Raw genomic sequence first — 56832 nt, 5'->3', positions numbered from 1 at the left:
CGTGTCGCTGACCCGCGAGCCCGGACAGGTCGAAGTCGGCGAAGAGGGCATGCAGGCCAACATCAACACCGCGATGTTGTACTACGAGCTGGTAAAGCAGCGCCGCGAGGAGCCGCGAGACGACCTGTTCACCAAGCTGATCGATGCCGAGATCGAACGCGAGGATGGGCAGACGACGAAGCTCGACGACCTCGAAATCACCGGTTTTGCAACGCTATTGGGTGGCGCGGGTGCCGAGACCGTGACCAAGCTAGTCGGCAATGCTCCGGTGGTGTTCGCCCGCTTTCCCGACGAGTGGCAAAAGCTGCTCGACGATCGCAGCAAGATCCCGGCCGCAGTCGAAGAATTGTTGCGCTACGAGGCGCCGTCGCAGTACCAGGTCCGCCGTTCGATGAAAGACGTCCACCTCCACGGTGTCACGATCCCGGCCGGAAAGCCGATCTTCCTGATCAACGGCGCCGCCAACCGCGACCCTGCGGCCTGGACCGATCCCGACAAGTTCGACATCGATCGCGACCGAACCGAAGCGCAGAACATGGGATTCGGCTACGGGGTTCATAGCTGCCTTGGCGCGGCGCTGGCCCGCATGGAAGCTGTGATCGCACTGGACAAGCTGCTCGACTTCATGCCCCGTTATGAGGTGGACTGGGCGGGTTGCAAGCGCGTTCATATGCAAAACGTCGCGGGCTGGCAGAACGTACCGGTGAAAGTCCTGCGATGAGAGTCGAAGTCGACTTCGGTCTCTGCGAAAGCAACGGGGTGTGCATGGGCATCATCCCCGAGGTCTTCCACCTGGACGACGACGACATGCTGCACATCCTGCAGCCAGAGGTCACACCGGAGAACGAGTCTTTAGTGCGGGACGCCGTGCGTCAGTGCCCGCGGCAGGCGATCTCGATCACGGAGTAGTACCGCGAGCAGACGCAAAAGCCCCTCATTCCGTGCCGAAATGAGGGGCTTTTGCGTCTGCTCGGCACCAGTAGGATGGTCATCGATGAGAGCGGTGAGTTGTCTCCACGGTGAGTTGTCGGTCGTCGATCTGCCCGCACCACAACCGGCCGCAGGACAGCTGGTACTTGACGTGGTTCGGTGCGGTATCTGCGGATCGGATCTGCACGCCAAGGACCACGCCGACGAGTTGGCCGACGCGATGAACGCAGTGGGCTATCAACACTCCGTTGCCAGCGACACAGCCGTGGTGTTCGGCCACGAGTTCTGCGGTCAAGTCACCGAGCGCGGGCGCGGCGTGGCCAAGCAGTTCAAAACGGGCGCAACCGTGGTGTCCTTCCCGCTGCTGCGCGCCCACCAAGGTGTCCACCTCACGGGGCTGTCTCCGCTGGCCCCCGGCGCGTATGCCGAACAGGTGCTCGCGGAGGCGGCCATGAGTTTCGTCGTGCCCAACGGCCTCGATCCCAACATCGCCGCATTGACCGAACCGATGGCAGTCGCGTTACATGCCGTGCAACGCAGCGATATCGCCAAGCGTGACGTGGCTGTCGTGGTGGGGTGCGGCCCGGTCGGCCTTGCCGTCATCTGTCACCTCAAGGCCAAAGGCGTGGAAACCATTGTCGCCAGCGACTTCTCGCCAGGACGACGTGCGCTGGCTCAAAGTTGCGGCGCGCACATCGTGGTCGACCCGGCCGACGGCTCGCCGTACGATTCCGTGAGCGCCCGTAAGGGCGTCGTCACCTCGGTGACCGATCTGTCCGAGCTGGGTGTCGGCGCGATGGAGAAGCTGCGCAAGCTGCCCGGCTGGAACCACGTCTACCGCGTCGCGGACCGGCTCGGCGCAGCGGCACCCAAACGACCCGTGATCTTCGAATGCGTCGGCATACCGGGAGTAATCGATTCGATTCTCGTTGCAGCGCCTTTCAATTCGAGGGTTGTCGTTGCCGGGGTATGCATGGGCACCGACCATTTCAGGCCCACGGTGGCGATCGGCAAGGAAATCGACTTGCGCTTCGTGTTCGGTTACACGCCGTTGGAATTCCGCGACACCTTGTACCAGCTCGCCGACGGCAAACTGGATGCCACCGCCCTGGTGACCGGAAAGGTCGGGCTCGCGGGGGTCGATGCGGCGTTCGGAGCCCTGGGAAATCCCGAAACGCATGCCAAGATTGTCATCGACCCGCAGAGTACGAACGACCAGGTGTGAGCGACCTACCGCGAGCAGACGCAAAAGCCCCCATTTCGTGCCGAAATGAGGCGCTTTTGCGTCTGCTCGGCCGGACTAGCGCTCCTTGATCGCCTGCTCGGGGCAGAATTCAATGGCTTCCCGGGCCGCTGCCTCCAATTCGGTTGGCACATCGGACGTTATCGCCACCGAGTAACCGTCGTCGGTCAGGCTGAACACTTCCGGGCACACCGTGAGACACATCCCGTGACCTCGGCAGCACTGATCGTCGACCCAGACTTTCATGCGGGCGTGAACTCCAGGTGCAGCTCGGTCACCCCGCGCAGGATGTAGGTCGGAACATATTGGTAACGACGGTCATTCGCGGGGCCGTGCACACGCTCGTTGATTCTGATGTCAGACGTCCGGTCGAGCAGCCGCTCGATCGCCACGCGGGTTTCCGCTCGCGCCAGCGGCGCGCCCGGGCAGCTGTGGATGCCCCGCCCGAATGACAGATGCTGCCGAGCGTTCTTACGAGCCGGGTCGAAGGTGGCGGGGTCGTCGAACCGGCGCGGATCACGGTTGGCGGCGGCTTGCACAACCATCACGGTAGTCCCCGCCGGCAGATCCACCCCGCCGACGTTCACGGGCACCCGGTTCAATCGGAAATCGCCCTTGACCGGGCTCTCGATGCGCAGCGACTCTTCGATGAAGTTCGGAATCAGGCTGCGGTCCTTACGCAGCTGGGCCTGGATGTCGGGGCGCTCCCCTATGGTCTGCAAGGACGCGCCCAGCAGCCGCACGGTGGTTTCCTGGCCGGCGGAGAAGACGTTGCTCGCTACACGGGCCACGTCTTCGACATCGGGAATCGAGCCGTCCGGGAAGGTCGCGGTGGAGAGACCCGTCAGCACGTCATCGCGAGGGTTGCGGCGGCGGTCACGGACGTAGTCGGAGAAGGTGCCGTAGAGGAATTCCAGCGGATTGTGCGCCAGCGACTCCTTGCCGGTGCCGCCGATGCCGCCGCCGGAGTGGTCGCGAATGTTGTTGACGAAAGTGTCGCGATCTTCCTCGGGCACGCCCAGCAGGTCGGCGATGACCAGCAGGGTGAAGGGCCCCGCGAAGCCCTTGATGAATTCGCCCTCGCCGGGCGCCAGGAATGGATCGAGCGCCCGATCGGCGAGGTCCCACATCGCGTCCTCGTTCTCCTTGAGGCGCTTCGGGGTGATCAGCCGCATCAGCAGGGCCCGGTGGTTGGTGTGGGTCGGCGGGTCGAGAGTGGGCAGCTGGTCGCTGAACGGCAGCTTGTCGCGATGCTCTTCGATCAGCTCGGTGACGTCGTCGCCCTCGAGCGGTACCGGAAACCCGGGGAACGGGCCGGTCACCGAGATGCACGACGAGAAAGTCTCGGCGTCGTTCAACACAGCGCAGGCCTCGTCCCAGCCGGTCACCATGGTGACTCCGTGATGGTCTTCGCGGGCGACCGGGCACTGCTGCCGCAGGGCCTCGTAGTACGGGTACGGGTCCTCGACCAGCCGTTTGTCGCGGAAGAAATCCATCTCCAAGTCGTTCACCATCGCTTGCTCCGTTCGAATCTCATCTGGTGAGAACGTTCCTCTCAGAGATGAGTATTACATTTCCATACGACGTGTGCGTCGTCAACGACAGCTCCCCGCGGCGACAGTCGCATTGGGACGGGTCGGGCTTCAGCTGGCCGGCACCAGGTCGGCAGCGACTGACGGGCACGCCAGCAGCCCGCTGCGAAAGATTTCGGTGAGACCGATCGCGCGTTCCGGCGACGCCGCGGCGGCCAGTGCCTGAGCCTTGAACGTCTGGGCCGCCGTGCTGAGGCGATGCTGCACTAAGCCGACGCTGTCATCGAGTTCGGCCGGCCATGTCTCGCCCCACAGCGTGACCTCGGTGACGCCGTGATCGAGGGCCTGTAACACGCCCTGCCGCACCCGCGAATCGCATCCGAAAAGGTCCGCCGCGGCCGCCAGCGCCTGAGGACGAGGACGGGTTCCGGCCGACTCCAGCGCCTGTTCGAGGTCCAGGGTCGCAGCTCCGAGGATGTGCAGCGGCCGATCGTCTGGGTGATCGGCAATCAGGACGGTGACGTCCCATCCCGCCATCGCCCTATCGAAAAGCCAACCGCCGGCGTACCGCACCACGTCGACGACGCTGGCGGCGACGACGTCGAGCCGGTACCTCATGTCGGGCTCTTCGGCGCAAAGTCGCGAGCCAGCGTCTCGGCGTACTCTTTGAACACCTCGGCCAGTGGTATCGAGGGATCGAGCAACCATGTGGTTTCCATTCCGTTGATGAAGGCGAGAATTTCGATTGCCTTGACGGCGGGGTCTATGTCGGTGCGATACCGTCCGGCCGCCTGACCGCGGCGGATACCCGCGGCGACGATGTCGGTAGCGTCCCGCTGCCTGGCCAGCAGACGGTCGTGCAGCGGAGCGTCGGGAAGGATGTTTTCCACCAGCAGCACCGTGAAGGTGCCCACCAGCTCGGGCGCCCGGCTGAACCGATCGGCGACCTGAGCGATCTCGGCGAGCAGATCGCCCTTCCGGTCGGCGTGCGCGTCGTCGTCGAGGTCCCGTGCGTCGAGCACGGCGTGCAGCAGCTGCTCCTTGGATTCGAAATGATGCAGCAGGCCGGCAGGACTGACTCCGGCTTCCCCGGCGATCTGGGCGAGTGTGGTGTTGCGCCAGCCGTTACGCGTCAGGAGCCGCTGCGCGACCTCGAGGATCCGCTGCTTACGGTCCTCGCCCTTGGCGAGCAGGGTGTCGTATGGACGGGCGGCGGGCAAATTATTCCCTCAACTCGAAACCAACCTTCTGAACACACAGTAGGTAGGTTTGCCCGCTCTGGCAAGAGTCCGGCCGGGTAACGAACTATTGGGCGCTAGGTCGCGAGCTCGACCAAGGTGGCATTGGCCGTGCCGCCGCCTTCGCACATGGTCTGCAGGCCATAGCGAATCCCGTTGTCGCGCATGTGGTTCACCATGCGCGTCATCAACACCGCGCCGGAGGCGCCCAGCGGGTGACCCAGCGCGATGGCGCCGCCAAGGGGATTGACCCGCTGCGGATCGGCGCCGGTCTCAGCGATCCAGGCCAGCGGCACCGGCGCGAATGCTTCGTTCACCTCGAAGACGCCGACCTCCGCGAGCGCAACACCCGCCTTTCTCAGCAGCTTCTCGGTCGCCGGTATTGGGCCGGTCAGCATCAGCACCGGATCGGCCCCGGTCACCGCGCCGGCGCGGTAGCGCGCAATCGGCGTCAACCCGAGCCCAACCGCCATCTCCGAAGTGGTCACCAGCAACGCGGCCGCGCCGTCGGAGATCTGCGAGGAATTGCCCGCGTGGATCACCCCGTCTTCGACGAACGCGGGCTTGAGTGCGGCCAGCTTTTCCACGCTGGTCCCGCGCCGCACGCCCTCGTCATCGACGACGACCGCTGCGTCGCCGGGGAACACTGGGACGATCTGGTCAGTGAAGGCTCCGGCATCCTGGGCCGCAGCGGCCCGCTCATGGGACTGGGCGGAGTACTCGTCGAGCTGGCTGCGGGAGAATCCCCACTTCTTGGCGATCATCTCCGCCGACAGACCTTGGTTGAAAGAGAAATCGTCATAGCGGGCAAGGACTTTCGGGCCGTACGGCATCCCGGTTGCCCGAGCCGCTCCAAGAGGGACACGACTCATGACCTCGACGCCGCCTGCCACGACGACGTCCTGCTGCCCGGACATCACCGCCTGCACCGCGAAGTCAAGGGCTTGCTGGCTGGAGCCGCAGGCCCGGTTGACGGTGGTCCCGGGGATGGTCTCGGGCCAGCCGGCCGCCAAGACCGCATACCGGCCGATGTTGCTGGACTGGTCGCCGACCTGGGACACACATCCCCAGATCACGTCGTCGACGATGTCCGGGCCGATTCCGGCGCGTTCCATCAGTTCGTTGAGGACGATTGCGGACAGGTCGGCGGCATGCATACCGGACAGGGCGCCGTTCCGCTTTCCGACCGCGGTCCGTACCGCCTCGACGATGACTGTTTCGCGCATCAGTAGCTCCGCGGCAGTTTCAGGACGTGCGAACCGAGGAAGTTCAGAATCATCTCCTGACTGATCGGTGCGATCTTCATCAGCCGCGCCTCCCGGAAGTATCGCGCCACGTGGTATTCCTCCGAGTAGCCCATCCCGCCGTGGGTTTGCAGCGCTCGGTCCGCGGCGGTGAAGCCGGCGTCGGCGCACAGGTATTTGGCGGTATTCGCTTCGCGCCCACAGGGTTTGCCGTTGTCGTAGAGCCAGGTGGCCTTGCGCAGCATCAGCTCGGCGGCGTCCAGCCGGGCCAGCGAGTCGGCCAGCGGGAACTGGATGCCCTGGTTCATGCCGATCGGCCGGTCGAATACGTACCGCTCGTTGGCGTACCTCACGGCCTTATCCAGTGCCACGCGCCCGATGCCGAGCGCCTCGGCGGCGATCAGCATCCGCTCCGGGTTCAGGCCATCCAGAATGTACTGAAACCCCTTGCCTTCCTCGCCAACTCGGTCTTCGACGGGCACCTCGAGGTTGTCGATGAACAACTCGTTGGAGCTGACGGCGTTGCGGCCCATCTTGCGGATCGGGCGCACGTCGACCCGGCTGCGGTCGAGATCGGTGAGGAAAAGCGTCATCCCGTCGGTCTTCTTTGCCACTTCGTCATAGCTTTGTGTGCGGGTCAGCAGCAGGATCTTGTCGGACTCGACGGCTTTGGAGATCCATACCTTGCGGCCGTTGACGACATAGTGATCACCGTCGCGTTTGGCGAACGTCGTGATCCGCGAAGTGTCAAGCCCGGCACCGGGTTCGGTGACCCCGAAGCAGACATGGACATCGCCGGTCGCGACGGGTGGCAAAGTGCGGCGCTTGAGTTCCTCGGAGCCGTGCACCACCACCGGTTGCATGCCGAAGATCGACAGGTGAATCGAGCTGGCGGCGTTCATGGCGCCACCGGATTTGGCGACCTCCTCGAGCAAAATGGTCGCTTCGGTGATGCCGAGGCCGTGGCCGCCGTACTCGGTCGGAATCGTCATCCCCAGCCAGCCGCCATCTGCGATGGCCCGATAGAACTCGGTCGGAAATTCGTGCGACTGGTCTTTTTCCATCCAGTAGTGGTCGTCGAACTTGCGCGCCAACTCCGCGACCGACCGGCGGATCAGCTCCTGGTCTTCGGTCAGTTCGAAATTCATCCCACCGTCGGGCACAGGGGCGCTCCTTTCAGCGCGAGCAGACGCAGAATCGCACGATTCCCGCCCGAATGATGCGATTGTGCGTCTCGTCGCCGGGCACAGGTGGCGCCTTAGTCCTTATTGCCGGTGAGCTCTTTCGCGTTGGCGGCAAAGTCCGCGAACGACGAACCAGCGCGCTCCTCCTTGTGGTGACTGAGCGCCCGAATGGACACGTCGTGGCCCTCGGCTGCCTTGCGCAGCGAACCGACCGTCGCCTGCTCGGGCGTGATGTGGGTGAAGGGGTCGAACGAATACCAACGCATCGCGTTCTCGTAGGTCATCTTCTTGATCTCGTCGTCCGGCACGTTGTTGATCGAGAGGACGTCCCAGAGTTCCTCGGGCGCGCCCGGCCACATCGAGTCGCTGTGCGGGTAGTCGGCCTCCCAGCAGATGTTGTCGATGCCGATCATGTTGCGCAGCGCCACGCCCACTTTGTCGCTGATGAAGCAGGTCAGGAAGTGGTCGCGGAACACATCCGACGGCAGCTTGTCGCCGAAGTTCTGATGCGTCCACGTCGAGTGCATCTCGTAGGTGCGGTCGGCACGCTCCAGGAAGTAGGGGATCCAGCCGGTGCCGCCCTCTGACAGCGCGATTTTGAGGTCCGGGTATTCCTTGATGGGCCGCGACCACAGCAGGTCGGCGGCGGCCTGCACGATGTTCATCGGCTGCAGCGTGATCATCACGTCCATCGGGGCGTCAGGTGCGGTGATCGCCAGCCGGCCCGAAGATCCGATGTGCACGTTCATCACGGTGTTGGTGTCGCACAAGGCTTTCCACAGCGGATTCCAGTACTCGTTGTGGAAGCTCGGGTAGCCCATTGCGGCCGGGTTCTCGGTGAAGGTCAGCGCGTGTACGCCCTTCTTCGCGACCCGCCGCACCTCCGCGGCACACGCCTCGGCATCCCAGATCACCGGAATGGCCATCGGGATGAACCGGGCCGGATATGCCCCGCACCATTCGTCGATGTGCCAGTCGTTGTAGGCCTGCACCAGGGCCACCGAGAATTCCGGGTCCTCGGTGGCGAACAAACGCCCGGCAAAGCCGGGGAAGGACGGGAAGCAGATCGACGCCAAGATTCCCCCGGCGTTCATGTCCTTGATCCGCTCGTCGACGTTGTAGCAACCCGGTCGGATCTCGTCGAGCCCGGTTGGCTCGATCCCGTACTCCTCCTTGGGCCGGCCGGCGACCGCGTTGAGCGCCACGTTCGGGATGACCGTGTCACGAAACTTCCACATGTCCGAGCCGTCGGGGTTGTGCACCAGCCGCGGTGCGTCGTCCAGGTATTTCTTCGACAGGTGGTTCTTGAACATGTTCGGCGGCTCGACGGTGTGGTCGTCGACGCTGATCAGGATCATGTCCTCTTTGTTCATGGCCGTACCCCTCTCTTGGGTGCCTCGAGCAGGTATCGGACGGGCGGCCACCGAGCGGGCTATGTCCGGCCCAAGCGAGCCGCCACCTGCCTCCAAGCTCTCTAGGTTTGAAAACTATCTTCTCGCGAAGTGAGAATCAACATCCAGGGTAGCGGCGCCGCCTGCGCCCTGCGGGCCCGCTCCTCGGAGTCCTGTGCGAATCGCCCACTCCGAAATGATAGGAGCAGAGCGCAGAAAGCACCTTCTGACCAGGTCAAGCGGCGCTGCGAGGCGGCCCTGAGATGGGCCTGAGGCATGCTGGCCCAAACCGGCGCACACCACCGCGGCAGGCAGGCGCCGATCCGCACGCCGCAGGATTGACCACGGGACCGAATCGTGCAAGTCTATTGGTTATAAATGAGAATATGATTCTCTTTGACCGAGAGGAACCCGGCGCAATGCGCTTGCCGCCCCTGCCTGCCGACCGATGGGACGAGGCTGTCCAGCAGTCCCTGGCCGGCATGCTGCCTCCGCAACGGCGCAATCCGCGCGACGCCGGCAACGCGCTGTCGACATTCGCCAATCACCCCGCGTTGGCCAAGGCATTCCTGCCGTTCAACATGCACCTCTTCAGATCCACGCTGCCCGATCGCCTTCGCGAACTGGCCATTCTGCGGGTCGCCCATCGCCGCGAGTGCGCCTACGAGTGGACTCACCACGTCAACCTGGCCAAGCGAGCCGGAGTGAGTGATGAAGAAATCGAGGCCGTGCGCCGCGGCGGTGATGGTTGGTCCGCCGACGACTTCGAGCGCGCCGTGATTACCGGGGTCGACGAACTCGACGAGAAATCGCAATTGTCCGACGAGACCTGGACCGCGCTCGGCGAGCGCTGGGACGACCACCAGCGTATGGACTACGTCTTCACAGTCGGCTGCTACACGATGCTGGCCATGGCCTTCAACACTTTTGGCGTAACGGTCGAAAAAGACCCACCAGCCGGAATAGAGAGGTAGAACCTTGCCACATTTCCCGAAGCCAGCCGCCGGAAGCTGGACAGAGAACTATCCCGAACTGGGAACCGCACCGGTCGACTACACCGACTCGATCGATCCGGCATTCTTCGAAGCCGAGCGCGACGCGATCTTCAAGCGCACGTGGCTCAATGTCGGCCGCGTCCAGCGACTGCCGCGCACCGGCAGTTACTTCACCAAGGAGCTGCCCTCGGCGGGGCAGGGCATGTCGGTCATCATCGTCAAGACCAAAGACGGATCCGTCAAAGCCTTTCACAACGTCTGCCGGCACCGCGGAAACAAGCTGGTGTGGAACGACTATCCGCATGAGGAGACGTCGGGCACCTGTCGGCAATTCACCTGCAAGTACCACGCCTGGCGCTACAGCCTGGACGGTGATTTGAATTTCATCCAGCAGGAGGACGAGTTCTTCGACGTCGACAAAAGCCAATACGGCCTGGTGCCCGTGCGTTGCGAAGTCTGGGAAGGGTTCATCTTCATCAATTTCGACAACAACGCAGCGCCGCTCACCGACTACCTCGGGCCGCTGGCCAAAAGCATCGAGGGCTACCCGTTCGGCGAGATGACCGAGACCTACTCCTACCGCGCCGAGGTCGGCAGCAACTGGAAGTTGTTCATCGACGCGTTCGTCGAGTTCTACCACGCGCCGATCCTGCACCAGGGGCAGTACACCAAGGAAGAAGCCGCCAAGATCCAAAAGTTCGGCTACGAGGCGCTGCACTACGAGGTGGCCGGCCCGCACAGCCTGCAGTCGACCTGGGGTGGTCAGGCACCGCCCCCCGACATGTCCATGGTCAAGCCGATGGACCAGGTATTGCGCAGCGGATTGTTCGGCCCGTGGGACAAGCCGGAGATCATCGAAAAGCTTGACCTGCCTTCGGGTGTCAACGTGAAGCGGGTGCCGCAGTGGGGCATCGACTCGTGGCTGTTCTACCCGAACTTCATGCTGCTGATCTGGGAGCCCGGTTGGTACCTGACCTACCACTACTGGCCGACCGCGGTGGACAAGCACATCTTCGAGTGCACGCTGTATTTCGTCCCGCCGCGCAATGCGCGGGAACGCCTGGCCCAGGAGTTGGCCGCCGTGACGTTTAAGGAGTACGCACTGCAGGATGCCAACACGTTGGAAGCCACCCAGACCATGATCGGCACCCGGGCCGTCAAAGAGTTCCTGCTGTGCGATCAGGAAGTCCTGATCCGCCATTTGCACAAGACGACCGGTGACTACGTGAAGGAGTACCAGCGCAATGGCGCTACCGTCTGAATTCGCCGACCTGGAACCCCATTTGGGTTGGGATCTGGCCACCGAACCGGAGCGCTACGCCAAGCGGCTGGCCTCTACGATGGCCGAGATGCAGGAGTTCTACGACGCCGCGTTCCCCCGTCTCGAGGACGCCATCGCCTACTGCGACAAGTTCCCTCTGGACGACCTGCCCGGGGAGGCGCGGACGCTCATGCACATCATGCAGTCGTTGGTCATGGTGTCCTTCCCAATCGAGGCGTGGAAGCAGCCCCGCGTTCCTGACAGCGGCGCAGCCTGGGTAGAGCTGATCCGGGAGCCGGTGATCTGACGTTGTCGGACGCTCTTCGCGCAAGCGGCTCATCGCAGCTGACCCTCAAGGCCGCCGGGCTGCTTGACGTCGATGCCGGCGAGATCGTTCGGCCCGGCGTCTTGCGGATAGAAGGTGACCGGATCGCCGGTGTCGGCGCCGGCGCGCAGGGACCGGAAGACAAGGTTCTCGATCTGGGCGATCAGATACTGTTGCCCGGTTTGATGGACATGGAGGTCAACCTCCTGATGGGTGGCCGCGGGGAAAAGCCCGGGCTGTCCCAGGTGCAGGACGACCCGCCGACGCGGGTGCTGCGCGCCGTCGGCAATGCGCGCCGCACCCTGCGGGCCGGGTTCACCACCGTGCGCAACCTCGGCCTGTTCGTCAAGACTGGCGGCTACCTGCTGGATGTCGCGCTGGGCAAGGCAATTGACGCCGGCTGGATAGACGGGCCCCGGATTGTGCCTGCGGGGCATGCGATTACGCCCACCGGCGGGCATCTGGACCCGACCATGTTCGCGGCGTTCGCGCCGCACGTGCTGGACCTGACGGTCGAGGAAGGCATCGCCAACGGAATCGACGAGATCCGCAGGGCGGTGCGTTACCAGATCAAGCACGGCGCCGAACTGATCAAGGTCTGTTGCTCGGGTGGGGTGATGTCACTGACGGGTCCGCCTGGCGCGCAGCACTATTCGGATGAGGAGCTGCGCGCGATCGTCGACGAGGCACACCGCCGCGGGCTGCGAGTCGCCGCACACACGCACGGGGCCGACGCCGTCAAGCATGCGGTCGCCGCCGGTATCGACTGCATCGAGCACGGCTTCCTGATCGACGACGAGGCGATCGCGACGATGGTCGAGCACGGCACCTTCCTGGTGAGCACGCGCCGCCTGGCCGAAGGAATGGACGTCTCGCACGCACCAGCCGAGCTGCAGGCCAAGGCTGCCGAAATGTTCCCGAAGTCGCGGACCTCGATACTTGCCGCCCACAAAGCCGGAGTGAAGATCGCGGTTGGTACCGACGCGCCAGCGATACCGCACGGCAAGAATGCCGACGAGCTGGTCACCCTTGTCGACTGGGGCCTGCCGCCGCTGGCGGTGCTGCGCGCGGCCACCGTGACGGCCGCCGAGCTCATCAATGCAGCCGACCGGGGACGGCTGGCGCCCGGCCAGCTCGCCGATATCATCGCGGTACCGGGAAACCCGTTGGAAGACATCACCGTTACCCGCAACGTCAGCTTCGTCATGAAAGGCGGCAAGGTATATGCCCACCAGAACTGACGACTTGGTCGAGATCCAGCAACTGCTCGCCCGGTACGCGGTGACCATCACGCAAGGAGATGTCGACGGACTGGTCGGTGTCTTCACGCCCGACGGAACCTACAGCGCTTTCGGCGACACCTACCGCTTGGACAGGTTCCCGGATTTGGTCGAAGCCGCACCAAAGGGCCTGTTTCTGACCGGGACAGCGCTGGTCGATATCGACGGCGACACCGCGAGCGGTACACAGCCGTTGTGCTTTATTGAACATGCCACTCACGACATGCGAATCGGCTACTACCGCGACACCTATGCCCGCACCCCTGACGGCTGGCGGCTGCGAACGCGGGCCATGACCTTCATCCGTCGCAGCGGTGTGCACGACTCCGGGCGCCCGCATGCGGTCGGGCGTCCCGCCCCGTGAATGTCGAGCAATTCCGGACGGATCTGCGCGCTTGGCTGGACGCCACCGACCTGACCCCCGGACCCGACCATTCGCTGCAAGGCCAGCTGCGCCAACTCGCGCGAGTCCATAGTGCTTTGTACGAAGCCGACTGGATGCGCTACGGCTGGCCCGTGGAAGTCGGCGGATTGGGTGGGCCCGCGCTGTTCCGTGCAATCGTAGGCGAGGAGGTGGTCGGCCGTCGTCTCGCCGAGCCCGGGCCGTACTCGATGGTCGAGGTGCTCGCACCCACGATGATCGATTACGCGCCTGCCGACCTCGCAGCCGAGATGGTGCCGCGTCTGCTCAGCGGCCGCGAACAATGGTGTCAGGGCTTTTCCGAGCCGGGATCCGGCAGCGACTTGGCGTCGCTGTCCACCCGCGCCGCCCAACAGGGCGACAACTGGACTGTCAACGGGCAGAAGGTCTGGACCAGCTTCGCGCAGTTCTCCACCCGCTGCATCCTGCTCACTCGCACCGCGCCCGGACATGAAGGGATTACCGCGTTCTTCGTCGACCTCGACACACCCGGCATCACCATTCGGCCGCTGCGCACCATGCATGGGGTCGACGAATTCTGCGAGGTGTACTTCGACGACGTGGCGATCCCATCCAGCCGGATGCTCGGCCGGCCAGGAGACGGCTGGCGGCTTGCGATGGACCTGCTCCCGTACGAGCGCTCCACCTGCTTCTGGCAGCGGATCGCATACCTCTACTCACGGTTCGACGGGCTCATCGCGGAGACTTCGCAAGACAGCCATCCTGACGAGTCTGCCTTAGGCGCAGCCTATCTCGCGTTGCACACGCTGCGCTGCCGGTCCCGTGTCACCCAACACCGGCTGCGCGACGGAGCCCGGCTGGGGCCGGATACCTCCATCGACAAGGTGCTGCTGGCCGGCGCTGAGCAACGGCTCTACGACACCGTGCGCGACCTGATGCCCGGGGTCCTGGAACTCGACGACACACCGTGGCGCCCGGAGTACCTGTACTCACGCGCGGCGACCATCTACGGCGGTACCGCCGAGATCCAGCGCAATATCATCGCCCGGCGGCTACTGGACCTCGGGAAGGAGTGATTGTGCACCCCGCGACGGATCCCGAGTCGTTGCAGCTGCTGTCCGATTCGGTACGGACCGCGATGACCGAATCGACGTCAGCCTCGGGCGCAAAGCTCGACGCGGCTTTGGCCGATCTCGGCTGGCTCGACATGCTCGACGAAATTCCAGAAATCGCAGTCCCTTTGGTGTTCCGGCTGCTCGGTGAGACCGGAGCACACGCGCCGGTGCTCAACGATGTGGTGTTACGTGCGGCCGAACGTGAGCCCGGTGGCACCGTGCCACTGCCGTTCGCCGGCGGCTCCTGGGTGGTCTGGGACCGCATCGACGCCGCCAGTTCGGCGCTGGACGATGAGCTGCCGATACACCGGGTGGCACAAGGAGAGTCAGCGTCACCGGCTGCGCTGGCCGCGGGACGCCTGGCAGTCGGCTGGTGGCTGGTCGGCGCCAGCAGGGCGATGCTTGGCTTGGCGCGTCAGCATGCGGTGGACCGCGTCCAATTCGGCCGACACATCAGCTCGTTCCAGGCGATCCGCCACCGGCTGGCCGAGACGCTCGTCGCGATCGAAGGCGCCGAGGCGACCCTGCTCGCCGCCGGTGACATACCGGAGGACTCCGAGGGCTCACACGCCCTGGCCTGCTTGCTGGCGAAGGCGGCGGCCGGTCAGGCCGCGCTGACCGCCGCGCGGCACTGCCAGCAAGTGCTCGGCGGGATCGGTTTCACCGCCGAGCACCACCTCCATCGACATGTCAAGCGGACGTTGATCTTGGACGGATTGCTGGGCAGCACACGCGAATTGACCCGGGAGGCCGGAACGGTGCTGCGCGCTAGAGGTTCCGCACCGCGGCTAGCTCAGCTGTAGCGTCTCGGGTCGCGCCATGGCGACGTCGTTTAGAATCAATGTCCATGAGCCAGCCCGGCGCACCTCGAGACCCGTTGAGTGTCGTGTCCGTGATCCTGGGTGTGGTCGCGCTGATCACGTCCTGGGTCCTGATCGGGATTTTCTTCGCTATCGCGGCGATCGTGACCGGCTCGATCAGTCGGTCGCGAGCCAAGCGAAGCGCGACGCCCGGTTCCCGGGTCGCGACAACCGGCATCGTATTAGGTGTGGTGTCGGTCGCGGCCGCGTTCGTCGCGGTGGTCTCTTACGTCTGGATCTACACTCACCACACCGAGCATGATCGCGTATGCAAGGTCTTTGACACCTATCAGCGCTGCTGACACCGTTACCTAACGGATCATCAGATGCGCACTCCCGCTTATTAATTGCGCGGCAGTCCGAGTATCCGCTCGGCGATGATGTTCCGCTGGATTTCAGAGGTGCCGCCGGCGATGGTCGCGGCGAAGGTACGCACATACCGGTCGAACCTGCTGCGATAGTGGCTGTCCAGATCGAGCGGTGCGAACGGCGCGGTAACCGCTTGCAGCACAAGCCCGTCGGCTCCCGCGGCGTTCAACGCATCCTCGGAGGCGCGCTGCAAGGCCTCCGAGCCCAGCAGTTTGAGTACTGACTGCGCGGGCACATCCTCTTCACCACGAGCCGCCTTCGCGATAGCCGCCGAGCCGAGCAGCTGTAGCGCCTGAGCATCCATCGCCAAGGTGGCGTAGTTATCCCGCTGCAGCATTCCCGACGGATCGAAATCGAGTGCGAGCGCATGCAACAGGTCGACATAGTCCATCCACAGCATGGCGCGTTCGTGGCCCAGCGAGCCGGTTGCCACCCGCCAGCCGCCATTGAGCTCACCCACCAAATTCTCGGCCGGCACGCGGGCGTCGGTGAAAAACACTTCGTTGAAGTCGACATCGTCGTGGTCGCACAACGACGCGAATGGACGGCGCACTACACCGGGAGTTTCCGTCGGAATCAGCAACACGCTGATTCCCTTGTGTTTCGGCGCATCCGGATCGGTGCGCACGAACGTCAGCAGCACATCAGCGTCATGGGCGCCTGACGTCCAGACCTTCTGCCCGTTGACCACGAAGTGGTCACCGTCCAGCACCGCACGCGTTTTCAGCGACGCCAGATCTGAGCCCGCACCGGGTTCGCTCATGCCCAGCGACGCGGTGATCTCGGCGCGCAGGATCGGCACCGCCCATCGCTGCTTTTGTTCGGGCGTTCCGAAGGACAGCAACGACGCCGCGATGATGCCGATGCCTTGCGGGTTGAAGCTTTGATAGATGCGCCGCCGCGACAACTCCTCGGCGTGCACGTATTGCTGCAACAACGTTGCGTTGCGACCACCGAACTCCGGCGGGTTGCCCGGCAGCAACCAGCCGTTGTCGAACAGCAGCCGTTGCCACTGTCGCGCCCACTCCGGGATGTGCGAACTTGACCGTGACCGTTCGAACGCGGAGCCTGTCTCGGTCAAGCGGGGCAGATGCGTATCGAGGAACGCCACAAACTCGGCACGGAACCTCTCGACGTCCGCGTCGAAAGTCAGCTGCACAGCACTCCCCGGATCTTCCTGGCATTCACCGATCGCAGGCGGACGAGGGTTTTCCCCGACGACGCGATCGGCTCTTTTCAATTACGCTTCCATACACACGTGTAAGAGAATAGTATTCTCGCCATGAGAAAGTTACAATCTCAGACACGTCATCCGTGAGGGGGTCGAGCGCAACGATGTCACGGCGTTCTCCGGTACAGTCCAACCATGTTCTCCCCTCGCGGCAATCACCCGAGCCGTCGGTGACCAGTCCAGGCGAGGAGCCGGCCTGGAAGCAGCGTGCGGTCGAGCGCTCCATCAAGACCGCCAAACTGCGTGCGGCGCAGCGCGTTCAGCGTTTCCTCGACGCGGCGCAGGCCATCATCATCGAGAAGGGCAGTACGGATTTCACCGTTCAGGAGGTCGTGGACCGGTCCCGCCAGTCGCTGCGTAGCTTCTACCTGCAGTTCGACGGCAAGCACGAGTTGCTGCTCGCGCTGTTCGAAGATGCCCTGAGTCGATCGGCCGACCAGATCCGGGCCGCCACGGAAACCCACTCCGACCCGATCGAGCGCCTGAAGGTGGCCGTCGAGCTGCTGTACGAAGCCTCCCGCCCCGACCCGACGGCCAAACGTCCGCTCTTCACCGACTTTGCGCCGCGGTTGCTGGTCACGCATCCCGCCGAGGTCAAGGTGGCCCACGCGCCGCTGGTGGCGTTGCTGACAGAGCTCATGGAAGCGGCCGGTGAGGCTGGCGAGTTGCGCGCAGAAGTCAATGCCAAGCGGATCGCCGCCATGACGATGCAGACCGTCATGTTCCTCGCGCAATACAGCGGCGGCACCGACGACGCTACCGTCCATCCCATCACCGCCGACGAGGTGTGGGACTTCTGCTCACGGGGATTCGCCCGTAGCTAGCTGATCGACTCACCTCGGTGAGCAGATATCGCACGCGATTTGCCTGACGAGAATCGGATTCTCTAATATTCAGAACAAGAAGTAGCTGAAACGGATTCGTCGTTGACACTTGCTGGTGGGTGATGTCAGAGTTCACATGCGACACGATTCGCGCTCTGTCGTGGAACGGGGCGACCGCGATTCCGGCGAGAGGCAATAATCCGTGACAGTCAGCGCGGCTAATGACGTCTACTTCGACCCGTACGACGTGGAGTTGAACGCCGACCCCTACCCGATGTTTCGGCGGCTGCGTGAAGAATCGCCGCTGTACTACAACGAGCAACACGATTTTTACGCGCTGAGCCGGTTCGCCGACGTCGACCGCGGGATCGTCGACTACCAGACCTTCAGCTCGGCCAGAGGCGCAATCCTCGAGATCATCAAGGCCAATATCGAAATCCCGCCCGGGACGGTCATTTTCGAGGATCCACCGATTCACGACATCCACCGCAAGTTGCTGTCGCGGATGTTCACCCCGCGCAAGATCAACGAGCTGGAGCCCAAGATCCGCGAATTCTGCGCTCGCAGTTTGGATCCGCTGATCGGTGCGGACCGGTTCGACTTCGTCGCCGACCTGGGCGCGCAAATGCCGATGCGGGTGATCGGCATGCTGCTGGGCGTTCCCGAGGAAGACCAAGAAGCCGCACGCGATTTCGCGAATGCGCAGATGCGTACCGAGGCCGGCAAGCCGATGGCGACCTCGATGGGCAACATCGCAAGTCCCGACTTCTTCGGCCGGTACATCGACTGGCGCACCGAGCATCCCTCCGACGACATCATGACCGAACTGCTCAACGCCGAGTTCGAGGACGAGACCGGAACTGTTCGCCAGCTCAGCCGCGATGAACTGCTCACCTATGTCAGCGTGGTGTCCGGCGCCGGTAACGAGACGACCACCCGGCTGATCGGCTGGACCGGCAAAGTACTGGCCGAGCACCCCGACCAGCGGCGAGCACTCGTCGAGGACCCGTCGTTGATTCCCGCGGCAGTCGAGGAGTTACTGCGCTTCGAGCCGCCGGCCCCGCACGTGGCGCGCTATGTCACCCGTGACGTCGAGTACTACGGCCGGCGAGTGCCCGAGGGCAGCGTCATGATGATGCTGATCGGGGCGGCCAACCGCGACCACCGCCAATTCCCGCCGGACGGAGACGTTTTCGACATCCGGCGCGAGGCGCATCAACATCTGACATTCAGTGTCGGCACCCACTATTGCCTCGGCTCGGCGCTGGCGCGCCTCGAGGGCCGGATCGCACTGGAGGAGATCTTGAAGCGCTTCCCCGATTGGGAAATCGACCTTGCCGAGTGCAGGCTTTCCCCGACGTCCACCGTGCGGGGTTGGGAGACCATGCCGGCCGTTCTGGGCTGAATCACTAAGGAATTGAGGTAATCATGGGTGGACGCGTTGAAGGCAAAGTCGCCTTTGTCACCGGGGCTGCGCTCGGTCAGGGTCGCAGCCATGCGGTGCGACTGGCGCAGGAGGGTGCCGACATCATCGCCATCGACGTCTGTAAACGAGTCGTGCAGACCAGCCCGATCCCGGCAGCGACACCCGAGGATCTGGCCGAGACCGCCGATCTCGTCAAGAGCCACAACCGGCAGATCTTCACCGCCGAAGTCGACGTACGTGACTACGACGGACTGAAGGCCGCGGTGGATGCGGGCGTCGAGCAGCTGGGCCGATTGGACATCATCGTCGCCAACGCCGGCATCGGCAATGGTGGCGACACACTGGATCAATGCAGTGAGCACGACTGGCAGGAAATGCTCGACGTGAACCTGTCCGGTGTTTGGAAAACGGTGAAAGCCGGTGTGCCCCATTTGATTGCAGGCGGTAGGGGCGGCTCGATCATCTTGACCAGTTCGGTCGGGGGCCTGAAGGCGTACCCGCATTGCGGAAACTATGTCGCGGCCAAACATGGCGTCGTGGGCGTCATGCGATCGTTCGCCGTCGAGTTGGGCCATCACATGATTCGAGTCAACTCAGTGCATCCCACGCACGTGAGCACCGGGATGATCATGAACGAAGGGACCTGGAAGTTGTTCCGGCCGGATCTGGAGAATCCGGGTCCCGACGACATGGCCCCGATTTGTCAGATGTTCCACACGCTACCGATTCCGTGGGTCGAGGCGCAGGACATCAGCAACGCGGTGCTTTTCTTCGCCTCCGACGAATCCCGGTACATCACCGGCGTCACCCTGCCTGTCGACGCGGGTAGTTGTCTTAAGTAGCATCCGGTCTGTGAATGGACTTGCCGGATTTGACGGACGCGGAGCGGTCATCACGGGCGGGGCGAGCGGCATCGGCTTGGCGGCAGCCACCGAGTTTGCCCGTCGCGGGGCCAAGGTTGTCCTCGCGGACATCGACAAGCCTCGGCTGGAGCTGGCCGTTACTCACCTGCGTCGGGACGGGTTCGACGCGCACGGCGTGATGTGCGACGTGCGGCACCTCGAGGAGGTCGCTGGACTCGCAGAGGAGTCTTATCGCCTGCTCGGCCAGGTGGACCTCGTCTTCAGCAACGCCGGGATCTGCGTGGCGGGTCCAATCGCGGAGATGACGCACGAAGACTGGCGATGGGTGATCGATATCGACCTGTGGGGCTCGATCCACGCGGTCGAGGCGTTCCTTCCCAGGTTGCTCGAGCAAGGCACCGGTGGCCACATCGCGTTCACGGCGTCCTTCGCCGGCCTGGTGCCCAATGCCGGACTCGGGACGTATGGCGTTGCCAAATACGGCGTCGTCGCTCTGGCCGAGACGCTGGCCCGTGAGGTCAAGCCCAACGGCATCGGGGTGTCGGTACTGTGCCCGATGGTCATTGAAACCAACCTGCTCGCCAACTCGGAGCGAATCCGCGGCGCGGACTACGGACTAGCGTCAACACCCGACGTAACCGGGTCGATCGGGACACTTCCCCAGCAGGACGACTCGCTGGGGGTCGACGACGTCGCTCGCCTGATCGCCGACGCGATACTGGCCAACCGGCTCTACATACTTCCGCATGAGGCCTCCAGGGCGTCGGTCCGCCGCAGGTTCGAGCGGATTGACCGCACGTTCGACGAACAGGCCGCCGAGGGCTGGCGCCACTAGAGCTTCGGCGAGCAGACGCAAAAGCCGCCGCACGCACGGCGTGTCGGGGCTTTTGCGTCTGCTCGCCAGTCACGCCGGCGAATGGCCGATGACGCCGGCAGCTTCCAGATCGGCGATCTCTGCTGCGGTCAAGCCCAGTCCGGCAAGTACCTCGTGGTTATGCTGCCCGAGCAGCGGCGCCGGCTGGGTGTGAAACTGACCGGGCCCGGCGGAGAACCTCGTCGCCACGGTGCTGAGCTTGGCCCGGCCATTGACCGGATGTTCGACCCCTTCGAAGAATCCGCGGAACGCCAACTGATCAAGCTCGGTTTGGCGATGGGGCTGCATGACTTTAGCAACCGGCACACCCGCGTCCCAGAGGGTCGCGACAATGTCGTCGCCGCTGCGGTGCGCGCACCATGCGGCCAGCCGCTGGTCGATCAGATCCTGATGCTCGCGCCGACCGGCCGCATCGGACAACGCGGGATCCGTTGCCCAGGAGGGTGTTCCGAGGGCGGCAGACAAGTGTGTCCACTGTTCGTCGGTTGCCACCGCAACGGCTACCCAGCTGTCGAGGCGGCCGAATTCGTCGATATCGGCAGTGCGGTAGAGGTTTTGCGGCGCCGCCGTCGGACCCCGGTTGCCCGAGCGTTCCAACAGAGCGCCGTACGCGGAGTATTCGATGACCTGCTCAGCGGAGATGCTCAGTGCGGCATCGACCATCGCGGCTTCGACGAGCACACCCTGGCCGGTGCGACGGCGGTGTTCCAGCGCCAGCAGTAGGGCGTTCAGCGCATGCACGCCCGCGTTGGGATCACCGATCGAATATGGCTCGTAGGGTGGGCGGTCGGGGTAGCCGGTCAACCAACTCAGGCCCGCCGCGGACTCGATGGCGTATGCGAACGCGGGATTGTCACGCCACGGACCATCGAGTCCGAAACCGGGCATCCGAACCATGACCACGTCGGGCCGAACCGCTTGAACTGCCGCGAAGTTCAGCCCAATCTGATCCAGCACGCGCGGGGTGAAGTTCTCCACCACCACATCGCATGTCGCGATAAGCCGGCGCATTAGCTCCTGCCCGCGCGAGTGCTGCAGGTCCAGAGTCAGTCCCTTCTTGTTGCTGTTCAATGCCGCGAAAATCGGTGACTTCTCCCACCACTGGTCTTCGCTGATCGGCACACCGGCGATCAATCGGGTGCCGTCAGGGCGGCGCGTGGATTCGACGTGGATAACCTCGGCGCCGAGCATCGCCAGAAAGTGGGTGCAACTCGGGCCCGCCCAGAAGGTAGTCATGTCCAGCACCCGGATACCGTTGAAAGGCAATCGGTTCGGCAGCTCAGCCGGTAACGGCCGCGGGATCAGATTGGCCGACCGGTAGCGCGCGGTGTGCTCGCCCAATCGCGGCGCCGGGCTCGGGCGGCGAAGCTGCGCGGGCCACATACGGTAAGGGTGGCCCGGCTGCTGAAATCCGTCGCGCGGATTGCGCACAAACGACCCACGCTCGACGAAGTGGTCCAGCGACGCGATGTTGGCGCCGTTGGCGACCGGCGCGTTGGGTATCCGGAACGCCGTTGCCAGTTCCCGGATCTCGTCGACCACATTGGTCTCGACCCAGGCATAGATTTCATCGGCGTGGATGTTGGCTTGCTCGGTGATCGTCAGTGGCGACTGCTCGTCGATCCACTCCGGATGCCCGACCATTGCGCACAGGTCGAACCACTGTTGTGCCGTTCCGCACCCGAGGTCGACCAGACCGTCTTTCGCCTGCGCCACGCCCGGCACCGTCAGTCGCCGGGCATCTCGCCACGGCCGGCCGAGCATCTCGAAGTAGGTGACGGGATAATACGTGAGGCACAGGATTTGGGTCTCGAGCATCGACAGATCGACGAGCTCGCCGGCGCAGCCCTTGCCCCGGAACCGCGACGCCAGCGTTGCCGCGCTCGCATAGGCGCCCGCCAAGTACTCCCCTACCTGTCCGCCGACGAAGACCGGCGCCCGGGTGGGCAACCCGCGGCCCAGCCCGATGATTCCGCCGGACCATGCCTGCAGGGTGAACTCGGTTGCCGCCCGGTTCCGCCAGGGACCCTGCAAACCGAAGGGGGTGATCGACGTAACGGTCAAGTGAGGGTGAGCGGCATGGATCGCCGCAGGTGTGAAGCAATGATGCTCGGCAACTTTCGAGCCCGCGGACCACACCACCGCATCGGCCGCCGCCAGCAGCTGGGTGACCAGTCCGATGTCGTCCGGGTCGTCGGTGTCGGCGGCGACGCTGTGCTTGGCGCCGGTGAGAAAGCTGAAGAGCGCTGCGTCAGTTCCGGGTTGGCGCACCGCACCAGACGAAGACCAACGCCGCAGCGGATCACCTTCTGGCGGCTCGATTTTGATGATGTCGGCACCACCGTCGGCGAGCAGCTTTGTGCAGTACGCACCGGCTATGCCGGTGGATAGGTCGACAATCGTATAGCCGGCCAGCGGCATAGCCAGAGTTTCGGGCTGAGGCTCCCCCACTCACGCCTGCCAGGACGGGCTCGAGGTCAGCACTTCGGCGCCGTCGGCGGTGATCAGGACCGCTTCCCGCCCGAATACGGCGCCCACTCCCGGCTCCCACACGTAGCCCGTCACGGCAAGCACCATTCCGGGCTCCAAGCTTTCTTCGGCTGCCGTCGCCGGCAAGCACGAGGATACGACCGGCGGGTCGAAGCCCATGCCCAGACCCCTGGCTACCGGCATCGGCGGCGGCGGCTCTCCCGCCGCCTCGTAAGCGGCAAGCAGCTCTGCAGCGCCCGCTCCCGGATGACATGCTGCTATCAGCTTGGACCACAACGTATCCCAGCGCTTGTACAACGATGATGCGCCTTCGGTCCTGCCCGCCGGCCAGGTCCGTCCGACCTCGCCGATGTAGCCACCCGACAACACCCCGGCGGAAAAGGCCACCAGGTCACCCGCCTGGACACGACCGTCCGATGCGGCCCGTCGCCACGGGTGATCACGCGAAGTCACCCACGCGACGTCCTGATTCGACGGAGTGCTCACCCCGCCGGCGGCGAGCGCTTCCAGTAGCACGGCGGCCAAAGTCTGTTCGCTTACTCCGGGTCGTAGCTCGGCCACCGCGGCGGCCAGGCCCGACTCGGCCACCGCGATCGCCTCGCGCAGCGCCCCCACTTCCTCGTCGGTCTTGATGCGTCGGGCGGCCCGCATGGCCAGCTCGCCGTCCACCAGCTCGGCATTCGGAAACGCCGTCGGCAGCAGCCGCGCGAAAACCGGTGACAGCGCGTCGGTTCCGACGCGGCGAGCGCTGGCGGCGCCGTCGATGCGCTGCAGTGCCGCGATCGTGTTAGCCGGATTCCACGAGATGCCGTAGAGGTTCTCGTGCGGGATATCGTCGGGAACGCCCTCGTCCCAGGTGCTGAGCAGATGAACCGCACCGGTGGCACCCACCAGCACGCAGGTCGGTCCGAACGGCCGAGTCCCGGCGACCCAAAGCTGCGGCGCGCCGGCGACATAACGGACATTGGCCTGCCGGCCGAGGACCAGGACATCGAGATCGTGTGCGGCCATTTGGGCCAGCGCCCGTTGTCGGCGGCCCGCACGTAGCGCCCGATCGTCGGGCAAGACTTCAGTTGCCATAAGGGTCATAGGGGTAGTCAGTTAATCGCGTCCAGCCTGCTTCGGTGATCACCAGCACCTCTTCGCTTCGGTACCCGCCGGTGCCGTCCTCCCACACCACCGGCTCGAGGACCAGCACCATGTTCGGCTGCAGCACAAAGTTCTCGTCGAACTCGTCGCCCAGATCTGTTCCGATCATCGGCATTTCGGCGGCGTTCACGCCGATGCCGTGGCCAAGGTAGAAATGCGGCAGCCAGGGACGGGTACCGCCGTTGGCCGCGATGGCGGCCCGGCCCAGATCGGCGGCGGTGGCTCCGGCCCGGGCGACGTCGAGAACGGCGGCCATGATTTCCGACCACCGTTGGAACTGCGCCTGCTGACGCGGTGTCGGATCACGCCCGACGATCCAGGTGCGCCCGAAGTCCGAGCAATATCCGCCGTAGGTGATGCTGACGTCGGTCCACAGCACATCGCCTTCGGCCAACTCACGCTCGGTGGTCAGCAGCGGCAGCGCCAGATCCCCGTGCGTTGTCCACACCCCTTCGGCCTTGCTCTGCGGCATGACCTGCCAAATGGGTTCGAGCATGCTGGCCGTGGCGCCCAGCTCGAAGGCCCGCCGCAGAAAGCTTGCCGAGAGCTCGATTTGGCGGATGCCGGGAGCCAGGGCCTTATGAACGTCGACCATCGCCTCGTCGGTAATGCGGATGGCCGTTCGCATGCAGGACAATTCGTCCAGAGTTTTGACCACCTTCGCGGCGCTGACTATCGCGGCGGCGTCAACGGGATCGCCGTTGCGGAACAACAGCTTTGCAGCGCGTGACATGGCACCGGTGCACTCGTCGACGGCGATCACCGCCCCGGGCGCAATCAGGTCAGCCAGCAATCGAGCAAAATTCGCTACACCTTCGTCGAATTCGAGGTAGACGGGTCCATGGAGGTGATCGGCGGGAAGCTCTGACTCGTGCGCGGCGCCCTCGCGGAACGGCAGGAACAGGTGCGGCCACTCGTCACCGCCGAGCACCACCGCCACTGGGCGCTCGACGTGCGAGAGGCCGGCATCGCCCAGCGGCCAGCTGGTCCCGGTGGCGTAGACCACGGCGTTGTTTCCCAGCAGGATCATGGCGTCGACCCCGCGTTCGGCCATCGCCGACCGCAGCCGTGCCCCGGTTTCCCGTCGCATCCTGGCCAGGTCCGGGACCTCGGGTATCACCAAGCTGCTACCGGTGGCGCGGCTCGCTTGCGCGAATGTCGTCACAAGCCTAGGAATTCGGTGATGTTGCCGCTGACGATGCGGGTCGCGTTGTCCGGCCCGACGGCGTCAACGACGGCCGCTAGCGACTTCTCTGAGTAGCCGTAGGTGCTTTCGTTGTGCGGATAGTCCGACGACCACATCACCTTGTCCACGCCGATCTTGTCGATCAACTCCAGTCCCAGCGGGTCCACCATGAACGAGGCGCTCATGTGGTTGTCCCAGTAGTACCGCACGTCGTGCAACAGCGGCCGGTTGAACATGTGCCGGTACGACGCCACCAGGTGCTCGGCATCCTGCAGGGCCCACGGCACCCAGGAGATACCGCCCTCGAACCAACCGATCCGAAGGCCGGGGTGCTGGTCGAGGATGCCCCCGAAGATGTACTTGGAGAACGTTTCCCGGAATCCGTCGATGTTGATCATCATCCCGACGACGACGCTGTTGAACTCGCATGGGCTCTTCGGCGGGGTTTCGCCGATGTGGTGCGCCATCGGCAGGCCGGAGGCTTCGATCTCGTCCCAGACTGGGCTCATGGACGTGCTCGCATAGTCGATCGGGTTGCCGTCGTCGTCCTTACCGGGATTCAGCGGCATCAGGAATGTCTTGAGCCCGAGTGATTTCAGCTCCTCTAGCGTCCGCCGAGTGCCTTGCGGATCCCACCAGTTGATCAGCCCGGCGCCGTAGAAGTGGCCATTAGAACGTTCCTGTAGCTCCGCAATGTATTCGTTGTAGATACGGAACGCGAGTTCGCGGAGTTTCTTGTCCGGGTAATGGAAAAGCGCCAGAATGGCATTGGGAAAAGCCAGTTCTTTGTCGACGCCGTCCTCATGCAACTCCTGGATGCGGGCTTCGATGTTGGTGCTCGCGGCTCCGGGGAGGTCGTCGTACTGCATGAGGACCGCACTGAAATCTCCCGGCAGGAACGACTGTCCCTTACGCCCTACTTGGTAGGCGCCATCCTCGTACCAGATCCGCGGCGCCTTGTCCTTGAGGTCGTCCGGAAAGCGTTCGTAGAAGATGTCGGCAGCCAGCGAGATGTGGTTGTCGGCGGAGAACACCACGGTCCCTGCCGGCAGGCCCACATCTCGGCCGCTGGCGTGGCCACGGCGATCCTTCGGTGCGCCAAAGCCTTCCGGAGGGTAGAGCGAAACGGTGCTGGTCTGAGTCGACATTGTTGACCTTCCAATCGGGCTGTCGTTTTCGAGCGTAGGGCTACCAGGTCTTCACCAGTTGACGGGCAGTTCGTAGACGCCGTAGGCGAGCCGGTCATGTTTGAACGGGATGTCGGCGACCGGAATGGCCAGCGACAGCGTGGGGATGCGGCGGAACAGCGTGTGGAAGACAATCTGCAACTCCGCGCGGGCGAGCTGCTGGCCGACACATTGATGGCGACCGTAGCCGAATGCGACATTGCGGTCGGCACCCGAGCGGTGCAGATACAGTCGATCCGGCTCCGAGAACGCATCCGGATCCCAGTTGGCCGGGGCCAGGTCGATGATGATGCCCTCGCCGGCCCGGATGACCTCCCCGGCGATGTGGATGTCTTCGACGGCGACTCGGCGCTGACCGTTCTGGATGATGCTCAGGTAGCGAAGTAACTCCTCGACTGCGCTGGCGATGATCTTGGGATCTTCGGCGTCGCGCATGACGGCCAACTGATCGGGATGCTCTAGCAGCGCGAGCACGCCCAGTCCGATCATGTTCGCGGTGGTCTCGTGTCCGGCGATCAACAATCCGGTGCCCAGCTGGGCGGCCTCTTTCACGCTGAGTTCACCGGCCTTGACCCGTTCGGCCAGATCGGAGACTGCGTCTTCGGCCGGATTTTCCACCTTGGCTTCGACGAGCTGACACAGGTATTTGTGCAGGCTTATCGCGCCTTTGGCGGTGTCCTCGCCAGTCGCGTAGCGGGCCAGCCCGACGGTGGCGTGGTGCTGGAACATTTCGGCGTCCTCATAGGGCACGCCGAGCAGCTGACTGATCACCAGGGAGGGAACCGGCAGCGCCAAGGCGGTGATGACGTCGGCCGGTTTGGGCCCGGCCAGCATGGCGTCGATGTGTTCGTCGGTGATCTGCTGGATGGTCGGCCGTAACCCCTCCACCCGTTTGAAGGTGAACGGCTTGGACAACATCCGCCGGAACCGGGTGTGCTCTTCGCCGTCGGAGGTGAATACGGACCGGGGACGTTTGTGCACGGTCGCCAACATGCCCGCGTTCCAGTGCGGAAAGCCGGGCACGCGGTCGTCGACGCTGACGCGTGAGTCGGAAAACAGTTCCCGGCATTGTTCGTAGCCGGTGATGAGCCACGGTGTGCTGCCATCCCAGATCCGGACTTGCGACAGCGGCTTTTCAGAGGCGAGCGCCATGACGTCCGGCGGCGGGGCGAAGGGGCAGCCCGCCGCTCTGGCCATCGGATACTCGGGGATTTCGGGGGCAGCGCCAGAAGTTTCAGCAGCCCCGGCCAGTGTTTCGGACATTATTCTCATTCCTCGATATGAATCGCTAGCGCGGGACAGGCCGCTGCCGCGCGGCGTGCACCCTCGGCCTGGTCAGCCGAGGGATTTGCGTTGAGTAGCACGACAACGCCGTCCTCGTCTCGCTGGTCGAACACCTCGGGCGCATTCATTACGCAGTTGCCCGAAGAGGCACAGATATCTTGGTCGACAGTCACTTTCATCGCAGCGCCTTCACTCATGCGGCGTCACGGGCGCCATCCACAAGCCCACGATCGCGTCGATAAGTCCGGATGCCGCTGCCCGCCAGGATGATTGGTGCAGGGACGAACCCGCCGCGAGCGCCCGTTCGCGATCCGCGCAGGTGTGCATGAGCAGGTTGCGGGCCATGATGTTGCGTTCGAAACGCACCTCGGCCGGCAGGTCGGGCAGACAGCGGTTGATGCCGTCGACGACTTGAACCAGCGACGGCGAACTGAGGGCGCCCTTGACGATGATGTTGTAGTAGGCGGGATCGGTCATCGCCTGTGCTGCGAAACGGGCGTACCACGTGGGTAACCCGTCATTGCCCAGTGCCTCGAGGTGCTCGGTGAGTGGGCGCACCAGGCAGGCCACCCAGTCCCGCATTTCGGCGCTTTCCTGGTCTAGCTCCGACACCAATTGCTCACGCAGTTGCTCGACGGGCCCGCGATGTTTCTGCTCGATGGCGCGCACCAGGTCGGCTTTGGTGCCGAAGTGGTAGCCCACCGCGGCGTTGTTGCCCTGACCGGCGGCCTCGCTGACCTGCCTGTTGGACACCGCGAACATGCCGTGCTCGGCGTAGAGCCGCTCGGCGGCGGCAAGGATCGCTTCCTGCGTGGAGGTGGCGCGTTCGGTGCGCACGGTCCTGGCAGACGCGGTCATGCCGTCCAGTCAACCGCGCCTCGGGCGTTTAAGTCAAGCGATTGATTTAAATTGGCGCCTGCGTGGTCCACCGCGCTCATTGCCCGCGCATGGGCCGCCATTCGCCCCGACCGCCTGACACCCATGTCTTTGAATTTGGCAAGAGTTTCCGGCTCAGCACTGTCTTCGCGCTGGCGGGAAGCGGACAATTGCCGCGGCGGCGAATGGTCTGACTGATCCGAGAGCCGACCGCGGTGACTCCCTAGACCGGCCACGGCCGTCGCGGCCGAAATATTGGTTGCACAAAGGGAGTCGGGAAATGTCAGCGCAAGAACAGAACATCGAAGTCATCAAGAAGGGTTACGACGCATTCTCCAGTGGTGACCTGGAAACGATGATGAGCCTGTTCGACGACAACATCGAGTGGGCCCAACCGGGCGACAGCGCGATCAGCGGTACGTATCACGGTAAGGGCGAACTCGGCGACTATTTCAGGCGGCTGGGCGAGAAGCCGATGACAGTCAAGCCGATTCGTTTCCTCGCCGACGGCGACACGGTCGTCGTGCTCAGCGATGTCACTGTGGGCGGCGAAGCAGGCCATGGCGCTGAAGTGTTCACGCTCCGCGACGGCAAGACCATACGGGCTCAGCTATACGAGGACACCGCGTTGATGGAACGCGTGTACGGCAAAAAGCAGGTTGCGGCAGGATAGTCAGCTGTGCCGGCCCGTCCGACGAGACGTGACACTCGTCGGACTAGGGGGACACCGTCATCCGCTTGGGTGGCGAGCCACCCTGCGGGCCAACACAATTGATACCCGCGACGTTGAGTTGGCCGCGCCACTCAAGCTGCTCGAGCTGCTCGAAGCGGCGATCTGTCAAAGCCGATCCATCTCGCGTGCCATGCAGGAGTTCTCCAGGAATCCATACCGCTTCGGGCAGTACTGACGCGACTTCCGACTATCCGCCGTCGAGGTGAGCCCCATCCGGCGGAGACGTGCGATGACAACAGCAGTCACCTCGGACCACCAATGGATTGTCTTCGGCCGCACCGGCATCGCTGCCGCGGTGCTGAAGAGAACCTGTTTCTCGCTGATGAGCACCGGCACGGCGGACGCGGCTGCGGGTACTGGCACGGTGCTGCGCAGACGTTCTGCGGTTGAGGCAGGAGCTGTGACATTTGTGCCCTTGCCAAGGATCGTGTTCATATCGACGTTTCCTTCCCATTCCGGTCCGACCATTCGACTGTGCGGCGTGAACCGGAAAAAACCATCAGCCTCAACAACGAGATCTGCACGGCGTGGGTCTGAGACTTCCGCGGTGAGCCGCGGGCGCTTGTTACGCGCATCCGCTGATGTTTTACCTCCGCCAGGACCGCATGCTGGCTAGCATGAGCGACACGGATTCGCCGCTGGTGGACTGGAGTGAGCTGGACGTGAGCGAGCTGCCGACCGGAACGGTGACGTTGCTTTTGGCCGACGTCGAGGGTTCGACGCAGCTGTGGCAATCCCAGCCCGAACAGATGACGGCCGCAGTGGGTCTGCTGGATCGCACGCTAGGCGATGTCGTCGCCACCCACGGCGGGGTGCGACCGGTCGAGCAGGGCGAGGGCGACAGCTTTGTGGTCGCGTTCACTCGCACCAGCGACGCGGTGGCATGTGCTCTTGCGTTGCAGCGCGCACCACTGGCCCCTATCCGGCTGCGCATCGGGGTGCACACCGGGGAAGTGCAGCTGCGCGATGAAGGCAACTACATCGGACCGACCATAAACCGCACGGCGCGTTTGCGTGATCTGGCTCATGGCGGGCAAACCGTGCTATCCGCCGCGGCGGAGGACATGGTTGTCGATCGGCTCCCCGACGGGGCCTGGCTGGTCGATCTGGGGAATCACGGGTTGCGCGGTCTGCCGCGCCGCGAGCGGGTGGTGCAGCTGTGCCACCACGACCTACACAACGATTTCCCGCCGCTACGCACGTCTGAAACCGTTGTCGCCCATAACCTTCCGGTGCAACTCACGAGTTTCATTGGCCGCCAGGCGGAAATGAGCCGCCTGCGCGAGGCGCTGGCCGGCAACCGGCTCGTAACCCTTACCGGCGCCGGCGGGATCGGCAAAACACGTCTGGCGGCGCACGTTGCCACGGAGTTGGCGGGCGAGTTCAGCGACGGCGTGTGTTATGTGGACCTGGCGCCGATCACCGATCCCGACGTCGCACCTGTCGCGGTGGCCCGCACATTGGGCCTGCCCGACCAGCCCGGTCGCTCGACGATCGACACGGTGCTACGGTTTGTCCGCGACCGTCAGATGCTGATGGTGCTGGACAACTGCGAACATCTGCTCGACGCGAGCGCCGAGCTCATCGTCGCACTCCTCGGATCGGCGCCGCGGCTGACATTGCTCGCGACGAGTCGTGAGCCCGTCGGTGTGACAGGTGAAGCGACGTGGCGGGTGCCATCGCTGTCCCTAGCCGACGAAGCCGTCAAACTGTTCGCCGACCGCGCCCGGCTGGCCCAAGCCGACTTCGCCGTTACCAATGACAATGCGGCCGCGGTGAATGAGATCTGCCGCCGACTCGACGGGATGCCGCTTGCCATCGAGCTTGCCGCCGCGCGGGTCCGCGCGTTGTCGCTGACCGAGATCCTGGACGGTTTGCATGACCGGTTCCGACTTTTGACCGGCGGCGCGCGCACCGCGGTGCGCCGCCAGCAGACGTTGCGCGCCTCGGTGGATTGGTCGCATGCGCTTTTGAGCGAGCCGGAACGGGTCTTGTTCCGGCGGCTCGCGGTTTTCCTGGGTGGGTTCGATCTCGATGCCGCCCGGGCGGTGTCAGGCGGCGACGAGGTTGAGCGCTATCAGATCCTCGATCAGCTCACTTTGCTGGTCGACAAATCGCTGGTGGTGGCGGACGACACCCGGGGCCGGACGCGGTACCGGCTGCTTGAGACCGTGCGCCAGTACGCGCTGGAAAAGCTCGGCGAGTCCGGCGAGGCCGCTGCTGTGCGGTCCCGTCACCGCGACTACTACACGGCGATGGCCGTCGTGCTCGATGCGCCGGCGGGCAGCGACTACGAGCAGCGTGTCGAGCAGGCGGAGGTCGAGATTGCCAACTTGCGCGCTTCCTTCGCGTGGAGTCGCGACAACTCCGACGTCGAGCTGGCGTTGGCGCTGGCGTCGGCGCTGCGGCCGCTGTGGCTCGCACGCGGCCGCCTGAGGGAAGGGCGCGCCTGGTTCGATGCCGCCCTCACCGATAACGCGTACGCGGTGGCGCCGGGGGTGCGCGCGCGAGCACTCACCGACAAGGCAATGCTCGGTCCTTGGGTCGGCGCCGCGGCCAGCAGAGATCAGGCCGAAGAAGCGCTTGCGATCGCGCGCGATGTCAACGATCCGGCGCTGCTGGCCCGGGCCCTGACCACCTGCGGCTTTATCGCCGGCTACTACGACCCGAAGGCGGCTTGGGAGTACTTCGCCGAGGCGATCGGCCTGGCCCGGAAGTTGGACGATCGGTGGAGGCTCAGCCAGATCCTCGGTTGGCAGGCCATCGCGGCAGCTACGGCGGGTGACCTGATCGCCGTGCGGGCGGCAGCCGAGGAGGGACGCGATGTCGCCGATGCGATCGGTGACCGGTTCGACTCACACCAGTGCCGGTGGTGCCTTGCAGCGGCGCAGCTGTGGCAGGGCGATCTGGCCGGGGCCGCCGCACAATTCGGCGAGCTGGTCGCCGAGGCCGCATCAACTCAAGATGTGATCTTGCGGGCTGACAGCCTTGCCTGCCGGGGCATTGCACTCGCGTACCACGGTGACACGGATGGGGCCGGGCCGAGGCCGAGGCGGCCATCCAGGCGGCGTCCGAGGTCGGCGCGATTGCCGCCGGCATCGCCTATGCGGCGTTGGGCACCGCGGCCCTGGCAGCCGGCGACGGTGCGGCAGCCGCCGAGGCGACCGAGTCGGCCTCTCAGCAGATCAGCATCCTGCCCACGTTCGGGGCGGTGCATCGCGCGCTCAATGCACAGGCCGCGCTGGCTAGTGGGGACTTGGTCGCTGCCAGCCGCGCGGCCGACGACGCCGTCACGATGGCGACCGGCTGGTGGCTGATGCTGGCACTGCCCACGCGCGCCCGCGTGGCGACCGCACTGGGTAAGCCAGAGCAGGCCGAACGCGACGCCCACGATGCGCTAGGCATAGCCGCCAGCATGCAGGCCTATTTCGGCGTTTCCGACATCCTGGAGTGCCTTGCCGGTCTGGCCGGCGACGTCGGCAGCTACCCCGAAGCCGTCCGGCTGTTGGGCGCAGCAGAGGCCTTCCAGCAGCGTACGGGCGTGGTGCGGTTCAAGATATGGGACGACGCCTACGCAGACTTGATATCAAAGTTGCGAGATGCCATGGGGCAGGCCGCCTTTGAAGTGGCATGGGCCGAGGGCGCAGCTCTGTCGACCGATGAAGCGATCGCATACGCACAGCGCGGCCGCGGCGCGCGCAAGAGGCCTGCCACCGGCTGGGCATCGCTGACGCCAGCTGAACTCGACGTGGTCCGTCTGGTCGGCGATGGACTGGGCAATAGTGACATCGCCACAAGGCTTTTCGTCTCACCGCGCACCGTGCAGACCCATCTGACCCACGTCTACGCCAAGCTCGGTCTCAGCTCACGGGTGCAACTCGCCCAGGAAGCGACCCGCCACAGCTGAGTCCTGCCGAGCAGACCCCTAACGCGACGGCGATTGGAAGCGGACGGTCATTGGCCCCAGGATGCGCTGATAGCCCACCGGCAAGACGCGGGCGAGCAGGCTGAAGGCTCTCGCGTCCGGGCCCACCAGCACGCGGGCCTTCTTCTGACGGACGCCCTTCAAGATGATCCGGGCCGCCCGCTCGGCGCTGGTGATGGCGACCTTGTCGAACACCTTCACTCCGGCATCTTTGTCAAGGCCCTCAACACATTCGGCGTTGCGTGCGATCGCCGTCTTGACATATCCGGGGTGTACCACCGTCACCGCTACGGGGCGCTTCGCCGCGATCATCTCCTGGCGCAGCGCCTCGGTGAAACCGCGGACGGCGAACTTCGCCGAGTTATATGCGGCCTGACCCGGTACGCCGAATAAACCGAACATGCTCGACATGTTGATGACGTGGCCATCACCGGAGGCGATCAGATGCGGCAGGAACGCCTTGGTTCCGTTGACCACACCCCAGTAGTCGACGTCCATCACGCGCTCGATGTCCTTGAACGCGCTGACTTCGATGTCGCCGAGGAACGCGATGCCGGCAATGTTGTAGATCTGGTTGACCTTCCCGAAGTGCGCATTGACGGTATCGGCACAGGCGAGGAATGCCTCACGCTCGGTGACGTCGAGTCGGTCTGCCCGTACTTCCGCGCCGACATTACGGATGAGCTCCTCGGTCTGAGCGAGCCCGTCGGCGTCGAAGTCGCTGATCGCCAACCGCGCGCCCGATCGGGCCAGTTCCACCGCCAGCGCCCTGCCGATACCCGAACCCGCACCCGTGACCGCGGCGACTTTCCCGCTAAATCCGTCCACGGCTGATCTCCTTCGACCGAATGATTATCGCCGAACGCGAGCACATTGCGAAAATCGCGGGCGAAAAAATCGCCGCCAGTTCACGTTCGGCGCGACCGAATCACCTTGCCGGCGACAGTCCCCCCGTCCACCGGCAGCACGGTGCCGGTGACATAACGCGACCGATCGGTGGCGAAATACAGTGCTGCCTCGGCGATGTCGTCGGGGGTGCCCTCGCGTTTCAGTGGTCGGTCGTCGCGCATGGTCTGGCGAATCCCCGCCTCAAAGCGCTCTAGTTCCGCAGGATCCATGCCCGCTGCCGACGATGCCAAAATCGGAGTGGGTATACTCCCCGGCGCGATGGCGTTGACCCGAATTTCGTGATATGCCAACTCGATTGCCGCCGCCTTGGTGAACTGGATGACCGCGGCTTTGGACGCGCGGTAGGTCATCACGCCGCCGCCGGCCTGGATTCCTCCGATCGACGTCATGTTGACGATGGATCCACCGCCGTGGGTGGTCATGTGCCGAGCCGCGTCTCGGGTACCGGCCATTACCCCCAGGACATTGACGGCCATGACGCGGTGGAAATCCGCGAAATCGTCATCGAGCAGACGACGCAGGGGACCCGAGATGCCGGCGTTGTTGACCATGACATGCAGCTCGCCGAACTTCTCGACGGCCGCAGCCACCAGCGCACCCACCTGTTCCGGGTCGGATACGTCGGTCCGGACGAAGAGCGCGTCGCTGCCCAGCGCGTCGGCCAGGGCCTGCCCACGCTCGGTTTCGACGTCGGCGATCGCGACCCGCGCACCTTCGGCTACGAACCGCTCCACAATGCCTCGGCCGATGCCCGAGGCGCCGCCGGTGACGATGGCGACTTTGCCGGCAAGTTCGTTGACCACACGACGAGTTAATCGGCGCCGGCCCGGTTAAGTCAAGCAGTTGATTTAAGACGTCCGGGGCGGCCTTGGGTATGGCCAGTGCTGGGTGACATGCTGAATCGACAGTTCATCGCGGACCCGGAAAGGCTTGATCATGAAGTTTGTAGTCATCGGCGGCACTGGGCTCATCGGCTCGCAGGTCATCGCCCAGCTCGGCGAACTGGGCCACGAGGCCCTGTCGGCCTCTCCCCGCTCGGGTGTCGACGCGCTGACGGGCGAAGGTGTGGCCGAAGCCCTTGCCGGGGCGCAGACTGTGGTCGACGTGTCCAACTCGCCGTCGTGGGCCGACGACGACGTGCTGCACTTCTTCACCACCTCGACCCGCAACCTGCTTGAGGCCGAGCGGTCCGCCGGTGTGCAACACCACGTGGCGCTGTCGATCGTCGGTGCCGACCGGGCAGGTGACAGTGGCTACATGCGGGCAAAGGTCGCCCAGGAAAAGCTGATTGTGGAATCGGGAGCTCCGTATTCGATTGTCCGGGCGACGCAGTTCTTCGAATTCGTTGACGGCATTGCCGATTCGCTGGCCGACGGCGACACGGTTCGCGCACCGCACGGGGCGTTCCAGCCCATTGCCGCCGCAGATGTCGCGACAGCAGTCACCCGTGCGGCGACCGGCGAACCGGTCAACGGGGTGATCAACATCGCCGGCCCGGAAAAGCTCGGCATGGACGACTTCATCCGGAACCGATTCGCCGCGACGGGCGACGCCCGCCAGGTGGTAACCACCCCTACGGCCCACTACTACGGTGCGGTGCTCGACGAGCGCACCATCGTTCCCTTGGAAGGCCCAGACGGCGAAGACCCCACCATCTACCCGACCCGCTTCAGCGACTGGATGGCCTCCCAAACGCCAAACGGCGCGCATTAGAGCCTGGCGAGCAGACGCAAAAGCCCCCATTTCATGCCGAAATCGGGGGCTTTTGCGTCTGCTCGGCACCAATTAGGCGATGGATCTCAGCCCGCCGAACGCGATCTCTCCCCAGCCGCGCGGAACCGACAAACGACCAACCGACACACCCCCACCGAAGGCCGCCGACACCGCCATCTCGGGCCAGGCCTGGGCTTTCACCGGGGTCGCCGGCGTCGCGGCCGATGAGGTCATGCTTGCCGGTGAGCTGATCGCCGCCGCGAAGGCGTTGACCGGCGACGGGAAGGGTCTCAGCCGCAGCATGGTGTTCATCGTTGCGGTGGCCGACGCGGATCGCGCCGGCTGACCGAGACTTCGCAGTGCCCGGGGCGTCGCGGCCATCGTCTGAGCCAATACGTCCGGTATGCCGGCATCGGCGCCCAGCCCGACCGCTGGCGGCGCGAACGGAGTCAAGGTCGCCGCGACTGCCGATGCGCCCGCATACCGGTACATCGCCGAGGCGTCCTGGGCCCACATTTCGGCGTAGTCGGCCTCGAGGGCCGTGATCGCCGGCGTGTCCAGACCGACGACATTTCCCGCGATCATCGATGCCAACTGGGCACGGTTGGCTTCGATCACTTTCGGCGGAACTGTTGCGGCGAAGGCGTTTTCGAATGCGCTCGCCGCGGTCCTGGCCTGGGCCGCGATCGCCTCAGCCCGCCCAGCGGAATTCGTCAGCCAGCGGATGAACGGAGTCACGGCGGCAACCATCGCATCGGCTGCATCACCTCGCCAGTCATCGTCGGTCAATGCCATCACGATCGCGTTGAAAGCCGCTGCGTTGCTGTACAAGTCGTCGGCTAGTTTGTCCCACGCGGTCGCGGCGGCCCACATCGACTCTGATCCGGAGCCCGAATACATTCGGGCTGAATTGATCTCAGGTGGCAATGCTCCGAAGTCCATTCCGTCTTACCTCCGAATGGCCGCCTGGCTACCGGGTTCACTCAGTGGTCGATTCCGCTGCCCGAAATCAATCGCGTTGCTGCCCTTCATAACCGCTTGCCACTCAGAGTCGGCCAATCGCAGCAAGGTTTGACATGAATCGTTAGCGGAGGTACTGCCAATCGTGATCATCTGCTCCAACGCGTGACGGGTCGCGTGTCGGGTCGTCCACCTCCGTTCGCCTGACGTTAGGACAATATTCGCGCAGGCAACATGGTCTATGACGAAACTCAAATGGCATTCAAAGAAACACCGCCTGCCCTGTGCGAGCAGTCGCAAAAGCCCCTGTTTCGGCACGAAATCAGGGGCTTTTGCGTCTGCTCTCGCTACTTCCTCAAGGACAGCGGTCCTGACGTACGGCTTCTTGCGCGAGTTGCACGCGGGAGGTGAAGCCCAGCTTGGCGTACATGTGAGTGAGGTGTGCTTGGACAGTGCGTGGCGAGACAAACAGTCGTTCCGCGATGTCCTTGTTCGCCAGGCCCTCGCTGACCAGCCGGGCCACATCGAGTTCGGTCGGGGTCAACGACGCCCAGCCGCTGGCGGGCCGCTTGCGTTCGCCGCGCCCGCGCAACGCATAACCGATAGTGTCGTCGGTCGATAGTGCAGCACCATCGGCCCACGCCGCCTGAAAGTCGACCTCCCCGAGTTCGTTACGGCAGGCCGCGACCGCCGTCTCGTAGCTGTCTTGGTACACGGGAAAACGGAATTCGAAGCTGCGGTTGCGCACGACGTCGGCCGCCCCGAAAAGCCGGGCCGCTTCGCGGTGATTGCCGCTGTCGACCGCCAGCCTCGCGAGCAGCTCCAAGATTGCCGGTATACCGAGACGACTCTGATTCTCGACGGCGATCGACAGGGCCTGGTGGGCGTCGCGCCGGGCTTGGTCATTGTCGCCGCGGTCCGCTGCGATGTATGCGCGAATGCTCAGCGCTAACATCCGGTGCCAACCGGCGAGTGTGACAACGGCCTCGTCGGCCAGTTCTTGCGCTCTGGCGAGGTCGCCGTCGACGTGAGCGCAGAGGGCAACTGAGCTGATCGCCACCGAGCCGCGGTGGACCGCCGGATTTTCCCAAACCGTCCTACCAAGCTCACGGGCAGAGACCACATCACCGGCGTCCACGGCAGCCAAGGCCATGACGGTCGTGGCCGCACGTTCCAGCACGACGTCGAGTTCTGCTCCCGCGGTCATCGCCGCGCGGCCGATATTTCGGGCTGCGGCGACATCACCCCGATACGCTAGAGCGCAGCCCTGGCTGATTAAGCACAACATCATGCCAAGGACGTCGCTGTCGGATTCGCAGTCGGTGAAAACCCCCCGGAAGGTGTCGATGGCGCCGTCCAGATCTGCGCACATCATCTGGGCCATGCCGATGCTCCAGCGACACAAATGCGCATTAAGCCAGTCGTCAAGGGCATCGGCGACGTCGGCTCCCTCACTGCCGAGGGTGCTGGCGGCGACCGGATCGCCGGCCATGGCAGCGAGATACGCTTGCCGGCCCAGGATCTGACTGAGCCGCCAGTCATCGCCCGCCAAGCGGGCTAGATCCATTGCTTCAGCGAAATAGGTTGCGGCCGTGTCGAAATCTAGCCCCTCGATGCATCCGGACGCGGTCAGGGTTCGAGCCAGCAGTGCAGGGTCGCCGAGTTCGCGTGCGAATTTCACGGCGCGATTGACCTGTTCCCGACCGTCGATTGCGGCGGTAATGGAATCCAAGACCGCCTTGTCGGCCACCGCCCGGGCATGTATCGCCGGGTCAACAGCGTTCGGATCGAATCCGGCGTTGCCGAGGACCGACTCGAACCAGTTCAGCCCCTCTCGCAACCGTCCACGCCCTTGCCACAGCGGCTGCAGCGACGATGCCAGCTGTAATGCGGATGCGGTGTCACCGTGATCGCAGCAGTAGGCAAACGCGGCGCGCACGTTATCGATATCGGCTTCGATGCGGGCGGCGCAGCGCCGAAAGTCGTTGCGGGTAGGGATATCCAACTCGGCTGTCAGCGCGGTGTAGTAATCGCGGTGCCGGGCGAGCACCGTCTGCGCCTCACCGGACTCGACCAACTTTTCCAGCCCGTATTCCCGGATCGTCTCCAGCATGCGGTATCGCGTGCGGTCGGCGATGTCGTCGGCCTGGACCAGTGACTTGTCCACCAGCAGGGTCAGCTGGTCGAGCACCTGATAGCGCTGCACACCCACGCCGCCGCACACCGCCACCGCGGAGTCAAGGTCGAAACCCCCGGCGAACACGGCCAGCCGGCGAAACAACACGCTCTCGGCGTCGGTGAGCATCGAATGCGACCAGTCCACCGAAGCCCGCAGCGTCTGTTGGCGCCGCACGGCAGTGTGAGCGCCGCCGGTGAGCAGCTGGAACCGGTCGTGGAGACTGTCGCGGATGTCGGCTGCCGTCAGTGCCCGCATCCGCGCGGCGGCCAGTTCGATGGCCAAGGGCATGCCGTCAAGGCGGCGGCAGATCTCGGTCACGGCCGCAACGTTGCTGTCGGTGACGGTGAAATCGGGCCGGACGTGGCGGGCGCGGACGTTGAACAATTCGACGGCCTCATCCGCGAGCGCCAGCGAGGGTACCTGCCAATTCACCTCGGCGGCGATGTGCAACGGTTCGCGACTGGTCGCCAACAGCCGCACGGCGGGACAGCGGCTCAACAATGCAACGGCAAGTGCCGAGGCCGCTTCCAGGAGGTGCTCACAGTTGTCGAGCACGATCAGCGCCTGACGGTCGGCGATGCGCGTGGTGAGGGTGTCGACGATCGAGCGGCCCGGCTGATTGGGCAGTCCCAGGGCCTGGGCGACGGCCGCCTCGACGAGACCTGGATCGGTGATAGGCGCGAGGTCGACGTAATGGACTGGTCCGCCAATGTCGTCGGCGAGGTTTTCCGCCAGCTGGATGGCCAGACGTGTCTTGCCAACCCCGCCCGCACCGGTCAGCGTCACCAGCCGATGCTCCCCGAGCAACCGCCTGAGCTCCGCGATCTCGGAACTGCGTCCCACAAAGCTGGTCAATGGCACCGGAACAAATTGTGTAGCAACACTATTCGTGTCTCGAAGCGGCGGGAATTCGATGCGCAGGTCAGGATGACACAGCTGAAGGATGCGTTCGGGGCGCGCCAGGTCACGCAACTGATGGCTCCCCAAATCGGACAGCCACGCTCCGTGCGGCAGAAGATCGACCACAAGTTGCTCGGTCGCGGCCGTCAGCACGGTTTGGCCGCCGTGGGCCAGGTCCCGCACCCGGGCTGCCCGATTGATGGTAGGGCCGACGTAGTTCGTCGCGTGACGCAGCTGAATCTCCCCGGTATGCATGCCGATCCGCAGGCGAAGCGGCGCGAGCGGCGCGCGCTGCAACGCCAGGGCGCAGGCGGCGGCGTCGCTGGCCCGCTCGAACGCGATCACGAAACTGTCGCCCTCGCCTTGTTCGACCGGACGCACCCCGCCATGAGCATTCACCAGCCGCGACAACGCCGCGTCCAGGCGTGCCACCGCTTCCGTCATCTCGGCCGGGCAACTTTGCCACAGGCCGGTGGACCCTTCGACGTCTGCCAGCAGCAACGTCACCGTTCCGGTCGGCAGTTCAGTCACGCCCAGCTCGCTCCAGTTCATCGGCGGCGTGTCCGCGCGGGGATCAGATTCACCCATGTTAGCCAGCATGCGACTTACCCGCGGCACACAACATCAGCGGATATGCGTACAAAACGGCGTAGCCGCGACCGCACACAATTACGCCATCCGACCAATGATCTTCGGCCGGCCCGCACGTCATAGTGGGCGGACCGACGAATGGGGAGATACACCATGACACAAGAAATCCGCGACGCCGCGGTCGACGCCGTCCTCGCCGGACACTTCGACCAGCGCTTCAGCGACCTCGCGGCCGCCTTTGCCGACGAGATCACCACTGGTGGTGAACTCGGTGCGGCCCTTGCGATCGACATCGACGGCGAACTGGTCGTAGACATCTGGGGCGGCTACGCCGACCAGGCCAAGACCAGGCAGTGGGACCGGGACACCATCGTCAACGTGTTCTCCAGCACCAAGAACATCACCTCGCTGGCGGCGCTGATGCTGATCGATCGCGGCAGCCTGGATCCGTATGCGTCGGTCGCCAAGTACTGGCCGGAATTCGCCGCAAACGGAAAACAAGACGTGGAGGTGCGCCACGTATTGAGCCACACCTCTGGGGTATCGGGATGGGAGATGCCGTTCACCGTCGAGGATATCTACGACTGGGAGAAGTCCACCGCGCAACTCGCGGCACAGGCGCCGTGGTGGCCACCCGGCACCGCATCCGGCTATCACGCGGTGACTAGCGGCCACCTGGTCGGCGAGATCGTTCGGCGGATCACCGGTATGACGCTCAAAGAGTTTGTGCGCGAGGAGATCGCTATACCCCTGGGCGCCGACATTCAAATCGGCGCGCGACCCGAGGACGACAGTCGCATCGCCGAGCTGATTCCACCGCCACCGTTGGACATACCGTGGGACGTGATGCCTGAAGATCATCCGATGCGCAAGACGTTCGCTATGCTCGCGCCGAATGCCGAAGCCGCGCTGACGGCTCAGAGTACGGCCTGGCGCCGCGCAGACATCGGGTCGGCCAATGGGCACGGCAATGCGCACTCCCTGATACGATCGCTGTCGGCAATCTCGTTGGGCGGCACCGTAAATGGGGTCCGCGTTCTGAGTCCGGAGACGATCGAGCTGATCTTCGAGGAACAAGCCAACGGCATCGATCTGGTAATGGGTATGCCCGCACGTTGGGGCATTGGCTTTGCTTTGCCGAAACCCGAAGCAGTTCCCGATATTCCGCTTGGACGGATCTGCTACTGGGGCGGCTGGGGCGGCTCAATGGTCGTCATGGATCTCGACCGCCGGATGACGATTGCCTACGTGATGAACAAGATGGGACAAGTTACCGCCGCAGGGTCAGACCGCACGCAGAAGTACACCAAGCTGATTTACCAAGCCGTCGGCTAGGCGACGCTAGCGTGCGGCTGTCCCTCGCGCTACTGCCGCGCCGCCATGTCTTTCGCCGCCAGATGGCTGAACAGCATGCTGGTGCCGATCGGTGTACCACCTGCCGGGTAGGCAGTTCCGCTCGGCGCGGCCATCGTGTTGCCGGCCGCGTACAGGCCCGGGATGCGGTTGCCGGCGGTGTCCAGGACGCCGGCCGCGGTGTCGGTGCGCAACCCGCCCTTGGTGCCGAGGTCGGAAATGCCGAACGCGGCTGCGTGGAACGGGCCCTTGTCGATCGTGACGAGCGGCGATTTCCCAGCCGAAAACGCGCGATCATACGCTTCGTCACCGCGACCGAAGTCCTCGTCGACACCGTTGGCGACGAACTCGTTGAACCGCGCCACCGTCGCCGCCAGGTTCGCCGGCGGCACACCGATTTTGCGGGCGAGCTCATCGAGAGTGTCGGCGGTGTGCCAGAGCCCGGCGGTCACATACTTTTCGGGTTCGACCATCGACACGTTGGTGGCCTTGACGGGGGGCGCCTGGCCTTCCTTGTCGTCGTAGATCATCCAGTACGGCAACGTGATTGACCCGTTGTCGAGCTGGGCAACGACGACGCGGCCGATCCGGTCGTAGGCCGCCGACTCGTTGACGAAGCGCCTGCCGTCCTGGTTGACGAAGATCCCTCCGGTGAACCACAGCGCGAACGCGGAGCGGCCGTCGGGATGCGTCAGACCCGGCGACCACCATGCCTGGTCCATCAGATCGGTGTCCGCACCGATCGCGATGGCGGCCTGATGAGCCAGCCCGCGATTTCCCGACGCGCCCATCGTGTCCCGCGACTGCCCGGGAACGCCGTAGGTGCGGCGGAGCTCGTCGTTGCCCTCGAATCCGCCGGCGGCGAGCAGCACACCCAGACGCGTACGTATCGCTCGGTGCTGCCCGTCGGTCTCGACGATCGCGCCGACCACCGAGTCGCTCTCCGCACCCACCAGCAACTGAACCAGCGCGGTGTTCAACCGTGTTGCCGCAGCCGGATACCGTTCTGTTGCCTTGAGAAACCTGGCGATCAGCGCCCGGCCACCAATGAAGTACCGGTCGGGCACCGGTGACCCGAGCCGATCGGTGTCCAACGGACCGCGTACCACGTCGCGCAGTTCGGGAGCGTCCGAAACCCGAAACGGTTGCACTGCAATGTGCCGCCGGCCATCCGTCCGGGCCTTGGGCGCCTTCCCGAAATAGTCTGGCCAGGGCAGCATTTCGAACTTGAGCAGTTCGTCGGCCTCCAGATATTCGATCAACCGAGCGCCGCCGCGGACATAGGTTTCCTGCAGTTCGTAAGGAGTGCGGTCACCGACCACCGCGTGGTAGTACTCCAGTGCGTCCTCGATGGTGTCGTCAGCACCGGCGCGCCGGAGCACTGGGTTGCACGGGAACCACACCCCGCCGCCACCGGAGTAGGCGGTGGTACCGCCGAATTTGCTTGTCGCCTCCACCAGCAGCACATCGAGCCCCTCGCGAGCCGCGGTGTATGCACCGGTGACCCCGCCGGCGCCGGAGCCGGCCACCAACACGTCACACTCTTCGTCCCACCGAATCATGCCCGTACTCCTACGTGTAGCGCCGCTGATTATGCCGCTGGAATTACAATGACAGACGCGGTGGGTAACTGGCGGCGTTGTCCCGATGGATGAGACGCTGTTTGGCCGCGGGCCTGGCCGACCTAGCTACCGAAGAAGTTCAGCAGCAGTTCGTTGACGGCGGGCGACTGCTCGATCTGCGGGCAGTGGCCGGCGCCGTCGACCACCACCGAGCGCCCGCCTTCGATCTGCTCGGCGATCTGCGCTGCCCAGCCGGTAGGAAGGAGTTTGTCGTTTCCACCTTCGACGACGAGCGTCGGCACCTTGATGCGCTCATAGGCTCGCGTGGTTTTCGGTGTCGACGGCGCGGGTGCGTCGGGACGACGAAAACGGGCCGCGGCCACCGCTTCCCACGCCCCGGGCGCTGTGCTCGACTCATAACGGCGCCGGACGTACTCGTCGTCGGCCGGATAGCGGACGTCATAGAACAGCGCCTCGACGATGCGCCGCATGGCGGGCAACGTGGCATCGTACTGTTGGAGTGCCTCAAAGTGCTGGTTCTGCTGGATCTCTCCGCCGCCACAGATGATCACCATGCTGCGCACCGGCAGCAGTGGCGCATCCGAGGTGGCATCGGTAAGTAGGTTGATAGCGCCCATCGAGTTGCCCGCAAAGTGGGCCGAGGTGATGCCGAGCAGCTCGCAGAAGCGGGCGACATGTCGGATCCGCATTCCGCGGCCGTCGACGAAGTCGATGACCTTCGCCGAGTGGCCGAATCCGAGCTGGTCCGGTGCCAGCACTCGGTAGTGCTCGGCGAGCGCGGCGATATTGCGTTCCCAGCCGAATTCGGCACTCGCGCCGAACTCGCCGCCGTGCAACAACACCACCGGATCGCCGTCGCCAGCCTCCAGATAACTGGTGACCAGGCCGTCGACCCGCGCGGTCTTGCGGTGAATCTGCATCACTTGATTGCGATCGGGTTCACCGGAGAGCCAACGGCGCCAACCACTCTCAGTGGCGGCGCGACGAGTTGAAACTCGTAGACGCCGTCGGCGGCGCAGTCATCAGCCAGCGCGGCGAGGTCCCAGTACTCGCCGAACATCAGCCCCATATCACGCAGGCACAGCAAATGCAGCGGCAAGAAGACCCCGTCGACTCCGGACACCAGGTCTTCGACTTGCAGGTTGTCCGCCGCGACCGCCGCGACCTCGTGGTCGTGCAGCCATGAGGCACACCGCCAGTCCAATCCGGAGTAGCCTTCCAGCTTATTGCCGGTCATGAGAAACCTTGTCCACCAACCGGTCCGGACCATCACGATATCACCCCGCCCGATCGTCACCCCCTGCGCGAGAACCACGTCGTCGAGTTCTTCGGGCGTGATGGGGTTCCCGGGTTCGAGAAAAACTTCCGCACCACGATGGCGAACCACGTCCAGCAGCACACCCCGTGATGTGATCCCCTTGCCGTCAACCTTGTCGATGCCGCAGTGGTAGGCCCCCATACTGGTCACCGAGCCCGCCGGGAAGCCGTTGTACAGCTGGCCTTCGTAGTATACGTGTGACAGTGCGTCCCACTGACTGGCCGCCTGTAGCGGCATGATGATCATGTCATCGTTGAAGCGGAACGGGTTGTCCGTCACGTATTCACTCAGCTGCTGCGCCAATGGATTACGTGCCCAGCCGGGCCCATACTGGGCCAGCGTGTTGACGTCGCCGCCGTCGATTGTCATCACATGCACCGGGTTGTGCCGAAATTCGAACGCGCCCTGCGGCCCTGACGCGCCGAAGTCCACGCCGAGCGGAAACACCTTCCCGTGCCGGGCCAGGCTCGCGGCTTGGGCGACCTTGTCGGGGGTGATGAAGTTCAATGTGCCGAGCTCGTCGTCATCGCCCCATCGTCCCCAGTTGGAGACCTCGCGGGCGACCCTCCGAAAGTCAGTCAGGCTGGCCACGGGGTTCCTTCCTCGAGTTCACGGGCGATCTCCGCGGCGATATTTCCGCCGTCGACCCAGACCACCTGACCCGAAATATAGCTGGCGGCACGGCTGTTCAGAAACGTTAGAACCGAGGCCTGCTCGGCGGGGTCAGACACCCGTCCTAACGGCTTGCGGATGTCGTCGAGGAAGGCCTGCCCGTATGCGGCTCTCAGCTGATCAAGTATCGGCGTTTCGGTCACTCCGGGCCCGGTGCAGTTGATGCGGATGCCTTTGGCGCCAAGCCGCGATGTGTTTCGCATCGTATAAAGGACGATGGCTTCTTTGGCGAATTGGTAGCCGCCACCGGCAAGCTCATCGGGGTGGCGTTGACACCAGTCGATTCCCTCTTGCATCGTCGCCGTTTTCAGCAGCGGCGCCACCGCTCGCAGATGCTCCCGATATCCGGACGCCGCGAGCGAGGACACACTGACAATGGACGATCCCGCCGCCATCGTCGGGATCAGCGCCTCGGTCAGATGCCGCAGTCCCAGAAAGTTGATCGCGACAACGAGCTGCGGATCGCCGATCCCCGAGGAGACACCCGCGACATTGAAAAGCGAATCGACCCGCCCACCGATAGCTGCCATCGCGCGATCGATCGAGGTGGCGTCGGCGAGGTCGACTTCGTGAAACTCGGTGACCTCAAGGGACGGTGGCCGCTTATCCAGTCCGACCACGTCCGCACCCAGTTCGGTGAGCTGCCGCACCAGATGTTCGCCGATGCCCGACGCGCAACCGGTCACCACCGCGCGGCGGCCGTCGTAGCGCCACAGCTCCTCGATCTGTCCCACTTTTCCGCCGATTGGGTCCGCCGAATTCAGAGGTCTACTTGCCTTGGTCCTTCAGTTCCTTCGCTCGTTGCGCCGCCTGGACGCGACCCTCATTGATCTCCGCCATGGCTTCGGGAATCTCGCTTGCGGTGAACTTACCGCCGCGACCGGTGGGCAGACCGCCGAACGAGTAGCTTTCGTCGAACTGAGGTGCCGTCGACTCCGGCCGCCGTGCCTCGACCTTCTCGATGACCGGCGCCAGCCGGGCGGCCTTGTCGGCCACCGCCTTTTCGTCGCGCTCGATGAATTCGGGCAACACTTCCGTGCCCATCAGCTCGATGGATTCCATCGTGCCCTCGTGGCTGCGTGGGTTGAGCAGCAGGATGATTTCGTCGACACCGCTCTCCTCGTAGCCACGCAGGAACTCTCGCACGGTGGCAGGAGAGCCGATCGCGCCGCGGCCTGGACCGTAGGCGAGCGTCGGATCCTTCTCGACCTCTTCCAGATAGCGTTTCCACACGCCGGTCCGCCCTGGGGTGTGCACGCCGGTCATGTAGTAGTGCATGATGCCGAACGAAAAGAATCCGCCGCCCTGCCCGAGGCGTTCCAGCGCCTGCTCGTCGGTCTTGGCGACCATCATCGACAGGTCACCGCCGATGGCCAGGATGTTCGGGTTGATAGCCGGTGTGACCGGGACGCCGTTCTCCTCGAATTCCTTGTAGTAGCCGTTGACCCGTTCGGTCAGCGGACCGGGGCCGGTGTACGCGAAACTCAAAGCGCCGATGGCCTTTTGAGCAGCCATCTGCACGCTGGCCGGGCGGGTGCAGGCCACCCAGACCGGCGGGTGCGGCTTTTGCATCGGCTTGGGAATGACGTTGCGGGCCGGCATCTCGATGTGTTCGCCCCTGAATCCCGTGAAGGGTTCCTCGATCATGCAGCGGATCGCGACCTCGAGCGCTTCCTCCCATTGCGCGCGCTTGTCGGCGGGATCGATGTTGAACCCCCCCAACTCACCGACAGAAGACGATTCGCCGGTGCCGAACTCGACGCGTCCGTTGGAGATCAGGTCAAGGGTGGCAATGCGTTCCGCAACGCGTGCGGGGTGATTGACCGCGGGCGGCATGTGCATGATGCCGAATCCCAGCCGGATGTTCTTCGTCCGCTGACTGGCAGCGGCCAGGAACATCTCCGGCGCGGTGGAGTGACAGTACTCCTCGAGAAAGTGGTGCTCGGTCAGCCAGACGGTGGAGAAGCCCGCCTTGTCGGCGGCCTCGACCTCGTCCAGGCAGTCCTGCAGCATGACGTGTTCGTCGTCCGGCGCCCACGGGCGGGGCAGGGCGAACTCGTAGAACAGCGAAATTTTCATCAGTACCTCCCATGGGAATCAAGGGTCCGTTCGTGCGCCTGTCCGGCAGCCTTTTCGGCAAGGTGTTTTGCCGCGACAAAACCAAAGGTCATCGCTGGGCCGATGGTTGCCCCAGCACCTGCGTAGCTGCGGCCCATCACCGCCGCCGACGTGTTGCCCACCGCGTACAGCCCGGGCACCACCGTGTCGTCGGGTCGCAGCACTCGGGCATGCTCGTCGGTCCGCAGGCCGCCTGACGTCCCGAGGTCGCCGAGGACGATTCGGAACGCGTAGTACGGCGGCCCCGCCAGCGGATGCAGGTTGGGGTTGGGCAGCGTCGGATCGCCGTAATAATTGTCGTAGACGCTGTCGCCGCGTTTGAAATCTTCGTCGTGACCCTTGCGCGCCAACTCGTTGAAACGGCGGGCGGTTTCGGAGAGCTGTTGTGCCGGTACTCCGATCTTGGCCGCCATCTCGTCCCAACTCGTCGCGGCCTTGACGACGCCGGATTCCAGCCACGCGCGCGGGACCTTGCGGCCGGTGGGTACCGGCGCGCCGGGGATTTTGGGTATCGGCAGATGGCCGCCGACGACGTAGCGATTCCAGGACCGGTGATCGGTGATGAGCCAGCAGGGAATGTGGGTGATCCCGGACTTCTGGCCGTCGATCATGGCATGACCGAAATCCATGTACGGCGCCGCCTCGTTGATGAAGCGTTTGCCGTCGCCGTTGACAATGAACTGCGCCGGCATCATCCGTTCGTTGAGCATGAACTGCATTCGGCCGTCCGGCCATTGGATCGCCGGGAACCACCAGGCTTCGTCGAGTAAGTCGGTTGCGGCGCCGATCTTTTGGCCGGCCCGAATGCCGTCGCCCATCGCGGCGGGGTTGCCGAAACTCCAGTCTTGATCGACGACGGACAGCTGTTCCTTGCGCCAGCCGAGGTCGTGGTCGAAGCCCCCGGCGGCCAGGATGACCCCGAGGCGAGCAGCGATCCGCTGGGTCCTACCGTCTCTCTGCACCACCGCACCGACCACCGATCCGTCGTCGTGGGTGATCAGCTCGGTCATCGGCGAGTTCAGCCACAGCGGGATATCGCGTTCCCGCATCGCCAGGCGCAGCCGAGCGACCAGCGACTGGCCGATGGCCGCCATCCGCTCACCAAACACCCTGGCCCTGACCATCCGCGAAATCAGCTTCAGCAGAACGCCTTTCCCGGCCCAGGATTGCCTGATGCGGTAGAAGGACCGAAGTTCTTTAGGTCCCAACCAGATTCCTTTGGGAGCAAGCGTCAATGGCGGCAGCAAGTTCTGTTCGTCGGCGCCCAGCTCTCGCAGGTCGATCGGCGGGACGTTGATGGTGCTGCCGAGTTCGGAGCCGCCCGGCAACTCCGGATAGTAGTCGGCATAGCCGGGCTTCCAGACGAACTCGAGCCATCCGGAGAGCCCCTCCAAGAACTCCAGCATCTTCGGGGATGACTCGACGTACTGCCGTATCCGCGCATCGCTGACCAAGCCGTCGGTGATCTGCCGCAGGTATTCGACCACGCCGTCGGGCGACGGAGCATACCCCTCCCTGCGCTGGGCGGGCGCCCCGGGAACCCAAATGCCGCCACCAGACAGCGCGGTGGAACCGCCGAATTTCGGCGACTTTTCCACTACCAGCGCATCCAGTCCGGACGCATTGGCAGTGAGGGCAGCCGTCAGGCCGCCGCCGCCGGAGCCGACGATGAGGACGTCGACGATGTGCTCGGCGTCGCTCATGTCGGCACCGCCGTTCTGATTGCGAAGCCGGCGATCAGTTCGGCGGCCGGCTTGTAGTAGCGCATCATGGTCTGATATGGACCCGCAGTCGCCAGCGCCGCGAAAGCCGCCACCCAGGTTCTGATTTCGTGTGCGGAGCTACCGCCCTCGTGCAGTACGAAGGAGTTCGACCAGTGATCGAGCTCGTCGAGCCGTCCTGCGTCGATGATCTCCAGGAAGTGGTGGTCCCAAGCTGGATTGAGGGGTTGGAGTTTGCTTTCACCACCGGCGAAGCTCTGGGCCGCGTCGATCACCGCGGTCTGCCGAGCTTGCCGCTGCTCTGTTGTCATCGGTTCGCCGTGCACAATTCGCTGCAGCACCGCGGCGTCGGCCGTGTCCAGCGTCGGCACCGGCGGACTGTGGGACAGCCCGCCGGATCCGATTGCCAGGACCCGCTTGTCCAGGTTCGCCAGGTAGTTGCCCACCGCGGTACCTAGCGCCCTGCAACGATGTAGCGGCCCCAACGGTACGCCGATCGCATTGATGAAGATCGGGATCACCGGGCGCGACCTGGCGTCGCCGAATAGTTTCTCCAGCGGCTGCACGGTGCCGTGGTCCACGTCCATACTCGCCGATACCGCAATGTCGACGCCGGACCCAAGGACGGCCTTTGCGCATTCAGCCGCGATGTCTTCGGGCACGTCCAGCGGGCCCAGCAGGGTGCCGTAGTCGCCAACTCCTTTGGCGTGCATACCGATACAGAATGGTGGCATCACCTTGTAGAAGAAGCCGTTGTAGTGGTCCGGCGAGAAGATGACGACGAGTTCGGGGTCGTAATCGCTGACGAACTCTCGGGCCTCCGCGATCGCGCTTTCGACGTCGTCAAGCAGGTCCCGCGACGGCCCCGGTAGATTCAGCAGCGGGCTGTGGGACATACAGCACAGAGCCAGTGGCACTTGGCAAATCACCCCCTCCCGGCGTGAGTGCGAGGGCTTCGACCAGCGACGCGCTCAGTTCGGGCGCCAGCTGGGCAATGCAAGCCCCCGCGATGCAGCGATCCGGACGCAGGAACAACACCGATTCCTGGTGACCGTCGAACCAGGCCTTGAGCCCACCGGTGCGATCGCCCACGATCACCACGTCGGGATCATCGTGCCCGGTCCAATGCAACTGAGTCAGCGGGCGCAGCGCGATAAACCGTGCTCCCAAGGCCTTCCACTTTGCGAACGCGTCTTCCCCGAGGATTTTTCGCGGATTGTTGTTCCAGCACAGCACGGCGAACCAATCGCCGAGCACATCGTCCAAGAGCACATCACGCTGCGTTCTGGTGTCGACACGAGGCTGTACGAACAAGGTGCCCACCGGTGAGCCCGCTTGGCGCGGTACGTCATGGACGACCGCTCCGTGCTCGTAACGCGGCATCGGTTTGAACCGCATTTCCAGCACATACCTCTTGAGCGACGGCACAATTGACGCCGATCGGACGACGAGGTCGCGCGCCGCGGCGACGCGGCGGTTGGTCGGCGAGATGACGCGCCCCACCATGGTGGAGAGGTCGATCATCGCCCGGGCGTGCTTGCGCCGCTCCACATCGTAGGTGTCCAGTAATTTGGCGTCCGCGCGTCCGGTCACCACGGCTGCAAGTTTCCAGCCCAGATTCGCCGCATCCCGTATTCCGCTGTTGTAGCCCTGCCCCTGCCAGACTGGCATCAGGTGCGCGGCGTCTCCAGCCAGCAGCAACCGGCCGCTGCGGAAGGCGCCGGCGATCCGCGAGTGGTGGGTGTAGACACGACGGCGGATTACGTTGACCCGGTCCGGGTGCGGCACCATCCGCGCCAGCATCTGCGTCAGAAACGCCGGATCCTCGGCCTGCTCGTCGGACTCGTCGGCGTGAATCATGAACTCAAACCGGCGAATACCGTGTGCGATCGAGATGGAGGCATACGGGCGCTCGGGGTCGGCGCCCACCTCGCTGTTCGGGTGACCGAGCGGATCGTTGGCGATGTCGACGACCAGCCACCGCGTCGGGGACGTCGTCCCGTCGAACGAGACGCCCATCATCCGGCGGGTAATGCTGCGACCGCCGTCGCAGCCGACGACGTAACCCGCACGCACACTACAGCCTTCAGCTTCGCCGCCGAGCTCGACGGTCACCGCATCGGCGGTCTGTTCGCACGACGTCATCGGACGGTCCCACCAGACCTCGACATGATCGAATCTGTCCAAACCGCCCAGCAATTCGGCGTCGACCAGGGGCTGCACGAACCCGTTGCGCCTGGGCCAGCCGAAACGCGCGTCGGGCGGCGCCATCTCGGCAAGGATACGGCGTTGTGCGTCGTAGAAGCGCAGGATCTGGTTGGGTACGGTGTGCGGCAGGATGCGGTCCACCAGACCGATCGACTGGAACGTGCGCAACGCCTCGTCGTCCAGCCCGACCCCGCGCGGGTAGTCGATCAGCGTCGCCCGCTCGTCGACCACTAACGTCCTTACCCCCTGCAGGCCAAGGATATTGGCCAAGGTCAACCCGACCGGGCCGGCACCGACGACGACAACGTCGACGTCTTGTGTCCGGTGCCCGGTTCCTTCCATCAACGCCCCAGCAGGAAGTCGAGGTGCAGGCGATTGAAGGTCTTGGCGTCCTCGTATTGCGGCCAGTGACCACAGCCAGGCATCACCTCGAACCGCGCGCCGGGAATCATCGAGGCGATGCGGCGGCCCTCGGTCACATCGGCGGTCGGGTCGTCGCTGGTCCACAGCACCAGCGTGGGCGCGGTGATCGCTCCATATTCATTTGGTCCCAGGATGTTTCGCGCCCTGATCTCCGGATCCTGCAGTGCCATGATGTCACTCATGGCCGCGACGAACCCCGGCTGGCGATATATCCGTTGACGGCTGGCGACCAGGTCGTCGTAATCTTTGGATTTGTCCGCCATCAACCACTTGATCCGCGCCTGAACGGTTTCCCACGTCGGGTTCTCGGCGGCTGCCATGGACAAGGTGATGATCCGCTGCATTACCGCCGGGTCGGCCTGCGAACCGCCGGCGGTGTTGAGGACGAGCCGGTCGACCACGTCGGGATGGTCGATGGCAGCCCGCGCGGCCGCCCAGCCGCCGAGTGACTCACCGCTGATGCTGGCACGGTCGGCGCCGATGGCGCGCAGCACGGCCATCAGGTGCTCGACATAGTGGCTGACTTCCAGCGGATGCCCCGGCTTGTCGGTGTAGCCGTGCCCGAGCATGTCGATAGACCAGGTCCAGAAATGTTCGGCGTGGGCAGCCAGATTGCGGACATAGGCCTCGGCGTGACCGCCAGAACCGTGCAACAGCACCAGGACCGGTTTGGCCGGGTCACCGGCCCGGAGATAGCGGGTCCGGACCCCGCCGGCGGACAGGTAGCCCTGCGAAAACGCGACGCCTTGCAGGTCGCTCCAGACGCTTTCGAACTCCATTCCTTCTGGGGCACCTCTCTGGGATGTCGCTGGTGAAAATCCGGCTCTCGCTTTTGGAATACAGGCGTTTTTGAAATACAGCGTGTGCTAATATCGCACACTAATGTGCGTTATATATAGAGCTTCGCTCTCGCGTGTGGGTCTGTCAAGCCCGTGACGGCCTCGGCGACGGGTTCGCAGACGCTGGCCCGGGGGCTGACCACGCTGCAGATGGTGGCGGCGTCGGCAACCGGACTGACTGTGCAAGAACTTGCCGACCGAGTCGGAGTGCATCGGACCATCGCCTATCGATTGCTCTCGACTTTGGCCCAGTTCCGGCTGGTCGCCAAGGGTGAGGACGGGCGCTACCGGCCGGCCTCCGGACTGGCCGTGCTGGGCGCGTCGTTCGACCACAATGTGCGCCAAGTGAGTCTCCCGACGCTGCGAGCGCTGGCCGACGAACTCGGCACCACGGTGTCGTTGCTGGTCGCGGAGGGCGACCAGCAAGTGGCGATCGCGGTGATCGTCCCGACCCACGTGGCCTACCAGCTTTCGTTCCACGAGGGCAGCCGGTATCCACTGGACCGCGGCGCCGCCGGGATCGCCCTGCTGGCGAGCATGCCCCGGCGGCCGGGGGAACGCGAGCTGGTGATGCGCGCGCGTGAGCGCGGTTGGGTGATGACGTACGGGGAGATCGAGCCGAATACCTACGGATTGGCCGTGCCGGTACACCGCCAGGCGCCGTCACCACCAACCTGCATCAACCTCATCTCCCACCGCGAAGACGTCGTATTGCGTGGGAAGGACGCCGTCATCAAAGCCGCCAAGCACTTGTCCGCGCTGCTGAGCTGAAGGGATAGCAAACCATGCCTCGGGACCACGAAGCCGACGTCTATGACGTCATAGTGCTCGGCAGCGGCGGCGCCGCGCTCACCGCCGCGCTCACAGCCGCGGTGGCCGGTGCCTCAGTGCAGGTGTTCGAGAAGGCTCCAACCGTAGGCGGAACGACTGCGGTCTCGGGCGGCATCGTGTGGATCCCCGCCCACAACCGTTGTCCCGACCGGGAATTGACGGTCGACGACGCATTGCGATACCTGCGCGCGCAGTCGTTCGGTTCCATGGACGACGCGCTGGTCGAGACATTCGTACACACCGGCCCCGCGATGCTCGACTTCGTCGAGAAACACAGCGGTCTGCGCTTCGAGATCGCGCCGGGCTTTCCCGACTACCAGCCCGAGCTGCCGGGGGGACAACCGAGCGGTGGCCGGTCGCTGAGCGCAATTCCCTTCGACCTCAGCCAACTTGGCGAATGGGCTAGCCAGATCACATCGTTTCCGGAAGATTGGTCCAACGTCGGTTTCGACGCCGAAACCCGCGCGCGTTTGCATGCCGATGTCGACGAGCAAGCCGGCGACCTATGCGTGGCCGGCACCGCGTTGATCGCGGGACTGCTGAAGGGTCTGCTCGATCTCGGGGTGACACCACGCACGAAGACACGGGCGGAAGAGCTCATCGTCGACGGCGGGAAGGTCACCGGAGCGCGAATCGCTGGGCCCGAACAGAGCATGAGCGTTCGCGCCCGCCACGGCGTGATCCTGGGCACCGGCGGCTTCGAATGGGATCCTGTTCTGGTGCAAGCGTTTCTGCGCGGCCCAATGCACGGAGCGGTATCTCCGCCGAACAACACCGGCGACGGCCTGCGCATGGCGATGGCGCACGGCGCCGAGCTGGCGAACATGGGTGAAGCATGGTGGGTGCCGATCGTCCGGATCCCGGGCGACTCCATCTCGGGCAATCAACGCAGCCGCAGCGTACGGCTGGAACGCACGCGCCCGAGAAGCATCATGGTCAATCGGGCCGGACGCCGGTTCGTCAACGAGGCCTGCGATTACAACTCGATGGCCGGCGCCTTCCACTATCTCGATCCTCGCGGCGGCTACGTCAACGACAGTGGGTGGATTGTCTTCGATTCAATTCACCTGCAACGCTATGGATTTCTCGGCGTTGCCCCCGGGGAGCCCGTCCCGGACTGGTTCTGCGAGTCTGCGGACCTTGCCGAGCTGGGCGCCAAGACCGGCATCAATGCCGACGGCCTCGCTCGCACCATCGAAGAGTGGAATCGCCACGTCGCAGCCGGATCCGATCCCGACTTCGGGCGTGGCTCAAGCGCTTACGACGGTTACTGGGGTGACGACCAGGCCACCACACTGGCCGGGAAGACACTCGGCCCGATCGACACCGGCCCCTACTACGCGGTTCCGGTATGCGTCGGTGCGATGGGAACCAAGGGCGGGCCGCGGACGGACCATGACGGTCGCGTGCTTCACGTCACCGGCGAGCCGATCGCGGGTCTGTTCGCTGCGGGCAACGCGATGGCCGGCGTGACCGGACGAGCGTATGGCGGCGCCGGTGGGACCATCGGCCCGGCAATGGTTTTCGGTTACCGCGCAGGATATGCGGCCGCCACCGGGAAGTCCGTCGAGTAGCGCGAGCAGACGTAAAAGCCCCCGCACGCACGGCGTGTCGGGGGCTTTTACGTCTGCTCACCCTGGGAAACGGGTGCGGCCGCGGTGTGCCGCATAACCAACAGGATCAGCGGTACCGCGGCGAGTTCCGTGACAACCGCAAATACGACGACGCTGCCGACGGTTAGGCCGAACAGCGCGCCAATGACAGCGCTGCCGGCGAACCAGGCGAGGCCGTAGATGCCGGTGAAGATGCCGTAGGCGGAGGCGCGCCGAGCCGGCGATACCATCGGGGCCACTGCGGCCGGGATGATCGATTCATGAACGCCCATCCCCAAGCCCCACAGGCAGCTGCCGATCAGGGCGGGCCAGAAGCCGCCGAGGAAGACCAGCGGCGCGTACGCGGCAGCGGCCACCGTCAGCGGTACCAACAGACCGATACCGACCCGGTCGAAAAGACGTCCGAACACCAGGGAGCCGGCACCCGACACCGCCATTGCGGAGGCGTAGAAGACCGGTATATACGTCGCAGAAATGGTGCCGGTTTGCTGGAAGTGGTAGGCCATGATCGGAAAGTCGGCGAAGCCGGCGGCCACCAACCCCGCGGCGACGAGGTAGATCCAAAACACTCGCGGCAGCTGCTGCGTGCGCATCGGTGCGGTGGCCGGGTCAAGATCCTGCGGGCGTGGATAAAGTAGCCGCGCCACCCCCAGCAGCGAGAGCATAATCACAGCCGGAACGGCAAGCGCGCCGAACGCGAGCCGATAGTTGCCATGAGTGCTGGCGACGACAAACGCGACGAGTAATGGACCGACCAGAGCGCCGAATTGGTCGAGCGCTTCATGTACACCGAAGCCCCAGCCATAGCCCATCCGTTTTGCGGCATGGGAGAGCATGGCGTCACGAGGCGGGTTGCGGATTGCCTTCCCGATTCGTTCCGCGATCACCAGGACGGCCGCGATCTGCCAGCTGCCGGCCAATGCCATCAGCGGCACCACCGACATCTGCAAGACGTAGCCGCCGATAGTGATCGGCCAGTACAGTCCGGTGCGGTCTGCAGCGCGTCCCGAGACCAGGCGCAACCCGTAGCCGAGCAGTTCGCCGAATCCGGTGATCACCGCGATCGCCAGCGCTCCGGCACCAAGCAGACCGAGGAACTGTCCGACGATGCTGCGGGACGCTTCATACGTGAAGTCGGCGAAGAAGCTCATCACGCCGACCATCAAGACGAACTTCAGCGCGGGCGATAACCGGCGACCGCGCTGGCGGGAGGCGTTGTTGGGCAACGCCTTTCCCTCGTTGTCGACGGTATCGGGCTGGTCACTCATGGGGAGCCCTGCTTGCGATCTGGTTCTGGTGGCACGCAGCCTCGCCACGAGCACCGCTACCGCACAACACAATTCGACTTGCGAACGGAGGGAACATAGCCACCTGCGACTCCTTCTTTTCGCAGGAGCCATCAGCCATGTGACGGTTAGGAGACGATCTTCCTGGCGGGCTCCTTCGCCGCTGCCAAGTTAACCAACGCGCATTCCTATTGGTCAAGCAATAGCATCGGCGAGCA

General features: G+C 64.5%; 49 protein-coding genes, 3 pseudogenes and 1 riboswitch (1 of these 53 cut by a window edge). Of the genes and pseudogenes, 21 read left to right on the top strand and 31 right to left on the bottom strand.

Features of this window, described 5'->3' with window-relative positions; translation table 11 throughout:
* From AC5Y21_RS11255 to AC5Y21_RS11245, 3 genes are all read left to right on the top strand, one after another.
* Positions 1-721 carry the 3' portion of a cytochrome P450 gene (locus AC5Y21_RS11255; RefSeq protein ID WP_499912244.1) on the top strand. Its footprint begins 482 nt before the window's first position, so only the last 721 of its 1203 coding nucleotides appear in the window; its start codon lies beyond the left edge, outside the window; it ends in the stop codon at positions 719-721.
* Complete coding sequence (locus AC5Y21_RS11250) at positions 718-909, top strand: ferredoxin (protein ID WP_499912242.1); 192 nt, start codon at positions 718-720, stop codon at positions 907-909. Before AC5Y21_RS11255 ends, AC5Y21_RS11250 begins: the two co-directional genes overlap by 4 nt.
* 85 nt (positions 910-994) lie before the next feature.
* Complete coding sequence (locus AC5Y21_RS11245) at positions 995-2155, top strand: zinc-binding dehydrogenase (protein ID WP_499912240.1); 1161 nt, start codon at positions 995-997, stop codon at positions 2153-2155.
* A gap of 75 nt (positions 2156-2230) precedes the next feature.
* Here AC5Y21_RS11245 and AC5Y21_RS11240 read toward each other — a convergent pair whose 3' ends face one another.
* From AC5Y21_RS11240 to AC5Y21_RS11210, 7 genes are all read right to left on the bottom strand, one after another.
* Positions 2231-2419, bottom strand: coding sequence for a ferredoxin (locus AC5Y21_RS11240; protein ID WP_499912238.1), 189 nt, complete (start codon positions 2417-2419; stop codon positions 2231-2233).
* On the bottom strand, positions 2416-3687 hold the full coding sequence (locus AC5Y21_RS11235) for a cytochrome P450 (RefSeq protein WP_499912237.1): 1272 nt from the start codon (positions 3685-3687) through the stop codon (positions 2416-2418). The genes AC5Y21_RS11240 and AC5Y21_RS11235 overlap by 4 nt, the downstream gene beginning before the upstream one ends.
* Before the next feature lie 129 nt (positions 3688-3816).
* Positions 3817-4323, bottom strand: a complete 507-nt coding sequence (locus AC5Y21_RS11230; RefSeq protein ID WP_499912235.1) for a hypothetical protein — start codon at positions 4321-4323, stop codon at positions 3817-3819.
* On the bottom strand, positions 4320-4925 hold the full coding sequence (locus AC5Y21_RS11225) for a TetR/AcrR family transcriptional regulator (RefSeq protein ID WP_499912233.1): 606 nt from the start codon (positions 4923-4925) through the stop codon (positions 4320-4322). The genes AC5Y21_RS11230 and AC5Y21_RS11225 overlap by 4 nt, the downstream gene beginning before the upstream one ends.
* A gap of 95 nt (positions 4926-5020) precedes the next feature.
* Complete coding sequence (locus tag AC5Y21_RS11220) at positions 5021-6169, bottom strand: thiolase family protein (RefSeq protein WP_499912231.1); 1149 nt, start codon at positions 6167-6169, stop codon at positions 5021-5023.
* Positions 6169-7335, bottom strand: a complete 1167-nt coding sequence (locus tag AC5Y21_RS11215) for an acyl-CoA dehydrogenase family protein (RefSeq protein ID WP_499912388.1) — start codon at positions 7333-7335, stop codon at positions 6169-6171. The genes AC5Y21_RS11220 and AC5Y21_RS11215 overlap by 1 nt, the downstream gene beginning before the upstream one ends.
* Positions 7336-7445: 110 nt before the next feature.
* Positions 7446-8744 (bottom strand): amidohydrolase family protein, encoded by a 1299-nt coding sequence (locus AC5Y21_RS11210; RefSeq protein WP_499912229.1) that lies wholly within the window; start codon positions 8742-8744, stop codon positions 7446-7448.
* A 437-nt stretch (positions 8745-9181) separates the two neighbouring features.
* Between AC5Y21_RS11210 and AC5Y21_RS11205 the strand changes: the two genes are divergently transcribed.
* From AC5Y21_RS11205 to AC5Y21_RS11170, 8 genes are all read left to right on the top strand, one after another.
* Positions 9182-9736 carry a carboxymuconolactone decarboxylase family protein gene (locus tag AC5Y21_RS11205; protein ID WP_499912386.1) on the top strand — a complete coding sequence of 185 codons (555 nt, stop codon included), beginning with the start codon at positions 9182-9184 and terminating at the stop codon, positions 9734-9736.
* 4 nt (positions 9737-9740) lie between these two features.
* Positions 9741-11018, top strand: a complete 1278-nt coding sequence (locus AC5Y21_RS11200; RefSeq protein ID WP_499912228.1) for an aromatic ring-hydroxylating oxygenase subunit alpha — start codon at positions 9741-9743, stop codon at positions 11016-11018.
* The gene (locus AC5Y21_RS11195) at positions 11002-11325 is read left to right on the top strand and encodes a hypothetical protein (protein WP_499912226.1); all 324 of its coding nucleotides are present in this window, start codon (positions 11002-11004) and stop codon (positions 11323-11325) included. The genes AC5Y21_RS11200 and AC5Y21_RS11195 overlap by 17 nt, the downstream gene beginning before the upstream one ends.
* Positions 11326-11327: 2 nt before the next feature.
* Positions 11328-12584, top strand: coding sequence for a metal-dependent hydrolase family protein (locus AC5Y21_RS11190; RefSeq protein WP_499912225.1), 1257 nt, complete (start codon positions 11328-11330; stop codon positions 12582-12584).
* Positions 12568-12987 carry a nuclear transport factor 2 family protein gene (locus tag AC5Y21_RS11185; protein ID WP_499912222.1) on the top strand — a complete coding sequence of 140 codons (420 nt, stop codon included), beginning with the start codon at positions 12568-12570 and terminating at the stop codon, positions 12985-12987. Before AC5Y21_RS11190 ends, AC5Y21_RS11185 begins: the two co-directional genes overlap by 17 nt.
* On the top strand, positions 12984-14081 hold the full coding sequence (locus tag AC5Y21_RS11180; RefSeq protein ID WP_499912220.1) for an acyl-CoA dehydrogenase family protein: 1098 nt from the start codon (positions 12984-12986) through the stop codon (positions 14079-14081). The genes AC5Y21_RS11185 and AC5Y21_RS11180 overlap by 4 nt, the downstream gene beginning before the upstream one ends.
* A 62-nt stretch (positions 14082-14143) precedes the next feature.
* Positions 14144-14923, top strand: a complete 780-nt coding sequence (locus tag AC5Y21_RS11175) for an acyl-CoA dehydrogenase family protein (RefSeq protein WP_499912384.1) — start codon at positions 14144-14146, stop codon at positions 14921-14923.
* A gap of 44 nt (positions 14924-14967) precedes the next feature.
* Entirely contained in the window at positions 14968-15282 is a 315-nt protein-coding gene (locus tag AC5Y21_RS11170; RefSeq protein WP_499912218.1) for a DUF4190 domain-containing protein, read from the top strand.
* Positions 15283-15323: 41 nt separating this feature from the next.
* Here the strand turns inward: AC5Y21_RS11170 and AC5Y21_RS11165 are convergent.
* Both AC5Y21_RS11165 and AC5Y21_RS11160 read right to left on the bottom strand, forming a co-directional pair.
* Positions 15324-15785: pseudogene (locus AC5Y21_RS11165) on the bottom strand (acyl-CoA dehydrogenase family protein); the annotation flags it as partial.
* 60 nt (positions 15786-15845) lie between these two features.
* A pseudogene (locus tag AC5Y21_RS11160) lies at positions 15846-16508 on the bottom strand (acyl-CoA dehydrogenase family protein); the annotation flags it as partial.
* 242 nt (positions 16509-16750) lie between these two features.
* Between AC5Y21_RS11160 and AC5Y21_RS11155 the strand changes: the two are divergent.
* From AC5Y21_RS11155 to AC5Y21_RS11140, 4 genes are all read left to right on the top strand, one after another.
* Positions 16751-17404, top strand: coding sequence for a TetR/AcrR family transcriptional regulator (locus AC5Y21_RS11155; RefSeq protein ID WP_499912216.1), 654 nt, complete (start codon positions 16751-16753; stop codon positions 17402-17404).
* Between the two features lie 202 nt (positions 17405-17606).
* Positions 17607-18809, top strand: a complete 1203-nt coding sequence (locus AC5Y21_RS11150) for a cytochrome P450 (protein ID WP_499912214.1) — start codon at positions 17607-17609, stop codon at positions 18807-18809.
* A 23-nt stretch (positions 18810-18832) separates the two neighbouring features.
* The gene (locus tag AC5Y21_RS11145; protein WP_499912212.1) at positions 18833-19672 is read left to right on the top strand and encodes a mycofactocin-coupled SDR family oxidoreductase; all 840 of its coding nucleotides are present in this window, start codon (positions 18833-18835) and stop codon (positions 19670-19672) included.
* Between the two features lie 10 nt (positions 19673-19682).
* Positions 19683-20528, top strand: a complete 846-nt coding sequence (locus AC5Y21_RS11140) for an SDR family NAD(P)-dependent oxidoreductase (protein WP_499912209.1) — start codon at positions 19683-19685, stop codon at positions 20526-20528.
* 69 nt (positions 20529-20597) lie between these two features.
* Here the strand turns inward: AC5Y21_RS11140 and AC5Y21_RS11135 are convergent, their stop codons facing one another.
* The 7 genes from AC5Y21_RS11135 to AC5Y21_RS11105 form a co-directional block, all read right to left on the bottom strand.
* Positions 20598-22988: a CaiB/BaiF CoA-transferase family protein gene (locus AC5Y21_RS11135; protein WP_499912207.1), complete on the bottom strand. Its 2391-nt coding sequence runs from the start codon at positions 22986-22988 to the stop codon at positions 20598-20600.
* Between the two features lie 30 nt (positions 22989-23018).
* Positions 23019-24137 (bottom strand): M24 family metallopeptidase, encoded by a 1119-nt coding sequence (locus tag AC5Y21_RS11130; protein WP_499912205.1) that lies wholly within the window; start codon positions 24135-24137, stop codon positions 23019-23021.
* Positions 24127-25296 carry a M24 family metallopeptidase gene (locus AC5Y21_RS11125; protein WP_499912382.1) on the bottom strand — a complete coding sequence of 390 codons (1170 nt, stop codon included), beginning with the start codon at positions 25294-25296 and terminating at the stop codon, positions 24127-24129. The genes AC5Y21_RS11130 and AC5Y21_RS11125 overlap by 11 nt, the downstream gene beginning before the upstream one ends.
* Positions 25297-25367: 71 nt before the next feature.
* On the bottom strand, positions 25368-26429 hold the full coding sequence (locus AC5Y21_RS11120; RefSeq protein WP_499912381.1) for an amidohydrolase family protein: 1062 nt from the start codon (positions 26427-26429) through the stop codon (positions 25368-25370).
* 162 nt (positions 26430-26591) lie between these two features.
* A complete protein-coding gene (locus tag AC5Y21_RS11115) occupies positions 26592-27842 on the bottom strand; it encodes a cytochrome P450 (protein WP_499912203.1) in 1251 nt (416 codons plus the stop codon).
* A gap of 5 nt (positions 27843-27847) precedes the next feature.
* Positions 27848-28042 carry a ferredoxin gene (locus tag AC5Y21_RS11110; RefSeq protein WP_499912201.1) on the bottom strand — a complete coding sequence of 65 codons (195 nt, stop codon included), beginning with the start codon at positions 28040-28042 and terminating at the stop codon, positions 27848-27850.
* 10 nt (positions 28043-28052) lie between these two features.
* On the bottom strand, positions 28053-28721 hold the full coding sequence (locus AC5Y21_RS11105; RefSeq protein WP_499912199.1) for a TetR/AcrR family transcriptional regulator: 669 nt from the start codon (positions 28719-28721) through the stop codon (positions 28053-28055).
* A gap of 298 nt (positions 28722-29019) precedes the next feature.
* On the opposite strand from AC5Y21_RS11105, the gene AC5Y21_RS11100 reads away from it, so the two are divergent.
* The gene (locus tag AC5Y21_RS11100) at positions 29020-29412 is read left to right on the top strand and encodes a nuclear transport factor 2 family protein (RefSeq protein WP_499912197.1); all 393 of its coding nucleotides are present in this window, start codon (positions 29020-29022) and stop codon (positions 29410-29412) included.
* Positions 29413-29577: 165 nt separating this feature from the next.
* Here the strand turns inward: AC5Y21_RS11100 and AC5Y21_RS11095 are convergent, their stop codons facing one another.
* Positions 29578-29940 (bottom strand): hypothetical protein, encoded by a 363-nt coding sequence (locus AC5Y21_RS11095; protein WP_499912196.1) that lies wholly within the window; start codon positions 29938-29940, stop codon positions 29578-29580.
* Positions 29941-30089: 149 nt separating this feature from the next.
* On the opposite strand from AC5Y21_RS11095, the pseudogene AC5Y21_RS11090 reads away from it, so the two are divergent.
* Positions 30090-33379 (top strand): annotated as a pseudogene (locus tag AC5Y21_RS11090) (helix-turn-helix transcriptional regulator).
* Positions 33380-33397: 18 nt separating this feature from the next.
* On the opposite strand, the gene AC5Y21_RS11085 reads toward AC5Y21_RS11090, so the two are convergent.
* Positions 33398-34225 (bottom strand): SDR family NAD(P)-dependent oxidoreductase, encoded by an 828-nt coding sequence (locus AC5Y21_RS11085; protein WP_499912194.1) that lies wholly within the window; start codon positions 34223-34225, stop codon positions 33398-33400.
* A gap of 80 nt (positions 34226-34305) precedes the next feature.
* A complete protein-coding gene (locus AC5Y21_RS11080) occupies positions 34306-35109 on the bottom strand; it encodes an SDR family NAD(P)-dependent oxidoreductase (protein ID WP_499912193.1) in 804 nt (267 codons plus the stop codon).
* A gap of 133 nt (positions 35110-35242) precedes the next feature.
* On the opposite strand from AC5Y21_RS11080, the gene AC5Y21_RS11075 reads away from it, so the two are divergent.
* On the top strand, positions 35243-36019 hold the full coding sequence (locus AC5Y21_RS11075; protein ID WP_499912191.1) for an SDR family oxidoreductase: 777 nt from the start codon (positions 35243-35245) through the stop codon (positions 36017-36019).
* A 72-nt stretch (positions 36020-36091) separates the two neighbouring features.
* On the opposite strand, the gene AC5Y21_RS11070 is transcribed toward AC5Y21_RS11075, so the two are convergent.
* On the bottom strand, positions 36092-36961 hold the full coding sequence (locus AC5Y21_RS11070) for a PPE family protein (RefSeq protein WP_499912190.1): 870 nt from the start codon (positions 36959-36961) through the stop codon (positions 36092-36094).
* Between the two features lie 373 nt (positions 36962-37334).
* A complete protein-coding gene (locus AC5Y21_RS11065; protein ID WP_499912379.1) occupies positions 37335-40610 on the bottom strand; it encodes a helix-turn-helix transcriptional regulator in 3276 nt (1091 codons plus the stop codon).
* 192 nt (positions 40611-40802) lie between these two features.
* Between AC5Y21_RS11065 and AC5Y21_RS11060 the strand changes: the two genes are divergently transcribed.
* The gene (locus AC5Y21_RS11060) at positions 40803-41984 is read left to right on the top strand and encodes a serine hydrolase domain-containing protein (RefSeq protein ID WP_499912189.1); all 1182 of its coding nucleotides are present in this window, start codon (positions 40803-40805) and stop codon (positions 41982-41984) included.
* A 29-nt stretch (positions 41985-42013) separates the two neighbouring features.
* Here the strand turns inward: AC5Y21_RS11060 and AC5Y21_RS11055 are convergent, their stop codons facing one another.
* The 9 genes from AC5Y21_RS11055 to AC5Y21_RS11015 form a co-directional block, all read right to left on the bottom strand.
* On the bottom strand, positions 42014-43564 hold the full coding sequence (locus AC5Y21_RS11055; protein WP_499912187.1) for an FAD-binding protein: 1551 nt from the start codon (positions 43562-43564) through the stop codon (positions 42014-42016).
* A gap of 122 nt (positions 43565-43686) precedes the next feature.
* On the bottom strand, positions 43687-44505 hold the full coding sequence (locus AC5Y21_RS11050) for an alpha/beta fold hydrolase (protein ID WP_499912186.1): 819 nt from the start codon (positions 44503-44505) through the stop codon (positions 43687-43689).
* Positions 44505-45494: a cyclase family protein gene (locus AC5Y21_RS11045; RefSeq protein ID WP_499912184.1), complete on the bottom strand. Its 990-nt coding sequence runs from the start codon at positions 45492-45494 to the stop codon at positions 44505-44507. The genes AC5Y21_RS11050 and AC5Y21_RS11045 overlap by 1 nt, the downstream gene beginning before the upstream one ends.
* Positions 45482-46309: a coniferyl-alcohol dehydrogenase gene (locus AC5Y21_RS11040; RefSeq protein ID WP_499912182.1), complete on the bottom strand. Its 828-nt coding sequence runs from the start codon at positions 46307-46309 to the stop codon at positions 45482-45484. Before AC5Y21_RS11040 ends, AC5Y21_RS11045 begins: the two co-directional genes overlap by 13 nt.
* A gap of 34 nt (positions 46310-46343) precedes the next feature.
* Positions 46344-47654, bottom strand: a complete 1311-nt coding sequence (locus tag AC5Y21_RS11035; RefSeq protein ID WP_499912180.1) for an LLM class flavin-dependent oxidoreductase — start codon at positions 47652-47654, stop codon at positions 46344-46346.
* A complete protein-coding gene (locus tag AC5Y21_RS11030; protein ID WP_499912178.1) occupies positions 47654-49396 on the bottom strand; it encodes an FAD-binding protein in 1743 nt (580 codons plus the stop codon). Before AC5Y21_RS11030 ends, AC5Y21_RS11035 begins: the two co-directional genes overlap by 1 nt.
* Positions 49393-50310, bottom strand: a complete 918-nt coding sequence (locus AC5Y21_RS11025) for a 3-carboxyethylcatechol 2,3-dioxygenase (protein ID WP_499912177.1) — start codon at positions 50308-50310, stop codon at positions 49393-49395. Before AC5Y21_RS11025 ends, AC5Y21_RS11030 begins: the two co-directional genes overlap by 4 nt.
* The gene (locus AC5Y21_RS11020; protein WP_499912175.1) at positions 50258-51964 is read right to left on the bottom strand and encodes a bifunctional 3-(3-hydroxy-phenyl)propionate/3-hydroxycinnamic acid hydroxylase; all 1707 of its coding nucleotides are present in this window, start codon (positions 51962-51964) and stop codon (positions 50258-50260) included. Before AC5Y21_RS11020 ends, AC5Y21_RS11025 begins: the two co-directional genes overlap by 53 nt.
* On the bottom strand, positions 51964-52824 hold the full coding sequence (locus AC5Y21_RS11015) for an alpha/beta fold hydrolase (protein WP_499912173.1): 861 nt from the start codon (positions 52822-52824) through the stop codon (positions 51964-51966). Before AC5Y21_RS11015 ends, AC5Y21_RS11020 begins: the two co-directional genes overlap by 1 nt.
* 153 nt (positions 52825-52977) lie before the next feature.
* Between AC5Y21_RS11015 and AC5Y21_RS11010 the strand changes: the two genes are divergently transcribed.
* Entirely contained in the window at positions 52978-53655 is a 678-nt protein-coding gene (locus AC5Y21_RS11010; RefSeq protein WP_499912172.1) for an IclR family transcriptional regulator, read from the top strand.
* Between the two features lie 14 nt (positions 53656-53669).
* On the top strand, positions 53670-55289 hold the full coding sequence (locus AC5Y21_RS11005; RefSeq protein ID WP_499912170.1) for an FAD-dependent oxidoreductase: 1620 nt from the start codon (positions 53670-53672) through the stop codon (positions 55287-55289).
* 47 nt (positions 55290-55336) lie between these two features.
* Here AC5Y21_RS11005 and AC5Y21_RS11000 read toward each other — a convergent pair whose 3' ends face one another.
* Positions 55337-56596, bottom strand: coding sequence for an MFS transporter (locus AC5Y21_RS11000; RefSeq protein WP_499912169.1), 1260 nt, complete (start codon positions 56594-56596; stop codon positions 55337-55339).
* A gap of 115 nt (positions 56597-56711) precedes the next feature.
* Positions 56712-56785: riboswitch (Fluoride riboswitch) on the bottom strand.
* Positions 56786-56832: the final 47 nt, after the last annotated feature.

The organism is Mycobacterium sp. NGS41, assembly GCF_059812725.1.
The sequence above is the reverse complement of the archived record's forward strand: the minus strand, read 5'-3'. Positions and strand labels throughout refer to the sequence as shown.

What these genes read in the sequence shown, in the direction of transcription:
- AC5Y21_RS11050 (WP_499912186.1), bottom strand. Translation starts at nt 44,505, where the DNA reads ATGCAGATTCACCGCAAGACCGCGCGGGTCGACGGCCTGGTCACCAGT.
- AC5Y21_RS11250 (WP_499912242.1), top strand. Translation starts at nt 718, where the DNA reads ATGAGAGTCGAAGTCGACTTCGGTCTCTGCGAAAGCAACGGGGTGTGC.
- AC5Y21_RS11095 (WP_499912196.1), bottom strand. Translation starts at nt 29,940, where the DNA reads ATGGTCGGACCGGAATGGGAAGGAAACGTCGATATGAACACGATCCTT.
- AC5Y21_RS11205 (WP_499912386.1), top strand. Translation starts at nt 9,182, where the DNA reads ATGCGCTTGCCGCCCCTGCCTGCCGACCGATGGGACGAGGCTGTCCAG.
- AC5Y21_RS11245 (WP_499912240.1), top strand. Translation starts at nt 995, where the DNA reads ATGAGAGCGGTGAGTTGTCTCCACGGTGAGTTGTCGGTCGTCGATCTG.
- AC5Y21_RS11075 (WP_499912191.1), top strand. Translation starts at nt 35,243, where the DNA reads ATGAAGTTTGTAGTCATCGGCGGCACTGGGCTCATCGGCTCGCAGGTC.
- AC5Y21_RS11110 (WP_499912201.1), bottom strand. Translation starts at nt 28,042, where the DNA reads ATGAAAGTGACTGTCGACCAAGATATCTGTGCCTCTTCGGGCAACTGC.
- AC5Y21_RS11055 (WP_499912187.1), bottom strand. Translation starts at nt 43,564, where the DNA reads ATGATTCGGTGGGACGAAGAGTGTGACGTGTTGGTGGCCGGCTCCGGC.
- AC5Y21_RS11000 (WP_499912169.1), bottom strand. Translation starts at nt 56,596, where the DNA reads ATGAGTGACCAGCCCGATACCGTCGACAACGAGGGAAAGGCGTTGCCC.
- AC5Y21_RS11115 (WP_499912203.1), bottom strand. Translation starts at nt 27,842, where the DNA reads ATGTCCGAAACACTGGCCGGGGCTGCTGAAACTTCTGGCGCTGCCCCC.
- AC5Y21_RS11175 (WP_499912384.1), top strand. Translation starts at nt 14,144, where the DNA reads ATGACCGAATCGACGTCAGCCTCGGGCGCAAAGCTCGACGCGGCTTTG.
- AC5Y21_RS11235 (WP_499912237.1), bottom strand. Translation starts at nt 3,687, where the DNA reads ATGGTGAACGACTTGGAGATGGATTTCTTCCGCGACAAACGGCTGGTC.
- AC5Y21_RS11035 (WP_499912180.1), bottom strand. Translation starts at nt 47,654, where the DNA reads ATGAAAATTTCGCTGTTCTACGAGTTCGCCCTGCCCCGCCCGTGGGCG.
- AC5Y21_RS11065 (WP_499912379.1), bottom strand. Translation starts at nt 40,610, where the DNA reads ATGAACTGGAGCGAGCTGGGCGTGACTGAACTGCCGACCGGAACGGTG.
- AC5Y21_RS11230 (WP_499912235.1), bottom strand. Translation starts at nt 4,323, where the DNA reads ATGAGGTACCGGCTCGACGTCGTCGCCGCCAGCGTCGTCGACGTGGTG.
- AC5Y21_RS11105 (WP_499912199.1), bottom strand. Translation starts at nt 28,721, where the DNA reads ATGACCGCGTCTGCCAGGACCGTGCGCACCGAACGCGCCACCTCCACG.
- AC5Y21_RS11135 (WP_499912207.1), bottom strand. Translation starts at nt 22,988, where the DNA reads ATGCCGCTGGCCGGCTATACGATTGTCGACCTATCCACCGGCATAGCC.
- AC5Y21_RS11220 (WP_499912231.1), bottom strand. Translation starts at nt 6,169, where the DNA reads ATGCGCGAAACAGTCATCGTCGAGGCGGTACGGACCGCGGTCGGAAAG.
- AC5Y21_RS11100 (WP_499912197.1), top strand. Translation starts at nt 29,020, where the DNA reads ATGTCAGCGCAAGAACAGAACATCGAAGTCATCAAGAAGGGTTACGAC.
- AC5Y21_RS11210 (WP_499912229.1), bottom strand. Translation starts at nt 8,744, where the DNA reads ATGAACAAAGAGGACATGATCCTGATCAGCGTCGACGACCACACCGTC.
- AC5Y21_RS11130 (WP_499912205.1), bottom strand. Translation starts at nt 24,137, where the DNA reads ATGGCAACTGAAGTCTTGCCCGACGATCGGGCGCTACGTGCGGGCCGC.
- AC5Y21_RS11020 (WP_499912175.1), bottom strand. Translation starts at nt 51,964, where the DNA reads ATGGAAGGAACCGGGCACCGGACACAAGACGTCGACGTTGTCGTCGTC.
- AC5Y21_RS11015 (WP_499912173.1), bottom strand. Translation starts at nt 52,824, where the DNA reads ATGGAGTTCGAAAGCGTCTGGAGCGACCTGCAAGGCGTCGCGTTTTCG.
- AC5Y21_RS11145 (WP_499912212.1), top strand. Translation starts at nt 18,833, where the DNA reads ATGGGTGGACGCGTTGAAGGCAAAGTCGCCTTTGTCACCGGGGCTGCG.
- AC5Y21_RS11030 (WP_499912178.1), bottom strand. Translation starts at nt 49,396, where the DNA reads ATGAGCGACGCCGAGCACATCGTCGACGTCCTCATCGTCGGCTCCGGC.
- AC5Y21_RS11125 (WP_499912382.1), bottom strand. Translation starts at nt 25,296, where the DNA reads ATGCGACGGGAAACCGGGGCACGGCTGCGGTCGGCGATGGCCGAACGC.
- AC5Y21_RS11185 (WP_499912222.1), top strand. Translation starts at nt 12,568, where the DNA reads ATGCCCACCAGAACTGACGACTTGGTCGAGATCCAGCAACTGCTCGCC.
- AC5Y21_RS11240 (WP_499912238.1), bottom strand. Translation starts at nt 2,419, where the DNA reads ATGAAAGTCTGGGTCGACGATCAGTGCTGCCGAGGTCACGGGATGTGT.
- AC5Y21_RS11215 (WP_499912388.1), bottom strand. Translation starts at nt 7,335, where the DNA reads ATGAATTTCGAACTGACCGAAGACCAGGAGCTGATCCGCCGGTCGGTC.
- AC5Y21_RS11195 (WP_499912226.1), top strand. Translation starts at nt 11,002, where the DNA reads ATGGCGCTACCGTCTGAATTCGCCGACCTGGAACCCCATTTGGGTTGG.
- AC5Y21_RS11025 (WP_499912177.1), bottom strand. Translation starts at nt 50,310, where the DNA reads ATGTCCCACAGCCCGCTGCTGAATCTACCGGGGCCGTCGCGGGACCTG.
- AC5Y21_RS11070 (WP_499912190.1), bottom strand. Translation starts at nt 36,961, where the DNA reads ATGGACTTCGGAGCATTGCCACCTGAGATCAATTCAGCCCGAATGTAT.
- AC5Y21_RS11060 (WP_499912189.1), top strand. Translation starts at nt 40,803, where the DNA reads ATGACACAAGAAATCCGCGACGCCGCGGTCGACGCCGTCCTCGCCGGA.
- AC5Y21_RS11170 (WP_499912218.1), top strand. Translation starts at nt 14,968, where the DNA reads ATGAGCCAGCCCGGCGCACCTCGAGACCCGTTGAGTGTCGTGTCCGTG.
- AC5Y21_RS11005 (WP_499912170.1), top strand. Translation starts at nt 53,670, where the DNA reads ATGCCTCGGGACCACGAAGCCGACGTCTATGACGTCATAGTGCTCGGC.